Here is a 57671-nt window from a genome sequence, read left to right on the forward strand (position 1 = left end):
AATGCACGTGTCCTCAGACTACTGCAAACGGAATTGCAGGTGTAATCAATAGTTTAAACTATAGTCACACAATCACTTACACGACTTTTCGTGTCACACTCCCGGATCGAAATACGAAGTCACCATATTGGTCGCCTCTGTAATCCCGCCGACACCATTTCCCTGGGCGAAAACGCCCATCACACTAAGCAGTAATGCTGCTGAAAACAATACTCTTTTTTTCATTGTCGAAACATTTAAAATGATACATAAGAATGAATTCGACAGCGAATATATAATGGATAAATCATTGATTTATAGGATTGACGACGTGTTACACCATATGTCATCGTGTTGCATCAAAGGCCATGAAAAAGCCCTGCTTATTTGAAGAGCAGGGCTACTGAAACACCAATTATTGTTTGCAGTTATCCATATTTATTATGTTGTTTCAACCAATTATCAAAATAGATCAAATCTGCACGGCCAATTATTGTATATGACATCCAATCGTTTTTTAGAACATTGAAAGTTGGTGAGTCTTTTCTACCAGATATAATTTTTTTAAGTTCTTCTATGGAGTTTCTTCTATGATGAAATATCATAGTTTTTGATAATAATTGTGCTACATCGCCGTGTGTCATTCTTATGGCAATTTCATTGCCATGCTCTCGTTCGTAACGTAACGCTTCGTGAAACAACCCCGTACGCAATACATGCGAAATAAATTGAAGCCAATTACAGTGGAATAAGCTATTTTCTTTAAGTCTTAATTTAGACAACAGACGAACTATGCTAACACTTGCGTCGTGTATATTCAAAGGCAATAAAGTAGCTGTAACTGATAGTGCACCTGCCTGCATAAAGGCGTCTGTTAAAAGATTGGTTAATCCGTTAGGGGGCATTGTAGAACATGCAGAAATAAAAATTAAAGGAGCAGAAATACCATTAGTGACGATATCGTCTCCTGAGAGGGTTATTCCATTTTCATCATCAATAATCAGATAGCATTGTTCTGTTTTGGAGTCATATGTCCCATGACAATCAAAAATTAATAAACGCGGTTGATATTGCTCTAGTGCATCTTTAATCTCATTTATATCCTTACAGTTAACACTTTGAAATCCATAGTCTTTTTTAAAGCTGTCGATAGCTTTAAATGCTTCTTGCATTGTTTTGTCAGAATCCGATGCACAATGAATAACTAAAGTTCTTTCAATTATATCATCTGTAATAACGAAAGATTGTCGCTTATGTGCAATAACACTATTAACTATTGCATTATTATTAAATTCTGGGACTCTGCATACATCATGTGTGAAACAAAGAGGAACTCCATCTATATACATCCACTCTAATGGCAAGTCACTTATTATAAATATTTGCCCATTTCGTTCCTTTATAAGACCTTTTATCTGATCATCCAGAATTAATGAAGATATTTTCTCTCCAAATTTCTCTATGGTTATATTTTTACTTTTATTTTGAGGAAAAGAATTGTTTAAAAATGCTACCTCTGCATTTATTGACTTAGAAATTCGTGGTAACCGAACTACTGGAGAATAGTTGTATCTAGCATGCAACCAAGATATATAATCCAGATAAAGGAGTTTTGTATTCACTTCCAAAAGTAGATGAGCAATTTCTTTCCGAGATAAAATTTCACCAACTTCATCATCTACTGTATAACTATACGATTTGTTTTGTTCACAAAGGAGAAGTTTTGACGCCGCTCTTTCTTTCTTGGTTTTGACTTTTCCCTTGATTATATTACTGTGTAGTATGGACACATATGGACTCACCAAAACTAGTGTTGGATAATGAGGATTTGAAGCCATTCCTTCTAATAGTTGTGGATTATGTTCATAGAAAAAAGTAACAAATCTATCAAGAGTATCCACTTGGGCTATGATGTCATCAACTCGTTTATCAGGTTTCGGGTATATTCTCTCATCATTTTGATCTGGATTAACTGGCTCAAGCCAATTATTGCCAATAATCTGATTTAATATGAAGAAATTATTCTCTGTTATGTTTGAATAATGATAAGGGTTTTGGTCAAACAATAATTTTTCTGAATTTATAGACAAATTAGAGAAGTCATATTCGAGGTCAATATTCTTAAGGTATGAATAAATTTTGTCTTGATCTCGCTGTAATAGTCGAATTAAGTCACTGGCGTCTTCAAATAGAATATTAGCATCATAGATCGTAGTAACAGAAGGATTATTACCAACCACATGCACATAAGAGATATCAAATTGGGATATTAAATCTGCGTAAAAAGAATGATCTGACAGACTAGGATCAATTATGAATACTTTTATCTCACTTTTAGTGAACATCCGAGAATATGCAATTAATTCATCTTTTGCATTTTCCCCAAATAACTTCATATATTGTTCTGGGAAAGCAAATAAATCAATATTATTTTTTAGCCCCAACTTGAAACTGGTTTCAAAATATCCGATTGAATCATTCATCTGAATTAAGTCCACAGGACATTCTCGCAATAATCTGAATAACTCATAACTATACTTATTATAATGATACGATGAGTCGTCTGAATAGATTGAAATATATTGAAATTGACAAATTGATGAAGTCATAATCCATTGTATTAAGATAAAAATATTAATAGCACTTTAAAAATACAATAATATTCTTTATATTCTGTATTTACGTATTTTTCTAAGCCCAAAATACTCATAAAAAAACACTTGACAAAATTACTTATCAAGTATTTTCTTACAAATTAACGAATGCCTTTTTCAATTTGTTCTTATTGACTTTCCTCTCTTACTATCTGCTGAGTGATTATTATAAATTCAGGCTTATACGAAGCTGTTTATGTCAAATTCTTTCAAGTCACGTTTAGATTTTCTGTGTGATAATGGATTGCCCACTTCATCAAGACAATCCCTCATTAAACTCTCTACATTATCCTGATTACTTACCTGATGAGTGATAAACTCATACAAATCTGTATCTTTTATATTATGGATAGTCTTAGCTGCATCGATAATCTTTTGTTCATCAGTGGTTGCATCGGTTAAAACTCCAACCGCATTTGCCATTTCTTCATAAGTGAGTCCAGTGGAGAAATCGGGGTCAAGCTCAGTAGTTAAATCGTCCATTACTTCAAACCGCTCTTGCTCTTTCTGCATTTCCTCCAATATTACAGATGAAACTGATAATTCTGATTCCACCTCCTCCTCCGAAATATCAGGTTCTTCCCCAATGAAATCTGATGGCTCCAGTTTTTCGGTATGAGCCGGGATCTTTGCCGCCAGTTCTGGATCGTCCAGATAGGTGATTGTCGTTTTTCCAACCACCTCTGAAAGTTCTTTTTCCGTCACCACCGTGATAACAGGCCCCGGGGCGTCTTTAGGTGGTCGAACAGGAATCCTATCCCACAGTCCAAACAGCCTTTGATTAAATACGATGATCCAAATCTTGTAAAAGACATAGCCACATGTGAGTAGCTTTACTGTAAAATAAATATATGTTTCCACCATAGTTATAAAAGTAAGTCTGAATTATTTCGATAAATATCATTAATCTCCTCTTTGTACTCCTTCAGATGATTATCCAATACATTGTCAATAAAGTTGGGAACACTAATGTCTTTGGCAATGATACTGAGAATCTTCGAGATCTTATCATACAATGCCGCATTGATATAGGTCTGTTTTTTTGTACCGGTATCTTTTCTCAAAAATACGGATTTGTAATCTTTGGGTTCCCGTCTACGTTTTGATTTTGGCTGGCCTGTTTCTTTTTCCTGAATCTCCGCTATCTCGTCCTCCATAACGGAATTTTTAGTTATAGAATCACTTACCGGAACTTCTTTCTTCGGAATCGTTTCTTCTTTAATGGGTTCCTGATTAAGTCGGGGAATATCCCCAGACATCATGGACTTAATCAAATCTTCGTCCACATCTACTTCTTTCCTTTTAGCCATAGAATTACAGTTTTATGATTTCACACAGTTCATCTACCAACTCATCTATACAGCTCCCTTTCAATATCTTCTGGGGAGGTGGGAAAAGGGTACTTCTAAAAAAAGGTTTTCCTTTCATGGAGAGTTCCTTATCGAAACGTCTCGATTCTGGGAGTACCGTTTTAAGAACTTTCAGATTGAGTCGTTCCATGATTTTTTGATAAGTATCATACACTTCTGTACTGGCACGCCTATCCACTTTATTCCAGAAAAAGAGGAAGTCTTTCAATGGTATATCCTGTTTACCTTTCAAATAATCAAGAACGGCTGTCGCAAATGACATAGTACTCTGCATGACTATTCTATCAGCGACAATAGGCGTTAACACATAGTCCATATTAATAATGGTCTTAAAAACGCCTTCTGAGGACAGGCTACCCGGCAAATCGACAAGAATGATATCAAGGTCGGGATTAGACTCTAGCAACTCGCTTATCTTGATTCTTGCTTCAGCAGGAGTTGAATCTACAATGGTATAAGCCTTCTTCTTTATCTTTTCCCATTGTGCCATCATGAGTTGTTTGTACTCATCTGTTTTCTCAACCGTCTGCATATCCCTTTTACGCATATGACTCACACTGTGCTGGAGGGTGTCGCAATCAACGATTGCCACATTTTTTTCTTTTACGTAATGCAGGTAACTTGCTAAAAGGACCGTTACCGATGATTTGCCGACACCACCCTTTTGATTGCTCATAGCGACTAATAATGTTTGTTTCATCTCACAATTGTTTTTAGTTTAAAAATTATCTGTTTCATTGCCTTGCTGCATCAGTGTATCGATGCGGTAAGGCTATGTTATTATATTGTAGGATTGCATTCATGCGAGGTTACAACCCCCTGTTGCATTATTGCATCATTGCATTAAAACCATAATGCATTGATGTGTCGATGCTTAACTGCATCAATGCGATGATGCATCCTTATATTAATGCATTGTAACCATAAGGCATCCATGCGGTATTATTTTGATGCAATCGTATGTTATTGCCTAAATGCCATATTGCATTGAAGTATTACTACACTATTACCATATCACATAATTGCATCATTATCCTGCACCAATGTGTCAATGTCTCGATGCATCACTGACATTTTGCATGATTGCTCCACTACACTGATGCTTCATTATATTACTACCCTGATGCACGTTTGCATTAGGGTGGCAAATAAAGGCTGAATTCTCCTTTCCACCTCCGATTTTCTCCCTACTGACGATATGTGACACTGTATGTCATCTTGTTACATAATAGTAGCTATTTCATACACAAATGACCTGTTCTACCTTTGCTTTTGAAATGATACACCTTTACGACAATGGTAAAACCAGTCAAGAAACATAGCTATTTTACACGGGCGGCAATAATTTGCAGCAGGCAAATTCATGTTCCCGGGAACATAGCAAGTTGTGTTTCTTGCCGCACGAAATACTTCGTGCAGCGCCAAACAAACTTGCCACTCGCCTTTGGCTCGGGGGCGATTTACTCCAAAGTCGTAAATCGTGTGTGGATGATTATCAGTAACTAAATATTGCCAGTATGACAGATGATAATAAGAGTAAAAAGAATAAAACAGTTGGGCGTAAGCCGAAAAAGAACCCTTCAAAATACCGCTATACGGTCAATCTAAACGATGAAGAAAATGATAAATTCCAGCTCCTTTTGGAACAGTCAGGAGTGGATAATATCAGCCGTTTCATCCATCATGCCCTGTTCGGGAGAGAAATTAAGATTGTAAAAGTGGATAAAGCTACAATGGATTATTACATCCGGTTGACGAATTTCTATCACCAGTTCCAAGCTATTGGGAACAATTATAACCAAACAGTTAAGGCATTAAAAACAAATTTCAGTGAGAAACGGGCACTCGCTTTACTCTATAAACTGGAAAAAGGTACCATTGAACTCATACTTATGAGTAAACAAATCATTGCATTAACCAGAGAATACGAAGAAAGATGGTTACAAAAATAAACCGGGGAAGTTCACTTTATGGAGCGCTTGTTTATAATCAGGAGAAGGTAAATGAGGCTACGGCAAGGATTATTTCCGGGCACCGGATGATTACGGACGTTACCGGAAATGCGAATAAAATCATTCAGCAGACGATGCTTTCTTTCGAGAATTACCTGCTTGCCAATAAGAATACCGAAAAGCCAATCCTTCATATTTCATTAAATCCCTCACCGGAAGATTACCTGTCGGATAAACAGTTTGCTGAACTGGCTGATGACTATATGAACCGCATGGGATATGGCGACCAACCATACATCGTATATATACACGAGGATACCGGACGCAGGCATATACATATTGTATCAACCTGCGTGGATGAGAACGGCAACAAGATTTCTGATAAATATGAATGGAATCGCTCGATGAAAGTTTGCCGGGATTTGGAAAGCAAATACAATCTCAAAAATATCGCAAATAAGGAAAGTGAGTTGTTGGAGCCTTATCTGAAAAAAGCGGATTACAGCAAAGGCGATATCAAAACACAGATTGCCAATATCCTTAAAAGCGTAAAGAACACATACCGTTACCAGACTTTCGGAGAATATAGTGCCATGCTTTCATGCTTTAATATCGAAGCCAAACAGGTGAAAGGGGAACACGAAGGAGTACCATTTACTGGTATTGTCTATGCAATAACAGATGATACGGGAAAAGTTCTCAGCGTACCAATTAAGTCTTCACTTCTTGGAAAAAGTTTCGGTTATGATGGGTTGAATAAACGTATGAAGCACAATACTAAAGAATTCAAAGCGGGGAAGTGGAAGCCCAAAATCCGGAATGAAATCGCATTGGCTATGCACGGTTCAAATGGAAGCCGTCAGGAGTTTATAAACCTCCTGAAAGGACGCGGTATGGATGTCGTTTTTCGGGAGAATGAAGAAGGACGAATATACGGAGTCACATTTATCGACCATAATTCAAAGGAAGTCTACAACGGCTCCCGTCTTGGGAAAGAATTTTCAGCTAACCAGTTCAGCCGCCTGTTTACCGAGCCTTCGGACGAGCCTCGACTCCGTAACGAGGCTGAGGACGGCAATCCTTGGAAAGACACCCTTACGGGAGACTTTCCAAAGGTTGCCAATAATATGGAATCCATCATCGAACAGGCATTCGGAATTTTCAACTTCGAACAACATGGTGATGACCCCCAGGAAGTGGCATTTTCCCGCCGCACAAAAAAGAAGAAGAAAAAAGACCGTTCGCACGGCATCTCATAAAATGATCAATAACCATTAAAAAATAGAATTATGCAACAAGAAGATGATTTAAGAGGATTGGCTAAGGTCATGGAATTCATGCGGGCCATATCTATCATATTTTGTGTAATCCATATCTATTGGTATTGCTACCAGGCGATACTGGATATGGGAGTGAACATCGGAGTAGTAGATAGGATACTCCTGAACTTTCAGAATACGGCAGGGCTTTTCAATAACCTATTGTTAACAAAGATGTTTGCCGTAATCTTTCTTGCACTGAGTTGCTTGGGAACCAAGGGAGTTAAAAACGAAAAGATTACGTGGGAGAAGATATATGCAGCATTGCTTTTCGGGTTGATATTCTTTTTCATGAACTGGTGGATGTTGCGTTTACCGTTTCCTTCAGTAGTAAACATGGGACTGTATGTACTAACACTTACCATCGGGTATATATTATTATTGATGTCAGGGGTATGGGTGAGCCGGATGCTCAAGCACAACCTTATGGAAGATGTCTTTAATGAAGAAAACGAAAGCTTTATGCAGGAAACACGTTTTATAGAAAACGAATACTCAGTAAACCTACCTACCAAGTTCTACTACCAAGGTAAATGGAATGACGGATGGATCAATGTTGTAAATAGTTTTCGCGCCTGCACGGTGCTTGGAACGCCAGGCAGTGGGAAAACTTTTTCAGTTGTAAATAATTTTATAAAACAACAGATTTCCAAAGGTTTCGCAATTTATATCTATGATTATAAATTCGATGATTTATCAGTTATCGCCTATAATGAGCTTTTAAAGAACATGCACAATTACGAAGTAAAACCTAAGTTTTATGTAATCAACTTTGATGATCCCCATAAATCACACCGGTGCAATCCGATTGCCCCCGAGTTTATGACCGACATCTCCGATGCGTATGAATCAGCGTATACCATCATGCTAAATTTGAACCGCACCTGGATTCAGAAACAGGGTGATTTCTTTGTTGAATCACCAATAATCTTACTGGCAGCTATTATTTGGTATCTTAAAATCTATAAAGAAGGGAAGTACTGTACCTTCCCCCATGCGATAGAACTCCTGAATAAACCATACGCTGATATATTTACAATCCTCACCTCTTATTCGGCACTTGAAAACTACCTTTCACCCTTTATGGACGCGTGGCAATCAGGCGCCCAAGACCAGCTCCAGGGACAGATCGCATCCGCTAAAATCCCATTATCCAGAATGATAAGTCCAGCACTTTATTGGGTAATGACAGGGAATGATTTTACATTAGACATTAACAACCCAAAGGAACCCAAAGTGCTTTGTGTTGGGAATAATCCTGACCGTCAGAATATTTATTCAGCAGCCTTGGGGTTATATAATAGCAGGATAGTGAAATTAATCAACAAGAAAGGTCAGCTAAAATCTTCAGTGATTATTGATGAATTGCCTACGATTTACTTTCGGGGATTAGATAACCTTATTGCTACTGCCCGTTCTAATAAGGTGGCGGTTTGTTTGGGGTTTCAAGACTACAGCCAGCTAAATAGGGACTATGGAGACAAGGAAAGTAAGGTGATCCAAAACACCGTGGGGAATATTTTCAGCGGACAGGTCGTGGGGGAAACCGCTAAAAACTTATCCGAAAGATTTGGTAAAGTGCTTCAAAAAAGGCAGTCTATTTCTATTAACCGGCAGGATACGTCCACATCTATTAATACGCAAATGGATTCCTTGATTCCGGCCTCGAAAATTGCTAACCTCTCACAAGGTATGTTCGTTGGTTCGGTAGCCGATAACTTTGGAGAAAAAATAGACCAAAAAATATTTCATGCTATGATTGTTGTGGATAATGAAAAGGTAGCTGCCGAAGCAAAAGAATATAAAAAAATACCTGTTATCAATGACTTTAAGGATGAGAATGGCAACGACATTATGCAACAACAAATCGACCGGAATTACAACCAGATAAAAAAGGACGTACTCAATATCATAGAAGATGAAAAAGAACGCATTCGTAAAGATCCTGACCTTTGCCATTTATTGGGCGAGGAAAAGATAACTCATGAATGACATTTTCAGTAATTACTTCAGAGTTTGTTTTTCCCGAATGGAATTGCAATTTATGAGGTCAGAAGAATTAGAGAATAAAACGGAATAGGAAATATGAAATAGAAACCTTCCGAAAAAGGACCTTTATATTAACTTGATGTTAAATACGTATCTGCTATCCGTTTTCAGAGTGTTTAATTGGTAAATACCCATATAAATGTTTTGCTAATCAGCATAATGTCTCTATATTTGCACGATGACATAATGCTGTGTCATCGTGCAAATATAGAGACATTATTTCGCATTTTATGAAATTAGAAGAATATATTAATAATACGTTGGGGATTGACATCAGAGTCGCTCCTTTGAATAATCAACTTTATAGGAATATACCTATGTATATCATAGCGGCATATGATGTAAATGAAACAACCCTCTTCGGACAGCAAGTTTGCTTACTACATCTGAAAGAAGAAAGTATTGATGCATTTCCTCCGGATACATTGAAAAAGCAAATGCAGTTCGTTGAACAAAAAACAACACTTCCTGTTGTTTTTGTCTTTGACAGCGTTGCTTCCTATAATCTCATGCGCTACGTGAAAAAAGGAATAAATTTTATTATTCCAGGGAAACAGATGTTCATACCTGCACTGATGATTGATTTGAGGAAAGTGCAGGATAAAATTCAACAGAAAACAGAGCATTTACTTCCTGTTGCCCAGCTTGTGTTATTTTATCACTTACAAAACGAAAAACTGACCGGGTTGACGGCTAAAATATTAGCAGAAAAATTTAATCAATCATACCGGACAATGAATCGGGCATTGAACAGCTTGGTCGATTCCGGTTTGTGCAGACTTATCGGTAAAAAAGATATGTTATTGGAGTTTGTCTATTCCGGAAAAGAATTATGGAAAGAAAGCCTGCAATATCTGCAGAATCCAGTCGAAAAAAGTACTTTTACAGAAAACAATAATCCCAATCCGGATATATCATGTGTAAGTGGAATGAATGCTTTAGCCAGATATACAATGATAAATGATGAATATAAAAAGTACTATGCCGTATACAGGAAGAACATTTCCAAACTTAATATAGAAACCAACAAATACGGAGGAGAAAATGAAATCGAACTTTGGAAATACGACCCGAAAGTATTATCAAAAGATGGCGTGATAGATAAACTGTCTTTATTCTTATTATTTAAGGATAGTGAGGATGAACGGATACAAATGGAAATAGAAACAATGATAGAAGAAATCCAATGGTAAAAGGAATAGAGAAATTTAGAGAATATTTTTCCGGCTTTGAAGACAACTATATCATTATAGGTGGAACAGCCTGTGATATTTTAGAAGAGAAAGCAGGGCAGCCACCGCGAGCGACTAAGGATATAGATATTATTTTAGTGGTAGAAGCACTTACTCCAGCATTCGTCAAACGCTTTTGGAAGTTCGTGAAAGAAGGAGAATTTCAATCGCGGGAAAAAGGAAATGGAAAGCATGAATATTTTCGTTTTCTAAAACCCGGAAAAGATGAATTTCCATCTCAAATTGAAATATTCTCTAAAGTCCCGGATATGATTAAAGTTCCGGAAGATGCTGTTCTTACACCGGTTCCGGTTGATGAGGACCTCTCAAGTTTATCTGCCATACTGATGAATGAGGAATATTATGATTTTACATTGGCTCATAGCGACATAGAAGATAAGGTACACATTGCGAATATCGAAAGTCTTATCGTCTTAAAAGCAAAAGCGTTCAATGACTTAAGCAACCGCAAAGCGAGTGGAGAAAAGATTGACAGTAAAAATATCACGAAACACAAAAATGATGTATTTCGTTTAGTTACTATGCTGGGTGAAGCAGATAATTATTCTCTTTCTCCTGATATTTTCCTTGACCTGACAGTTTTTTGTAAAGCAATCCATGGCTCCATGCCCAACAAAGATTTTTTCAAATCCATAGGGCTACCGGGAGTAAAACCGGAAGGTGTTTTTGGACGGCTTTGTAGTGCTTTTAATATTGAGATGGATGATGACAATACAGTACGCCTCTGATTTACACCTGGAGTTTAGAGATAACGCTCGTTATTTACGTGAAAATCCGATTATCCCTATAGGCGACATCTTGTTACTTGCCGGGGATATTGGTTATCTTAATGATGATAATTATAGAACACACCCCTTCTGGGATTGGGCTTCTGATAATTTTCATCAGACACTTATAGTGCCGGGTAATCATGAATTCTACAAAGGATATGACCTTGGAAAACTTTATGATGGATTCAATCTGGAAATACGAAGTAATGTACACTGTTATTATAATGCTTTAGTTTCAATTAATGACGTTGATTTCATCCTGTCGACACTTTGGTCACACATCGTTTTGGAAAATGCATTTGTAACAGAACGCAGCGTCTCTGACTTTCACCGGATTATATATAATGGAAAACCATTGACTACAAACCTCTTTAATGAAGCGCATGAAAAATCCCTGGACTTCTTGAGTAAAGCATACGAAGCAAGTAAAAACCATAAAAAGGTAGTAGTGTCACATCATGTTCCTACGTCACTGTGTATGGCTGACGAGTTTAAAGGTAGTAACATTAATGGCGCCTTTGTTGCAGAACTATATGATTTTATCTATGATAAACAAATCAATTATTGGGTGTATGGCCATTCCCATAGGAATTTGCCTATGGTGGATATAAATGGAACAAAAATGGTATGTAACCAACTGGGATATGTCCATTATCAGGAGAATCTTTCTTTTAGTCGAGAAGCTTTTTTTGAGTTATGAGAAATGGATAAAAAAAAATCAGATTTTTGGAAAAGCTACAATATTCTAATTTCGGGATTACTCATGACTTCCTTGTATAATGTAAATCAAACCTTGTTGTAGGAATGATGGTTTGTGATAGTTCTTTTTGTAAATCTGTGTAGTTCATATCCTCTAATATATCACCTAATATTTTTCTTACACGTGGAGGATAAGAAACGGCTAATGATACGATTTTATTCAATACCGGATAATCGTAATTCTCGAAATATCTTTGTTTCAGGCTTTCATATACATCTTGTTCCGTTCTTCCGGGAATCTTTTTAATATCCTTAATAGCATCCAATAATCGCAGATAAAGAAGTATATCATCATTGGCAGGTTCATGGATATACGATCTAACGGTTTCTATAACCAATTTCTTGAAATTGAAACGCCTGATGGGTTTGGGGGTTGCTATGGTTATTACAGAGGGAACCTGTTCAGTAAGTCCCATCTTATTATAAATGTATGCTCCTGTTATATAGCCATCCAGTTTCTCTGTCAGGTATTTTAGTTGTTCATCCTGGTAAACAGGCAAAGACCCTAATCCTAAAGTTGATTTTTTAGGCTTATAATAGGCACCTTTCTCAATCCGGACAAGTTCCCCTTTTTTATTTTTCTGGGAAAGGATTACGGCAACATGGGCAAATTTATCATATGGGAACATAAGGTCCTTGAAAGTGAAAATTTCTCCACTTTCAATACTATCTATTTGCTTATTGATGTTTTCTTTAAAAGATTTCATACCTCTAATTATTATCATACAAATATAATAAATTATGTAATTACATGCAAATACATAATTTGTAAATATAATATTGCCCATCACCAACTATAATACTTCACTTTTGACTTCTCATGCACGTCCTTTCTAGAAGATAACTTGAATCTTGCTTCATTCACGTTCAGGGCCCTTCGGGTTTTAGGGAAAAATTTACGTGCGCTTTGCTGGTAAATTTTCCCCGTAAAAAACGCTCCTGAAACAACATTCAAGTTGAGGTATGAATTAGGGACTTAGCATGTGAAGCCGAAACGATGATGCATATTAGATTGATTGCCAGGGATGCTATGGCCATATTTGTTCCCAAGTGTTTAAATGGCTTTACATCACTAACGCCCAATCCTATGTTTTTTACAGCTTATTGCAATATAAATAATTCGTGGGGGACTAAAGCTGCTCCCCTCACAAATCTGCATATTACTGTTTTGGGCTTGGGAAAGACCTACTTTTTCCCATATTTTTTTTCCTCTTTTCTTCTTTTCCTTCGTTTATATCCTGTGGTTTTCTTCTCTTCTCTCTTCCCTCTTTTCTGTCACTTTCTGAATTTTCGGTTTCGTCTTAATACCTTTAAAGATGACACATGATGATATATAGTGAAACAGGTCGTCAGCCATTTGAAAATCAGCGTTTTGTGTGATTTTACAGTCTATTTTTGATCCGGTATTTATTTAATAACGAATCAAAAAATAGAAAAGATGGCAAAAGAAAACATCCGGGGAGACACTTCTCCAAAACCACCCATTCAGGAGAATGAGCAGTTCAGCGACATCATACTCATTCTGGACAAAATGGAACTAATGATTCAGGCAGTATCTAAAATCGGCAAGGACGGAAAATACGAAACCGTGCCTGCCGACCAAAAGAATCAAAACGAATTCCTGAAAGTAGATAAACATTCCAGTATCGTGGAAAACTTCCTCAAAAACTTCTGGAACCAACTAAAAGACCCGACTCATTTCGGAATCTTTTCCATGAAAAATAAAGAACTGGATAAGCCGGAGAATGTGCAGGCTATCAAAGATCTCGCCGAAGGAAAGAAAACCGATGCAGTGACTGAATTCCTCAAAAACTACGAGATAAAACCAAAGCATGTCGCAAATGAGCAAAGTATTAATAATAAAAATGATGAGACCATGGCAAAAAAGACAGCTCAACAAGAACAGCAACAGGCTCCGGCTGCGGAAAACAGCCAGCCAAAGTATCGCTACAATGAAGCGATGATTAATTGGGAAGAACTTAAAAACTTTGGTATATCCAAGGAATATCTTCAGGAGAAAGGATTACTCGACCAGATGCTCAAGGGATATAAGACAAACCAGACCGTACCCATTACCATGAATTTCGGATCTGCCGTATTACGGACAGACGCCAGACTGTCCTTCCAACAATCGGTAGCAGGTCCGGTCGTACTTGGTATTCACGGTATCCGTCAGAAACCGGAACTTGACAGACCTTATTTTGGACATATCTTTTCGGAAACGGATAAAAAGAACCTGTTGGAAACAGGTAACATGGGACGTGTGGTAGATCTCAAAACCCGTTCGGGAGAATTTGCACCCTCGTTTGTGAGTTTGGACAAACTGACCAATGAAGTGGTAGCCTTAAAGGTGGAAAACGCTTTTATCCCCAATGAAATCAAAGAGGTGAAACTGACCGAACAGGAAAAGAATGATCTCAAAGAAGGAAAAGCGGTTTATATCGAAGGCATGAAATCCAACAGTGGGAACGAATTCAATGCGCATGTACAGTTCAACGCTGACCGACGTGGGATTGAGTTTAAATTCGATAATGATAAAATATTCAATCGCCAAACGCTGGGAGGTGTCGAGCTCTCTTCCAAACAGGTAGAAGACCTCAATAACGGTAAGGCCATCTTTGTCGAAGGCATGGAGCGCAAAGACGGGGAGCAATTCTCTGCTTTCGTAAAACTCGATGAGGCAAGCGGACGCCCATCGTATACCCGTTACAACCCCGATTCACCTGAAGGTGCCAGGGAAATCTACATTCCCAAAGAGATGAACGGTACGCCGCTTACACCTCAGGACCGCGAAGAACTAGCACAGGGTAAAGCTGTATTTATCGAAAATATGGTGAACCGCAAAGGAGAAGAGTTTTCTTCCTTTGTAAAACTCGACCTTGAGACGGGGCGGCCGAGTTATTCCAGAACACCCGACGGTTTTGAGCAACGTCCGGATTTTAAGATCCCGACAGAAGTCTGGGGCGTATCATTGTCGGCTACCCAACGGGGGCATCTGCAGGATGGTAAAGCGGTTCTGGTGGAAGGAATGAAAGGCTTTGACGGCAAACAATTCTCCCAATATGTGAAAGCAAATTTTAATCAGGGAAAGCTGGATTATTACAACGAGAATCCCGACCGGAAGAAGGATGCTTCACAGCGGAATGTGGTTGCACAAGGACAGAACCAGCAACAGGAAAACAAAAAATCAAAAGGCAAAAGTAAAAGTGTCGGATAAATAAAAGAATAACATATTTATGAAAACTAAAAATGAGAATACGCCTTTCAAGGTAGAAGATGTGAACTGGGATGAACTCTCCGGGATCGGGATTCTAAAAGACGAATTGGAACTCTCCGGTGAGCTTGATACGCTACTTAGCGGTGAGAAGACGGGCGTCATACCGCTCAGCCTTGTTTTACTTGGTGTGGATGTGATTATGGATGCAACCTTGCAGCTGGTACGCAAAGGAGATTCGCCATTGCTTGAAATTACGGGTATCCAGCCTGTCAATTAACGATTCATTAACCGGCCGTTTCTCCTTACCGGGGAAACGGCTTTTCTTTTATCAACTAATAAATCAAATCATGATTGCAATATTAACCGAAAAGCCTTCTGTGGGCTTAGATATTGCCCGTATAGTCGGGGCAACCCAAAAGAATGACGGCTACATGGAAGGCAGCGGCTATATGGTTACCTGGGCATTGGGACACCTTGTCTCGCTCGCCCTTCCCGAACAATACAGTTTCACACGGTCATCCGCATCCAGCCTCCCCATTTTACCCAGCCCCTTCCAGTTGGTTGTCCGGCAGAAGAAAACGGCAAAGGGAATGGTAGCGGATAAAGCGGCAGCAAAACAGCTGAATATTATTGACCGGGTTTTTAATCAGTGCGACAGCATTATTGCAGCTACGGATGCAGCACGCGAAGGGGAAGCCATTTTTCGTTATATTTACACTCATTTGGGATATACAAAGCCTTTCAAGCGGTTATGGATTTCTTCACTTACCGATGAAGCCATCCGGAAAGGATTGGCAAACCTGAAAGAAGGAAGCGAATATGACGGCTTGTACAGAGCTGCGGATTGCCGGGCAAAGGCTGACTGGCTCATTGGGATGAATGCAAGCCGTGCGCTTGCTGTTTCTTCCGGCACAGGAAATAATTCACTGGGTAGGGTGCAAACGCCCACACTCGTCATGATATGCGCCCGGTACCACGAAAACCGGAATTTTATTTCCGCAAACTACTGGCAACTTTATATCACACTCGAAAAAGAAGGAGAGTTCCGCCGGTTCCGGTTTGTGGAAGACCTGAAAGAAAAAACCAAAGCGGAGAACCTGTATAAACACTTGAAAACCTTTCCGTCGGCAAGGATTACAAAAGTAGAACGTAAGACGGTTCATCAGGCACAGCCGCTTTTATATGACCTTACCACCCTCCAAAAAGAATGTAACATTCACCTTGACCTCCCGGCTGAAAAGACATTGGAGATTGCGCAAAGCCTGTACGAAAAGAAACTCGTTTCGTATCCGAGAACTTCTTCCCGTTATGTGCCGGAGGATGTATTCCGTGAAATCCCGTCATTGCTTCGCGTAGTTCTGCGTATGGATAAGTTTAAGCATTTCGCAAATGGAATAGATGTGCTTCGACTGGCAAAAAGATCGGTAAACGACAAAAAGATAACCGATCACCATGCGCTTATTATCACAGGTGAGTATCCGGAAGAAATCTCGGCATTGGAACGGAAGGTGTACCACATGATTGCCGGACGTATGCTGGAAGCCTTTGGACCGAAGTGCGAAAAAGAAACCCTGTTAATGGAGGTCTCCTTGGGCGATCTTCTATTCTGTTCCCGCTCCCAGAAAATACTTTCTGCCGGATGGAGAGGTGTATTTGGTCGTCCGGAGGATAAGGAAGCTGACGAAAAAGGCTCAGATGAAGGCATGGCCGAATTTGAAGAGGAAGAAAACGGAAAAGTTGGTGGGCATAGCCTGGTACAAAAAAAGACGATGCCCAAACCACTTTACACGGAAGCAACCTTACTCACAGCGATGGAGGCAGCAGGCAAAACGATTACTGATGAAGCAGCCCGGGAAGCAATGAAAGATCAGGGATTGGGAACACCGGCAACTCGTGCGGCGATTATAGAAACCTTATTCAAAAGGGAGTATATCGAACGTGCAGGCAAATTGTTGGTACCGACCGGGAAAGGGTTATCACTTTTTGATGCCGTAAAAGATATGAAAGTAGCTGACGCAGAAATGACTGGCGGGTGGGAAAAAGCACTTACGGATATAGAAAAGAATGCCGGTTCACCCGATACCTTTATGAAAGCAATCGAGGTCTATACCCGCCAGGTAACAGAAGAGGTCCTGTCGCTAAAGTTCCCGGAACTTGCAGCTAATTCCACCCTCTGCCCCAAATGCGGGACCGGAAGAGTGGTGGTTCGTTCCAAACATGCCAAATGCGACAATGAGAAATGCGGCTTGCTCATATTTCGTAAATGCCTGAACAAAGAACTCACAGACCAACACATCGGACAGCTACTCTCTTCCGGCTCCACAGAACTCATCAAAGGGTTTAAGAACAAAAAGGGGAATACGTTTGATGCGAAGCTGGTTTTCGATTCAGACCACAACATTACTTTTTCATTTTCTAAAACCACGGAAAAAGGAAAGAGAAAAAGGAAACAATAGACGGCTTCCGGCTCATAAGCGAAGCACAGTTAAGCTGTGCTTTACTCATTTAGAAAAAATAAGGTGTGGGAGGAGAAGCCCCTTGCCGTCCCGATTCATTGGCAAATATAGCTTCATGTTCTTATCCACAAGCAAGGTCAGGCCGCTAAAGCGGTTTTTGGAAAAGTCATCCTCGCCTATGGCTGCGGTATTTTTCCAAAAAACCTTGCATGTGGGAACACTTCGCTGTCTTGCCCCTGAATCGGGAACGACAAGAAGTTCCCATAATAAAATATGAATATGAATACAAACAATCTCTCTCCAAACGTAAAGAAGTGGGCAAAGATGATAGGGTTTATCATATTTGCATTTTTCGGATTCAGCTACCTGAACCGGCATGGAGTATCACCGGTGTGGACAGCGGTACTGATTGTTCTTTTTCCCGGAATCTTTCGCTTCTTCTATAAAGTAATATGCTTTCTGGTAGCAGTAGCTCTGTTTATAGCTCTTCTTGGTTATCTAATCTTTTAAAACATAATAACATGGAAAATAGAATGAAAACATACATGCCTCAAATGCCTGTCAAAACAAACAGGAACCCGGTAAGGGAAATACCGGAGATGGGGATTTGTATACTTCCAAGAGGTACGACAGGCTTTGTAAGAATCGGCAGTTTAATTGAACCGCTACGACAGGTCATGAATTATCCTGACCGAAACAGGTTGATGGCAGAATTATTCAAAGATTATAAAAAGGATTATAAGTAGGAATACAAAATGAGAAAAACAAAAGAAGCATAGCCGGGTATGGAGACATATCCGGCTATCGTATTTAATAAACATGTATATAAATCACTAAAAATTTAAGATTATGTTTTTTACTCAGATTTACCAAATGATGAACCAGTCAGTGGATATCACACTGGTTATTCGAAAAAAAGAAGGACAGTTAATGGTATCAGCGATGCCAAAATCAAACGGACTCAAAGATGAGGCACAGAATCATATTGTGCCCCTGACACTATCCGGTACACCTCAGGAAATGGATATGGGATTTATGCAGGCCATTTGTCGGCCCATGCAAAAAGTAACCGGATTACTGACCAATATGAACCGGTTTGAAGAACAGGCAGATAAAGCAGCTGCAAACTCTAAGGCAGCGAAAGAGCAGAAAGACAAAGTAGCAAAAGAAGCCAAAGAGAAAAAAGAGAAGTTCGACAAACTCATGAAAAAAGCTATGGAGTTTGAAACGGAACAGAAATATGGTGATGCCCTTGCTGCGCTTAAACAAGCGAAAGTTTTTGCTACTGCTGAAGCTATAAAAGGGGTGGATGAGAAAATACATGCACTACGTATGAAAATGAGCCAGGGGAGTTTGTTTGGTATGGAGGAAGCACCTCAACCACCACAGCAGATGGAACAAATACCTCAGGTTCAAGTAATACATCCAAACGGGCAATCAGGTGCAACTGCCGCACAGCAAACCGGAGAACAACCAATGAATGGCAATTTACATACAACGACAGAACAACCAGTTGGACAGCCTATATCTGGAAATGGACAGAATGGAGGACAATTCTACGCAGGAGGGCAAGCTCTCTCACAAAACCCTCACAATCCGCCATATACTCCGCAACACGTGACGGAAATTATTCCCCAGCCGGAGCCGGAACTGGCGATGACTGCTGATTATTCTGCACACCGGGAAGGCGAATATGACGGGTATCCCGATTTTCCAGGATATTCAAACAATAATATGTATAACCCTCAAAACGTATAGATTATGCCACTTGTAGTTAATGGAATGGAACGTTCTTTCACCTTTAAGAAAGGAAATGAGATGATAATATTGAGTGATCCGCACCCATCCGACACACCGGAAGCCATCATGAGCTATTATTCTAACTTATATCCGGAACTGACGACCGCATCGGTGCATGGACCGGAGATAAAAGAAGATAAGGCGGTTTACGAGTTTAAAACGACGATTGGTACAAAAGGATAAACGTATGAAAACGAATAAAAACAAGAAATCATGCAAGCAGTTGGATCAATATCAAAAAGAAAAACTCGCAGGGTATATCATAAGCCAGTTACAATGGAATGTGCGAAGCGGAGTGAACAGGAAAAAACGGATTACGGCGCCCAGTGGTGCCGTAATTCTTTTCTGAAAACAGTATTTGTACCCATTGCGCCTGCCCATATTACAAGGGACTGGATGGGAGAACGGTACAATTATGTTACCCGCGAGAATTATGATTATCTGGTAAGAACAGCCATAAGATACGCCTCTTTACTCGGGGTGGAACTGAAACACAATCCGGGCAGTAGTATTGGCGAAGGTATCTCCAATATTTATGATGAACTCGATAATATCATCGGAGAAATAAACCTCAATATTGAACCCTATGAAGATAAACTGCAATTTGTCTTGTGGAAATACCATCATTGGGGGGATTATACATTTTACTGGCTGCCGGTTAAATTCACGGAAACACTGAACCCCCGGTTAAAGAAAATAGCCCTTTCGTTTATTCATCAGTTCATGCACAGCAATGGAATGATAACAACGAATAAAGCATCTGATGTTGAATGGATTTTGGAGTGGGCTGAAGATTCGCTGAATGAAACTGATCCCTGTGATAGAAAGGAATATAAAAGAGCAATCAAATCGTATCAATCCGGCAAGGCCTTCAATCTGATGAAGCGTATAGACAAAAAATGCTATTACAGAAATTTACCGTTAGCTATCCAAAGGTATGCTCCTAATAATGAGTTCGAACAACAGTTGATTGATATATTCAGGGACGGCCTTCGGTTCATTGGAAAGGATAAACCCTCTATCATGTCATACGGATATGACCCGCTGGAAGACGAAGACAGGGATTATCATCCGGTGGATATGGAGCGAATGATAAGGGTGGTATATGATCTGGATGATTTTGTTTCGGAGTGGATGATGGACTGGGCCAATGGTGAATTAAGGGAATCGTATGATATTTCTCCTGCCACGCAGTTTGTGCTGTCCCCGGATACCGACCAAATCTACTCAATGGACGAATATCCGGAAACGTTTTTCAAATGGTTTGATAGAATTTGTAATTTAATAGGATAAGAATATGAATAAGTTAACCGAAGAAATTAAATCCCTGTTAAGGCCCAAAGCTGCCTTAATTGCTTATCAGGGCGAAAATACCGGAAGCAGTGATTACTTCCTCGAATTAAGGGGAATCAATGATAAAGGGGTGATGGGTGAAGCCGTTCCCATAACCTATGATTTTATGAATGAAATTGCGGCTAACTATTCAGAAGCTCATAGCGGAGTTCCAATGGGAATAATACCGCCAAACCTACTGTATGCCGATACCCGGAAAGGTTCTGAAAAGTATATCTGGTCGAATCCTCCGGGTAGAAGAATGATGTATTTTGTATCCAGTCTTGGTATTGAAAATGCAGAGTACCATATTCCCGGAATAATATATATAGCGCAGGAAAATAGCTTGGCGGTATATGCATATAAAGATAAGACACTAACTGATAGTACAGAACTATATGCTGCACCTTTCTTCAACACCTCAACCAAAGGTGTATGTCTTGGAGTAGCCAAGCTAAAGAAACCAACCAACCTCACCTATTCCGAGCTACTGGATTATTGGGAAAAGAAATTCTGGCTAACAGAATTCTCACATTTAGGAGGTGGAGGTAATCCGACAAAAAGCAATCTGGTACTGGTAACCAAAGCAGCCAAGGATGCCGAATTTAATCTCGATGAACTAAAACCGATGAATCAAAAACTTAAATACATACTGAAATGAAACGCGTACATTTTACAGATAACTATCTGATGAATCCGCAACATCCCATTACTGTGAATCTGATAGGAGCCGGAGGAACCGGCTCACAAGTGCTGACCTGTTTGGCAAGACTGGATGTAACATTACGGGCACTCGGACATCCCGGATTGTTTGTTACCCTTTATGATCCCGATGAAGTGACAGAAGCAAACATAGGAAGACAGCTATTTAGTTATTCCGACTTTGGCTTAAATAAGGCGGTATGCCTTATTTCAAGGATAAACAACTTCTTTGGAAATGATTGGAGAGCAGTTCCTCATCTATTCCCGGCTATAGTAAAAGAGGCAAAGACAGATAGTATGACTAATATTACCATTACCTGTACAGACAATGTAAAAAGCAGATTGGATATGTGGAAATTTCTCAAGTCTGTCAGGGATGTTGGTAGTCATACCGATTATCGGACACCGCTTTATTGGATGGATTTTGGGAATGCACATACTACCGGACAGGTAGTACTAGGAACAGTGCAGAGGAAAATCCCACAACCAAAGTCTAAGCAATACAAAACGGTTGACTCTTTAAAGGTCATCACTGAATATGTAAAGTACTCCGCAGTCAAAGTTGAAGAATCCGGCCCGAGTTGTTCGCTTGCTGAGGCCTTACAGAAGCAGGATTTATTTATAAATTCGACTTTGTCACAGCTTGGATGTAACATCTTATGGAAGATGTTCCGGCAAGGTATGATAGATAATCAGGGGTTATATATGAATCTGGATACAATGAATGTTAATCCTATTCCAGTATAGAAAAAATGCTAGAATGATTGTTCTTTACTTACTAAGACATAAACTGCACTCTAAAGCATTAATGGAATAAGGGCGACTCTTTAATTTATTTAAAGCTCGGTTGGCGATTTCCCAAAATGCTTCTTGAATACTTTACTGAAATAGCCTACACTTGAAAACCCACAATATTCACTAACCTCAGTTACTGTATATTTTTGGGTTGTCAATAACTCCATAGCATAGTTGAGCCGTATGATTTTTATGAAATCAACTGGTGATTGTCCTGTCAGTGCTTTTAGCTTCTTATATAATAAAGAAGGACTGGCAAACATTTCCGCAGCAAATTCATCCTTCCCAAATACACTGTTGGCCATATTGCGCTGCACCACTTCAACCGCCTTTTTAACAAACTTATCATTTAATTCATTCGTCAGGATGGGCTGTTCTTTCTCTTCTGCTTTACCAAATAATTTTAATGCTTTCTCCTTGACAACTTCTCTGTTTTTTATTATCGACCTGATTCGTTGCGTCAACAAAGTCATGTCGAAGGGTTTGGTGATGTAATCATCCGCGCCCAGTCCCAAGCCTTCCAACTTTTGGGTCTTATCAGACAAGGCGGTTAGTAGAATTACAGGGATATGCGATGTCTCAAATGTCGATTTAACTAGCTTACACAACTCAAAACCATCCATATTCGGCATCATAATGTCCGATATAATCAGGTCGGGAGCTTTCTTTTCAATCATTTCCCATGCCCCTTTCCCATCTCCTGCGGTAGAGATAGTAAAATACTCTCTCAAAGATTGTTTCATGAATTCTTGCAAATCGTTATTGTCTTCCACTAACAGCAAATGAATCTTTTTCTCAGTCGTATTTTCACTTTCTACATATTCGGTAAGCCCCATATCCACAATCACATCGCTTGGAAATGGAACAGATGCTTCAACCTTTTGTTTGTTTTCTATCTTACTTTCGCTTACTTGTTTATAAGGAATGGCTATCGTAAATAATGATCCTGCGCCCTCATTACTGTCCACAGTAGTTGTTCCTTTATGCATTGATACATAGTTTTTTACCAGTAGCAGACCGATGCCCGATCCAACCATTTTGGAATTCACCGCATTATCTCCCCGGTAGAATTCACGGAAAAGCTTCTTTTGGGCATTTTCGGAGATTCCCAAGCCATAGTCTTTTACCTTTAACTCCCATTCTTTATCATTACAAACAAGGCTGATTTCCACCCTTCCTTGCGGATGCGAATATTTAATGGCATTTGAAAAGAGATTATCCACCACCTTTTCAATCTTTACTTCATCCACAGCCGTTATAAAAGATTCCCGATTACTGGTAAACAGCAATTCGATCTGGTTTTTAGATGCAGAGGTTTCAAACATCAGCTTGCGTTGATATATTAGTCGGACAATATCCGTCATCGTTAAGAAAATCTGCCCCTTGCCGATGTCTACCTTCTGTATGTCAAGTAACTGAGTGGCCACGAAAGATAACCTGCTGCTTTGTTCCGTAGCCAGATTCAAGTAATAATGTCCGTTCTTCGATAAGTTTCTCTCTTTATTCAGTTCTTCGATCGGCGCATTGATCAGTGTAAGAGAAGTCCGGATGTCATGTGCCATATTTGTGAAGAATCTTATCTTGTCCTCCGTATGTTTTCGTTTCAAACGATTAATATATGTTTTAAAAGAAGTAATAGTGAGGGCAATCGCCAGAAATACTATAATCAGGCTGAACCACCATGTTTTCCAGAAAGGCGGAATAATACGAATATCGAGCCATCGTTCATCAATTATCTGAGAAAGCGAACTGTCATACATCCTGAATTTCAACTGGAAATTACCGCTTGGAAGATTAGTATATGTCGCTGTTTGCAAATTGGAAGGATTGCTCCATTCTGAATCTATGCCTTCCATTTTCCATGAAAACCGGCAGCGAGAGGAAGATACTCCTATGGGGAGAAGTTCTAACATGATTGAATTTTGTGTGTAGCTTAAAGAAAGCCGGGTTTGTTTATCCACAGGGACTTTCAATAATTCAGGTATTTCTCGGATAGAGCGTCCTGAAACAGAAATATCCTGATAAAATATCCGCCCTTTGAATTGGGTCTCATAAAGCATGTTTGGATCGAAAAGAATAGCACCATTATTTGTTCCCCATATCAGTTCTCCACTTTTTAGTTTCGTCCGTGAAGTGATATTATATGAAACATTGGAGAACGAAAAAACGGACGGGTAAGTATGCACCGTATAATCGTTTAGATTGAACTTGCAGAACCCGTTTTCTGTACCCAACATTAAATGCCCATTGGAAATGATGATACTGTTTACATAATTCGATAGTAAACCGGATTCCATGGTGAACTTCTTTATCTCTCCTGATTTATAGTTAAATCTCAATAATCCATCTCCACAAGTAGCTATCCATATATCATCCTGTATTATTACGATGTCTTGTACGATATAACCCTGCATCAACACGTCAAAATTACCTTTTTCTTTGTTTATTTGTATCAGGCCGTATGTGACAGTTGCCAGAATCTTCCCTGGTGATATTTCCTGGAAATAATTTACGGGTTGATTGTTGTAAGAACGAAAGCGTTTTTCTTTTGCCGAGTAACATTGCATAGGGCTTTGTATACCACCTATCCAAATATCTCCATCATTGTCTTTATAGATATCGAACACAAATTTAGCCGAGAAACCTGAATAAAAGTCGTTATGATAATAGTGTTTTATTTCTTTTCCGGTTCTACCATCTAAAATAAATACCCCAGACGAATAAGTGCCAGCCCATATATTGCCATCATTATCTTCACAAAGAGCCAAAAAAGCTTGTGCGTCTTTTCCCATATCTTTATAGTATGTTTCCCATTTATTAATGGCTCTTTTCCAACGACTGATACCATTATCTGTAGCAAACCATATATCACCACGACTGTCTTCCAATACTCTGTTAATATTATTGTTTACCAGTGAATTCGGGTTATTTATCTGATGAGTAATTTGGGTAAGCGCAGGAGATTCCTGGTCAAAGAAAGATAAACCACCACTGTAAGTCGAAACCCATACACGTTTACTCTCATCGCAAAATATATCATAAACCCCGTCTCCACGTAGTGAGGAGGGATTATCGATGTTTTCTTTATATATATCTAGTACAGTATTTCCATCTTTAGTAAGTTTCCAAATACCTTTTCCATCAATGCCTATTAATAAGGTGGAGTCATTATTCTGTACTATGGCACGGATAGGGTCTTTCGGGAAATTAGTTATTAGGGTTTTTCTAAGTTGTTTCTCAGACAAATCTAAACAATATAAACCATCATAAAGAGTTCCAACCCATAGTTGATTTGTTTGGGGATTATAATAGAAGGTATATATAAATAAAGTTTGTTCTGGTTTATTTTCATAGACATATTCTGTTTTTAATGTTGAGAGGTCTATCGATTTTATACCATTATCAGTACTGAAAAATAAGGAGTTGTTGATGTATGGCGTAATAGTACGGATATGCCCTTCATCAACTCCTATTCTTTCAAGAGAATTATCTTTATATCTGTATAAACCGGTAGATGTCCCTAGCCAGAATGATCCGTCGGGTAGGACGACCATTTTGTATAGGCTCAGATAGTTGTTTTTCATCAGCTTGCGTAGGTCTGTTATCAGATCAAAACGGTCGTATAGTTTATTGTATAAAAACAACTGTCCGTTTGATGTATAGGCATGCAGTGATGAGTTGGCGTAGGCCAGTTTCACAGTGACAAAATCTGCTGTTTCATACGGAAGCTGATAGATATGATGATCTTCTCCGGTTATCCTCAGAATTCCAGTTCGGGAGGAGGCCCAGATGAAGCCATCGTCATCTTTACAAACGGAACTGGTTTTTCGCATGGAAATTCCATACATCGAGTTGATATTGTAGAATTTGACCTCACTGGCATATAGGCTTACATACAAGGCTATGAAAAAGAGCAAGAGGATATAGCGTATTATAAAATTGTGTTTTTCTTTCATTTTGTAAGGTGATAGATTGTTATAGGATTAGCTATGGTTCAATTGCAAAGATAAAGAATAAACTGTTTTTTAAAGCGTTTGAGTGTGTTGAATTATCTATTTTCCTCAATTAAGTATCTAAATTTACCTCTCTCTGTTGATTAGAGATGTGTTCATGAGACTTCAATAGGAATGCTGTAAATTCATATTATCTAATATTTCAAATTTAATATCTAAAACTCGAACAAGCCCTAGGCGGAGAGCTTTAATTTTGCTTCGGTGAGAAATCGGCCTTAGACGAATTTTTAATTATTAATCATATATCAAATCACAAACCATGAAAAGTATACTATCGGTAGTATCTGCAATGATTGTATTTTTAGCCGTAACGGTAGCCTGTGGCAGCGATAAAAAAAACGCATCGGAGGCACGTGTTGCGCAGTTCGATTATTTCAAGTATGAAGGAAAAGACGCCTGGTTCAACCAAGCTATCAATCCTGAAACACAGTATTTCAACCCTGTTATAGCCGGTTTCTACCCCGACCCGTCTATTTGCCGTAAAGGCGACACCTATTATCTGGTGACTTCTACCTTTAGTTTTTTTCCCGGCGTGCCCATCTTTACCAGCAAGGATCTGGTGAACTGGGAACAAATCGGCCATGTGCTCGATCGCCCTTCGCAGCTCAATCTTACCAATCAGGGAATATCGGCCGGAATCTTTGCGCCGGCCATCGAATATAATCAATACAACGATACATTTTATATGATTACTACCGGTGTGGGTGCCGGCGGAAACTTCTTTGTGAAAACCAAAGACCCGGCCAAAGGATGGAGTGATCCCATTCTGCTACCCGAAGTAAAAGGTATCGACCCCTCGTTTATGTTCGATGAAGACGGTAAAGGCTACATTGTACACAACGATGAACCTGAAAACGGACCCGACTGGGAACAGCAACGCACCATCCGCATTCATGAGTTTGATGTGGAGAACGACCGTACCATCGGCAAGAACAAGGAAATTGTTCGCGGAGGTGTGAACCCCAAAGACAAACCCATCTGGATTGAAGCCCCGCATCTTTATAAAATCAACGGCTATTACTACCTGATGTGTGCCGAAGGCGGTACAAGTGACTGGCATTCGGAAGTCATTTTCCGTAGTAAAAAGCCTTTTGGCCCTTATGAGCCGGCCAAATATAACCCCATACTTACCCAGCGCCGCCTGCCGGATGAGAGAGAATATAAAATAACCAATTCCGGTCATGCCGATTTGTTGCAAACACCCGAGGGCGATTGGTGGGCCGTATTCCTGGCTTGCCGCCCGTATGAAGGAAACGTATTCAACACAGGTCGCGAAACATTCATGCTGCCCGTTACGTGGAAAGACGGTTTCCCCATCATTCTACCTAAAGACGAGGCAATACCCACCGTTGTGGACAAGAAAAACCTGACCCCAGGCGCCAAATACCTCACCGGAAACTTTGTGTACAACCAAGAGTTCGACGACAAGAAACTGGACTATTCGTGGATTTACATCCGCACGCCACAAAAGGACTTCTTCACCCTGGAAGACGGCAAACTCAACATCACGCCGATGAACATCAGCATCGAAGAACGCAAATCGCCTGCCGCTGTATTGCGCCGCCAGCAACATACAAGTTTCATCGTGGAGACCCAACTGGAATATATTCCTCAAACAGCAGATGACTTTGCCGGGTTCACCCTTTTCCAGAACGAAGCTTACCAATTCCTTTTCGGCAAAACCATTATCGATGGGAAGGAAAAACTGGCTCTTTACCGCATGGCCGGTGACAAAGAAATTGTGGCTGCTATAGAGTTGAACAAGAAAGATGCTGCCGTGCCTATCCGCCTGAAGGTTGAGGGCAAAGGACGCTACTATGACTTCTCTTACGCTTTCGACGGAGAAGACTGGAAAACCCTCGCGGCCGATGCCGACGCCATTAACCTCAGCACGGAACATGCTAAAGGTTTTGTAGGTGCCATGATTGGTTTGTACGCAACAACCAACCATTTAAAGAAATAAGGAATATAATATAAAATAATCAGAAGAAAAAATGCATAATCTCCTTAAGTTTACCCTGACACTGATCACTTTCTGTTGCTTTGCCGCAACCGCAACTGCGGCAGAAAGATTTATCACCACACAAAAATGTGATGCCACATTGCTGTTGAAAGATAAAACGACCTCGTTAACCCTCTTCAGCAATAACAACATCGATCCCGGTGTGCAGCGTGCCATCGTTAACCTGCAAACTGATTTCCTACGCGTAACCGGAACGGCTCCAAAATTGACGAACGCCGCACCCGATGCGAATACACCACTTATCATTATCGGAACCATTGGAACCAATTCCGTTATCGACGATTTGGTGAAGCAAAAGAAAATCAACGCTACCGACCTGAAAGGCAAACGCGAGAAGTTTATCATCCAAAACATGGCCAATCCACTGCCCGGCATTGCCGAAGCACTCGTTATCGCGGGTAGTGATAAGCGCGGAACCATTTATGGTATCTACGAACTTTCGCAGCAAATCGGTGTGTCGCCCTGGTACTACTGGGCCGATGTGCCGGTAGAGCAGAAAGATGCGCTTTACTTTACCAAAGGTACCTATACCGATGGCGAACCTGCTGTGGAATACCGTGGAATCTTCCTGAACGACGAAGCCCCCGCACTCAGCGGATGGTCGCGTAAAACATTCGGTGGGTTCAATAGCAAATTCTACGAACAGGTATTCGAACTATTGCTCCGCCTGAAAGCCAACTTCATGTGGCCCGCCATGTGGGGAAGCGCCTTCTACGACGATGATCCTGCCAACGGCCCACTGGCCAATGAAATGGGAATCATTATGGGAACCTCGCACCACGAACCCATGGCCATGGCACAGTCTGACTGGCATCGCCGCGGAGGTAAGAACAATGAATGGAACTACATCACCCATTCCGATAAACTCAAAGCATTCTGGAAAGCAGGAATTGAGCGAAGCAACGACTGGGAGCGTGTAGTGACCGTGGGTATGCGTGGCGATGGCGACGAGGCTATGAGCGAAGACACCAACATCGGATTACTGGAGAAGATCGTAAAAGACCAACGCCAAATCATTCAACAGGTTACCGGTAAGAAGCCAAACCAAACCCCACAGGTATGGGCCCTATATAAAGAGGTACAGGATTATTACGACCACGGAATGCGCGTGCCCGACGATGTAACGTTGCTCTTCTGCGACGACAACTGGGGCAACGTACGCAAATTGCGCGATCTCACCCAAAAAGCACATCCAGGTGGTTATGGCATGTACTATCACTTTGACTACGTGGGAGGTCCCCGTTGCTCCAAGTGGATAAACATTAACCCCATACAGCGTGTTTGGGAACAGATGAATCTGGCTTACGAACATGGAGTCAGCCGCCTGTGGGTGGTTAATGTCGGCGATTTGAAACCAATGGAATACCCTATCAGTTTCTTCCTGGATATGGCCTGGAATCCCAGTCAGTTCAATGCGCAAAACCTGATGGCACACACCCGCGAATGGGCTGGGCAACAATTCGGTGAACAGCATGCCTCGGAAATAGCCTGCATGATTAACCGCTATACCAAGTACAACCGCCGTGTTATTCCCGAACTGTTGAGCGACAAAACGTACAGTCTCGAAAATTACAACGAGTTTGAAACCGTGCTCAACGAGTACCGCACCTTGTCGCTTGAAGCATGGCGCTTGTACAATCAGCTTCCTGCCAACTATCGCGACGCTTATTTCCAACTGGTGCTTTACCCCATCGACGCTTGCTGCAACCTGTACGAAATGTATTATGCCGTAGCCAAAAACAAACAGTGGGCTGCCAAGAAAGATATACGTGCCAATATATATGCCGACAAAGTGAAAAAACACTTTGAGCGGAACGCCTTCCTGGCAAACGAATATAACAATGTGATGGCCAACGGTAAATGGGTGCACATGATGGACGAAGTTACCATAGGATACCGTTCATGGAACGGGCCGAAAGAAAATATCATGCCCGATGTAACCTACATCACCGATGCGGAAGCTGCGAAAGAGAAAGTTTTCCTGGAAAAAGACGGTTACATATCCATCGAAGCCTGCCATTACGCCCGCCGTCAGGATTCGGACAGAATACATTGGGAAGAAATTCCGCACTTTGGTAAAACCCGTTCGGGCATTACTACATTCCCACAAAACGCCACTCCCAACGATTCGGAAGAGGTGTATGTGGAATACGATGTCGAGTTTACATCAACCGGACAGGTTGAAGTACAACTGCTTCTGGCCCCTACACTCAACTATAATGAGAACAAAGGGTTGCGCTATAGCCTCTCGTTCGACAATGACACACCGCAGACCGTAAACTTCAACGGGCATTACCGCGGCGAGTTGGGCAAATGGCAGGCCGAACACATTATTCGTTCTTCAACTAAGCACACCATCAGTCAGCCGGGAAAACATACCCTGCGCTTCCGTGTGCACGAGCCGGGTATTGTGCTTGAAAAGATATTGATAGATACAGGCGGACTCAAACCCTCTTATCTGGGGGCGCCGGAAAGCGAATATAAATAATCTGTATGCGAATGAAACATGTCCTTCTATATAGTATTATTCTGTTGTGCTCACTGCATACCGTTTGCTGTGCACAGGAGAAATACACCATTCTCCTCGATCCTTCGGTTGGGGAGAAAGTAGAATACGCTATCGGTAAACTGGAAGAAGCCTTACTGAAACAAGATCTTGTTTTAGAGCGGGCTTCCGACTTCTCCACCGTCAAAAGTAAACAGCTTATTGTGGTAGGTTTGGCTGCACAAGGACATGTTTCTGATTTGCTTCGTATTGAAAACCGTATTATTCCTGAGGTGGCCGAAGCCCTGGCAGTCTGGAAAACCAGCTACCGGAAAAAAGAGGCGCTTGTTATTGCCGGACACGATGAGCAAGGACTGATGTACGCTCTTCTCGATGTAGCATTGCGCATCGGGTGGGGGAGCAAAAAGAATCCGTTTGAATATGTAGAAGATATTGTAGAGCAACCCGAACTCGCTACACGTGCAATCTCCATGTACACCATGAATCGTACGCTGTGGGAAAGCAAGTTCTACGATAAGAACTATTGGGCGAAGTACTTCGATGTACTGTCACAGAACCGTTTCAATTCTTTTGTTATCATCTTTGGTTACGAAAACGGCGGATTTCTGGCACCTCCTTATCCTTACTTCTTCAATGTCGATGGGTATCCTGATGTTCGCATGGTTGGCTTATCATCCACAGAACAGCAGCGCAACTTATCCGCGTTGAATGATTTGATAGATATGGCCCATCAGCGAGGCATCCGATTGTCGGTTGCCATTTGGGATCATATTTACCGCGGAGGCATCCAGTCGGGCGGTATGACGGGTTTGGAAAAGGCCGACAAAGAACCACTGAACGGATTGGTGTGGGGAGTAACCGGCGAAAACCTGATTGCGTACACCAAAGCTGCCTTGGCGCGCCTGGTAGAACTTGTCCCCGGATTAGACGGAATTGAATTCCGGATGCACGGCGAATCGGGTTTGAAGCATGGCGAGCAGGAAGCTTTCTGGACAGATATATTCAAATCGATGAAAGTCGCCGCTCCGGATATGAACGTTATATTGCGGGCGAAAGACATGCCCGAATCTGTGATACAGGCAGCTATAGGCGAAAAGATTAATTTCAGGATAGAGACCAAGTATTGGATGGAGCAGATGGGGTTTCCCTATCACTCCACCCATATCAACCGTCAAAATCAAAAAGACCGCAGGCAAAGTTATGCCGATATGCTCCGTTATCCGCAACAATATAAAATGTATTGGCGATTGTGGAACGGAGGCACCACCCGTATGTTATTGTGGGGAAATCCCGAATATGCACAGCGATTTGTAGAAAGCGCCAAACTGTACGCCGGCGATGCCTACGAGGTAACCGAACCTTTGGCCACCAAGATGGAATCCATGCCACATGACATGCAACCTTTTGAACTTCTCAATCCGGCATACCGCTATTACGACTATGAATTTGAGCGTTACTGGCACTTCTTTCAGGTTTTCGGGCGAATGGGGTACAACCCTCAACAATCACCCGACATCTGGCAGAAAGAGTTTGAAGCCCGGTTCGGGGAAAAAGCTGCTCCCCTGGTTGAACAGGCTTTACATGAAGCAAGTTGGGTTTTACCACGTATCGTCGCTTCAACATCTCCATACGGCTGTTTCCCGACCACACGCGGTTGGGCAGAAAAGCAACGCCTTGGCGATTTGTATGAATATGCGCTTGCCGAAGGCAGCGATATACAGCAATTCACCGGGTTTGATGAAGAAGCCCGCCTGTTGATTGAGGGAGGCGGAACCGCCAAAATCCGGCAATCCATGAACAGTGTATGGTTCGGGCAACTATCCGAACGGCTGGATAAGCTGATACTCGAAGCCGGAAAGGCCACAGGCAAGAGCCCCGGAAAAGAGTTTGTGTCGACAATGACTGACCTGAGAATCCTGTCCAATCTGGCGCTATACCATTCACGCAGAATACCTGCGGCCGTCTGTTACCGCATTTTTGTCCGCACGAATGATATCTCGGCATTAGAGAAAGCAATTGAACACGAAAAGAACGCCATTGAGGCATGGAAGCAAATCGTAGCATCGGCAGGTGATGTATATGCCCCGAATCTGATGTTTGGTGTTCCTTCTTCCTATTTCGACGGACTGAACCACAAACTTACCGGTCATTGGAAAGACGAATTGATAGACCTCGAAAAAGGCCTGGCCAAACTGGAACAACAGAAAAACGACTTCAAGCCCAAAGTAACGCCTATAGCTGCACCCGCTTATCAACCGGCAAAAGCCGCCGATAACGGTCATCTGTTTCAGGTGGAGTTGGAGCGCGTGGAGAAGTTACCCGAAGGGCATCCGCTTACCGTGCGGGCAAAAGTCTCCGGTAAGAACGAAATTAAATGGGTAAGGCTGAGGTATCGTGCCGTCAACCAAAAACTCGATTATGCAACATTGCCAATGAAATGGTTGGAAGAGAAGAATATGTACCAGGCAGTGGTACCTATGGAAGAGATGAATCCGGGGTTTGATTTCATGTACTTCATTGAAGTCATGGACAGTAAAGGCAACGGAAAGATATATCCTGATCTGATGGAAGAAACACCTTATATAATAAGTACACATGAAGAAACATATTAACCGAAGAGAATTCTTAAAGACATCGTCTTTAGCGGCAGCCGGGCTTGTGGTTGCCAATGGCGTAGGGCCTTTCGTTCAGAATGCCGGTGCTACCATGCTGGCAGGCGCACCCTTGGGTATGCAGAACCAACCTTGGTACGACAGTACAAAACGTTGGATACAACTTGTTCTTACGGAAGGAGATACCGATCAATATGATCCGCAATGGTGGCTCGACCTGTTCAAACGTGCGCACGTGCAAGGACTTTGCCTCGTTGCAGGTGGTGTAAACGCTTTCTATCCCACAAAAATAAAATACCATCCCAAAGCATCTTTTATGAAGGATGGGCAAGATATGTTTGGCGACATCGTTCGCCCTGCCCAGAAAATGGGCATTACCATCGTAGCCCGAACCGATGCCCAGGCCTGCCTCAACGAGGCGGCAGCTGCGCATCCGGAATGGCTGAATATAGACGAGAATGGGAATCCCCGCAAGCATAAGTCGTTTCTGGACACCCGGACCGTAACCTGTGCGTATGGAGATTACAACTTCAAATACATGACCGGCATTCATGAAGAAATCATGGAAATGTATGGGGTTGACGGCCTTTTCTGCAACCGTTGGCAAGGTTGGGCGCGCGGAATGTGCTATTGTCCCACCTGCCGGAAACTCTTTCGCGAGTTCAGCAAAGGAATGGAACTTCCGCGAAAACACGAGCAGACAAAGGAACTGTTAAAGTACTACGAATGGGAAACCCAGCGCCTTACCGAACTCTGGCATCTGTGGGACGGGAAAATCCGTGCGATAAACCCCCGCTCCAGGTATTTCTCCAACGTAGGTATTGACATTGACCGTGCTGCCGAACTGGCGCCGACTTATATGAGCGAAACCCAGTCGCGCGGACAGAACCCACCCTGGCATGTGGGCTGGCAAGGGAAAAAGACACAGGCCATTTTCGGCTACGATAAGAGAATCATTGCCCTGGTGGGGATGACGCTTAGCGAACGCCATTCCGTTACCCCCGAAGCAGAGGTAAAGATGTGGTTGCTCAGTGCCGTTACCAACGGACTCTCGCCATGGCTTATCAAATCTTCGCTCCGGAACTGGGACAACCGTTGGATTCCTGCTGTGGAGAAAGTGTATAACTGGCATTACGCCAACGAAAAATACCTGGACAATCAAAAGAACCTGGCTAAAGTAGGTATGTTGTTCAGGAAAGATAATCCGAGGAATCCTTTGTTGGGCACAGGAGCATCAACATCGGTAGGTGGCGATCGCGACATTGATCCTGAAGGAAGACGTTTAAACCCCGTATTCCCTGTCAATGATAATAAAGAGGCCGAGGGCATCTACCAAACGCTTATCGAATCGCGTATTCCGTTCGATTGGGCATACAATGGAAAGCTGGATCAGGCGAATCTCGACCGTTTCAAAGTGCTGATTCTTCCCAACGCTTCGAGCCTTACCGACGACGAATGCGAAAAGATTCGTCAGTACGTACACCGGGGCGGAAGCGTTATTGCCACCTACGAAACTTCTTTATACAATAACGGAAAGCAACGTTCAAACTTTGGCTTGGCCGATTTGCTCGGCATCGACTACGCCGGCTCGTCCGAAAGTAACGGCCCCAACGGATACATCCGCCTTGAACACGAAACCAAACATCCTGTTCTAAAAGGTTTGGAAGACACGCAGCAGATTGTAACTACCCGCAACCGGGCCAATGTGAAAGCGACAACTTCGTTCGCGGCCTCTCCGCTGACAAGGATACCAACTTACCCCACCGATCCGATGGAGCAAATCTATCCGCGCATACCGAAAACAGATATTCCTGAAATATACATGCACAATGTGGGGCGCGGGCGCGTCATCTATTTCCCCGGAAATATAGGAACCACGTTTGCACAAAATATGGCGCCCGACCTGACTTTACTTATGAATAATGTGGTACAGTGGGCTATGAACGGTGAACCCCAGCCGGCAACGGTCAGCGGGCCCGGAATCCTTGAAGTAACCTGTTGGGAACAAACCGGCTCGATGACGGTACACCTGCTCAACTGCACGAATCCGTTCATGTTGCGGTCGGCTTACCGCGAAGACATTCCCGTAGGTTCGCAGCTTGTAACCATTCAGGTGCCGGAGAACCGCACTGTTCAGGGTGTTAAGCTATTGTCGAACGGAGCGAAAGCCAATTTCAGCCAAATCGGTAGCCGTATGTTGATTGTAACAGTCCCCACGGTTGTCGACCACGAAGTTGTTGCCATTGATTTTGCATAATATGAAAAGAACAGTATACCTTATAACAGCCGCCCTCTTCGGTTTCTTTTGCACCGCCTGCACGCAGGAGGACGATTGGAAACCCCTTTTCAATGGAGAGAACCTGGAGAACTTCGATACCTACCTTGGCCCTCCTTTCCCCAGGCTGGAAGAGCTTGCCGCCCATGTCACCCCAGAGAACGTGTACTCGGTAGTGGAGTTGGCCGGCGAAAAAGTAATTCGCGTTTCGGGCGAGGTGCATGGCTCCATGGCTACCAGGGAATCGTTTAGCAATTATCACCTGCAAATGGTTTTCAAATGGGGAGAGTACGTGCCCCACGAGCGCAACAGCGGACTGCTGTATCACAGTTACGATCCCTTCGGCGCTTCCTATTGGACGTGGATGGGCTCCATGGAGTTTCAACTGATGCATGGCAACCTCGGCGATGCCTATATCATGGTCGACGAGATTCAGTGCGAAGCCTCCGTCGAAAACCGGAACAACCAATACATATACGCACCCGGAGGAGAAAAAGTACAGTTCGGCCAGCAGCACCGCCGGCGGATGATACGCAAAGCACTGGATAATGAAAACCCGTTGGGCGAATGGAATACGGTGGATCTGTATTGCTTCGGCACAACAGCCGTACACGTGGTGAATGGGAAAACGGTTCTGGTAAATGAAAACATCAGCGTGAGCAAAGACGGAGAATCGACACCGCTAACGAGTGGCAAGATTCAGATTCAGTCCGAAGGCGCCGAATTCTTTATTAAAACAATGAAGATAAAACCGATTGTCGCCATACCGGCCGGGTTGCTCGAAATAGATAATGAATAGAAATCAATGATAACATATAACATGAAGAAAGTATTAATAGTAGCGCTGGCAACAGTTGCAGTGGTCTTGGCAGGATGCCAAACCGACAATCGCTCGGATTACGAGAAGATGGGTTGGAAAGTAGGTATACAATCCTACACGTTTACAAAGTTCTCCTTGTTTGAGGCAATTGATGCCGCTTCCGACCTGGGGCTGAAATACGTGGAAGCAACCACCTGGCAAAGAATCGAGCCGGATAAAAAGGACGCGTTCAACCCCTGGTGGATGTCGGCCGAGACTAAACAGAAGATAAAAGACAAATGCGCCGAGAAAGGAGTGGAGATCGTCTCTTTCTACTGCCGGCCGAGCAAAGAGGATATAGAGAAAGAGTCCGAACAGGTGGAAAAGATTTTCCAGTTCTGCCAGGAAATGAATCTGATACTCACTACCGATCCCATCCGTGTGAAATCCGGGTTCGGAAGCATGGAGTTTTACGACAATCTCTGTCAGAAATATGGGGTAACAATGGTCTTGACCAATCATCCCAAGAGTCATGGATCACCCTACTGGAACGCCGACGATGTGCTCGAAGATTGTGCCGGACGGAGTAAATACATCGGTGCATCCGTAGACGTGGGTCACTTTATGCGCGATGGAACCGATCCGTACGAAGCCGTTCGCAAGTACACCGACGCCGGACGTATGTATCATTTCCATTTCCGCGATGTGGATAGTGAAGGAAAAGATGTTGCTTTGGGCGATGGAGCCGCGCATATTAAAGAAATGCTGGCGTATATGTATGAAAAGAAAGCCACTCCCATTCTTGTATTCGAATACGAAAGAGATCAGGAGGAACCTCTGAAATACATCGTTCCAAGTCTTGGATTCCTGAACCGGGAAGCCACGGAATTGCTGAAGAAATAGAAACATTGATATAAAAACATAGAAATGGAAGATAGAAAAGCCTTTTTCAGGATACTTTCCCTTGCGGTTATTTTCATCCTTAGCTTTTCCCTTGCGGGCGAAGCCAAAGTAAAGCTCCCCGTCCTCGTATCCGATGGCATGGTGCTTCAACGTGAGCAACCCATCAAGGTGTGGGGCTGGGCCGATGCCGGTGAAGCCATCGAAGTGAAATTCCTCAAAAAGAAATACCAGACGGTGGCCGATGCAAACGGCAACTGGATGGTAGAACTGAAGCCCGCTAAGGCCGGGGGCCCTTACACGATGAACATCAACGACGTGGAACTGAAAGACATCCTGATCGGCGATGTATTCCTGTTCTCCGGCCAGTCCAATATGGAAACCACCATAGAGCGTGTGATGGATATGTTTGCCGACGACATCCGCTCGTACGAGAACCCCAATATCCGGCACATCAAGCTTCAGCACGATTATAATTTCAAGCCGCAGCGTGATGTGAAACCCGCTGCCTGGCGCCCCGTTACGCAGGAATACGTCATGCCGATGACGGCTGTTCCTTATTTCTTTGCCCGCTTTCTGTACGAAGAGAAAAAGATTCCCATCGGGCTGGTAAATACCGCCGTAGGTGGGTCGCCCATCGAAGCCTGGGTGAACGAAGATTACCTCACCGGATTTCCGCAATACCTGATCGATAAAAAGATTTGCGAAGCAGATGGCTATGTTGAAGCCGTACAGAAACTGCAAAACATGCGCGGGCGCCTGTATAACGAAGCGTTGAACGCCAACGATGCCGGACTGAAAGAGAACTGGAAGAACCCTGTGCTGGACGACAGCAACTGGACCATCACCGATATGTTTGCCAATTGGGCAAGCGACGGGTATTCCAACGTAAACGGTTCGCATTGGCTCCGCAAAAACATCGACCTGCCCAAACGCCTGGCCGGACAAAAGGCCGTACTGCGACTGGGTTGCATCATCGACGCCGATTCTGTATTTGTAAACGGCGTCTTTGTCGGCAATACCACCTACCAGTACCCTCCGCGCATTTATACCCTTCCCGCAAACCTTCTGAAAGAAGGAAAGAACAACATCACCATCCGTTTGTTTTGCAGCGGAGGACGGGCAAGGTTTGTAGAAGACAAGCCTTATAAAATCGTTTTCGATCAAGAGGAAATCAGTCTTCTGGGCAATTGGAAACACCGCGTGGGCTGCCGTATGTTCGGTTTGCCGGGTGGCGTAGGTTTCTCGGGCAAAGCCGCCGTATTGTATAATGCGCTGATTGCCCCGTTGCAGAATATGACCTTCAAAGGCGCTTTCTGGTATCAGGGCGAATCGAACGCGGGCCGTTCTTACGAGTATTACGATATGTTTACGGCGCTGGCAAGCAGTTGGCGCGACTTGTTCGACCGGCAGGATCTGCCTTTTATTATTCTGCAACTGCCCAATCACATGCAGCAGCGCAACGAACCGTCCGATGGCGGTTGGGCGCAACTCCGGGAGGTGCAAAAGCAACTGGCGCAGGATATTCCGCATGCAGCCATGACGGTTAACATCGATTTGGGTGAGTGGAACGACATCCACCCGTTGAACAAAAAGGATGTGGGTTACCGCATGATGCTCCAGGCCGAAAAGCTGATGTACGGAAACAACAAGGTCATAGCCGACGGTCCGGTTTACGAATCGTACGAAATAACAGGCAACAAAGTCATACTCACCTTCAAAGAAGGCACGAACGACTTTAAGCCGGTCGATGAATTGAAAGGCTTTGCCATTGCCGGAAAGGACGGACGCTACCAATGGGCTAAAGCCCGGATAGAGAATGGTAAAGTCGTTGTCTGGAACGATCGTATTGCCCATCCCGACAAGGTGCGCTATGCCTGGGCCGATAATCCGGGCGAAGTGAACCTGTACAACCAATCGGGTTTGCCGGCGGCACCGTTTCAGACAAAATAACCACAAATAAATCAATATCATGAATTCAACTTCACAAGCAGTCAACGAATCGAAAGGATTTTATAAACTATCGTGGATGCAACGCGTTGGATTTGGCTCGGGCGATCTGGCCCAAAACCTCATCTACCAAACCGTATCCATGTATCTGCTTATTTTCTATACCAATGTTTTCGGTATCTCGGCAGCTGCCGCGGGTACAATGTTCCTTATTGTTAGGTTAGTTGATGTCATCTGGGACCCGATAGTCGGTGCCTTCGTGGATAAACACAATCCGCGCCTGGGCAAATACCGCTCTTATCTGGTTCTGGGTGGCATTCCGCTCACGGGCTTTGCTATCCTTTGCTTCTGGAACGGGTTCTCCGGATCGCTGCTCTACGCATATATCACTTACGTGGGTTTGTCCATGCTCTACACCCTGATCAATGTTCCCTACGGTGCGTTGAACGCTTCGCTCACCCGCGATACGGACGAGATTACCAAGCTCACCTCTGTACGTATGTTCCTCGCCAACCTGGGTGGTTTGGCGGTAGGCTATGGCATACCGATTGTTGTTAAGATGTTCTCTCCCGACGGAAAGATCAACTCGTCCGAATCCGGCAACGCCTGGTTCATTACAATGACCATTTATGCCCTTACCGGCCTGGCTTTACTTATCTTTTGTTATACCCAGACCAAAGAGCGGGTAGTTATGGATGTGAAAGATACGGAACAGGTAAAAGTGTCCGACCTGTGGATGGAATTCAAACACAACAAACCGTTGCGTGTGTTGGCATTCTTCTTCATCACCGCCTTTGCCATGATGGCCATCGGCAACTCGGCCGGTTCTTACTACATGATCTATAATGTACAAGCCCCCGATATGCTGCCTTATTTCATGGCGCTCGGCTCCATTCCCGCGTTCATTTTCATGCCGATGGTTCCTGCCATCAAACGGGCTATCGGTAAGAAACAAATGTTCTATGTTTTCCTCACCATTGCCATTGCTGGCATGGCGATATTGTATGTTATATCGGTAGTTCCCGCACTTAAAACACAGGTGTGGCTGGTGCTTGTGGCCCAGTTTGTGAAGTCGACAGGCGTTATCGTAGCCACGGGCTATATGTGGGCGTTGGTTCCGGAGGTTATATCGTATGGCGAATACACCACCGGCAAGCGAATATCGGGTATTGTGAATGCCCTGACCGGGATATTCTTTAAAGCCGGAATGGCTTTAGGAGGCGTTGTGCCCGGTTTCGTACTGGCCTTTGTTGATTTTGACGAGAAGAACGCCGTCACCCAATCTGCTTTGGCCGAACAGGGCATCCTTTGGCTTGTGGCCGTAATCCCTGCGCTACTGCTGTTGTTGGCCATGTTTGTCATTTCCAAATACGAACTGGAAGATGATGTCATCGACCGTATCAATCTGGAAATAGAAGAGAGACACCTGAAGAAATAAAACGAATACTATAATTAATTGAATATCATTATCATGAAAAAACTATGTACGTACACCCTTTCCATCTTATTATCATTGCCCTGCCTGTGCAGCTGCTTGGATAAACCTGCAACCCTCAAATCGGCGCTTGCCGATAAGTTCCTTATCGGTACGGCCCTTAATGTGTCGCAGATCACCGGTCGCGATACTGCGGGTATTCGTGTAGTCGAAGAACAATTTTCGACTATTGTGGCCGAAAACTGCATGAAGAGTGGCGAGCTGTTCGCTGCTCCCGGCGAGTACGATTTTACCATGGCCGATAAGTTTGTAGAATTTGGCACCTCGCGCGGCATTGCTGTTTCGGGGCATACGCTGATCTGGCACTCGCAGCTACCCAAGTGGTTTTGCCACGACGAGAAGGGTGAACTTGTAACCCCCGATGTACTGAAAGAACGTATGAAAAACCACATTTATACGGTAGTCGGACGTTATAAAGGCCGTATCTTCGGTTGGGATGTGGTGAACGAAGCCATCAACGACAATGGTACCTGGCGCGAATCTCCCTTCTATAAAATATTGGGTGAAGAATTTATGTACCTCGCTTTCCAGTATGCCAACGAAGCCGACCCTAATGTCGAACTTTATTATAACGATTACAACGAATGGCACACCGGCAAGCGCGATGCCATTGTGAAGGTGGTAAAAGAACTCAAGAAAAGAGGATTGCGTATTGATGGCGTGGGCATGCAAGGCCACGTAGGTCTGGATGGCCCTTCACTCGAAGAGTATCAGGCGGCTATCGATGCTTATGCCTCAGCGGGCGTGAAGGTGATGATTACCGAGTTCGACATGTCAGCCTTACCCTTTGGCAGACGAAACGTGGGAGCCAACATCGCCGACACGGAAGCCTATAACAAGGAAATGAATCCTTATACCAACGGACTTCCCGAAGATATATCGACTCAATGGAATACCCGCATGATGGATTTCTTCCGGTTATTTCTGAAAAACAGCGATAAGATTTCCCGCGTAACCGTATGGGGTGTGGCCGATGGCGACTCATGGAAGAACAATTTCCCTATGCCCGGACGTACGGATTACCCCTTGCTGTTCGATCGTAATCATCAACCAAAGCCTGTGGTCGGGAGCATCATTGATGCAGCAATGAATAAGTAAATGCTTGCCATGCTTATTGCATTGGTATAAAAAGACCCGGGTGTTCCATCTGAAAACACCCGGGTGTATTTACCTAAAAGACCCAGGTCTTTTGACCCAAAACACCCGGGTCTTTTCAGCCCCGAAAAACAATGTCTTTAAAAGTCATAACGTATCATATCAAAAGAATTAAATAATGAATAAGAAAGCAAGATACCTCGTTCCAGGCGACTACATGGCCGATCCGGCCGTACATGTCTTTAACGGGAAACTCTATATTTACCCCTCGCACGACTGGGAGAGTGGTGTGGAAGAGAACGATAACGGTGACCATTTCAACATGAAAGACTACCATGTCTTCTCCATGGAAGATATGGACGGTGAAGTGACCGATCACGGCGTAGTGCTCGACACCGACAACATTGCCTGGGCAGGGCGTCAGTTATGGGATTGCGACGTGGCCTTCAAAGACGGAAAATACTACATGTACTTCCCCCTGAAAGACCAGAACGACATCTTCCGCATCGGTGTAGCCATAAGCGAACGCCCCGAAGGGCCATTCATTCCGCAGGAAAATCCGATGAAAGGAAGCTACAGCATCGATCCGGCCATATTTCACGATGGTAACAATGAATACTACATGTATTTCGGCGGCTTGTGGGGCGGTCAGCTACAAAGATACCGCAACAATAAAGCCCTGGAATGTGCCGTACTGCCCGAAGGCAACGAGCTTGCCCTTTGCGGCAAGGTGGCCAGGCTGAGCGAAACGATGCTCGACTTTGCCGAAGAACCCCGCGATGTGGTTATCCTCGATGAAAACGGGAAACCCCTTACGGCCGGCGATACAGAGCGCCGCTTCTTCGAAGCCTCCTGGGTACATCAGTACAACGGCAAATATTATTTCTCCTATTCTACCGGCGATACACACCTGCTCTGTTACGCCATAGGCGATAATCCTTATGGCCCGTTTACCTATCAGGGAGTCATTCTTACCCCCGTCGTGGGATGGACAACACACCATGCCATCGTAGAATTTAAAGGAAAATGGTACCTGTTTCATCACGACAGCGTGCCCTCGGGCGGCAGAACCTGGCTACGCAGCCTGAAAGTCTGCGAACTGCAATACAACGAAGACGGTACCATACGAACCATCGAAGGTATAAACGCATAAACAACCATTCAATGAAAAGACTTATATGGATATGCGCCAGTCTACTGATCGGATGCCTTTACCTGCAAGCCGAAGACGGCAGTCGTCTTTGGCTCCGGGCAGCGACCGACGCACAGGCCACTGTAACGGCAAATAAAAAGAGCCCCACCGTAGATCTGGCCGTCAGGGAACTGCAAACCCAGTGGAAAGGAGGCGCGGTTAAGCTCCTGCTGACACAGGCAAAAGAAGTAAGCCGCTTGGGTCGCGACGGTTTCCGTATGGATGGCAACCGCAAGGGATTGACCATTCAGTCGGCCGGCGAACAAGGATTGCTCTATGCCGCCTATCATCTTCTGCGCATACAGGAGACCGGAAAAGCGAATGGAGAGATTCTGGTAGAAGAATCGCCCGCTTACGACATACGGATACTGAACCACTGGGACAACCTCAACCGCACCGTAGAGCGTGGCTATGCCGGTTATTCGCTCTGGCAATGGGACGAGCTGCCCGCTGTGCTTTCGCCCCGCTACGAAGCCTATGCAAGGGCAAATGCCTCTATCGGTATCAACGCCACGGTGTTGAATAACGTGAACGCATCGCCGCAGATACTGAGTGCAACCTATCTTCCGAAAGTAAAAGCGCTGGCCGACATCTTTCGTCCTTATGGCATAAAAGTATATCTGTCCGTCAACTTCGCTTCACCTGCCGTATTGGGTGGATTGCCGGATTCCGATCCGCTACGTCCCGAAGTACAACAATGGTGGAAGGATAAAGCCCGGGAAATTTATAAACTCATTCCCGACTTCGGCGGCTTCCTCGTGAAAGCCAACTCCGAAGGCGAACCCGGCCCGCACGATTACGGCCGTACGCACGTAGATGGCGCCAATATGTTGGCAGATGCATTGAAACCCTATAACGGCATCGTCATGTGGCGCGCCTTTGTATACAACCCCTCCGGCGATGATCGCGCCAAGCAGGCATACCTGGAGTTTATGCCTTTCGACGGACAATTCCGCGACAACATAATTATTCAGGTGAAGAACGGCCCGGTTGATTTCCAGCCCCGCGAGCCGTTTACTCCACTCTTTGGCGCTATGCAGAAAACACCCGTCATGGCCGAACTTCAGATTACGCAAGAGTATCTCGGGTTCTCCAACCACCTGGCTTTCCTGGCTCCGATGTGGGAAGAATTCCTCCATTCGGACACCTATGGCCAAGGAGCCGGGTCTACTGTTGCGGCTGCTACCGATGGTTCGCTCTTTACGCAAAAGCTGACTGCCATATCGGGCGTTGCCAATATCGGCGAAGACACCAACTGGTGCGGCCATCACTTTGCGCAAGCCAACTGGTACGCTTTCGGTCGCCTGGCATGGAACAACACCCTCTCTTCCGCACAGATTGCGGATGAGTGGCTCCGGACGACCTTCACCTCCGAACCTGAATTTCTGACACCCGTGAAGCGAATGATGCTTGATTCGCACCAGGCAGTCGTCGATTACATGATGCCCCTGGGATTGCATCATATCTTTGCCGAAAACCATCATTACGGCCCACAGCCTTGGTTCGACAAGGCTTCACGTCCCGACTGGACATCTACTTACTACCATAAAGCATCCGGTTCGGGCATCGGGTTCGACCGTACTGCATCGGGCAGCAATGCCGTAGCGCAATACTTCTCACCCCTCCGTGAAATATACAGCAACCCCGCTACCTGCCCCGATAAGTACCTGCTTTGGTTCCACCATCTGCCGTGGAACTACCGGATGAAGAACAACCGCACGCTTTGGGATGATCTTTGCTACAGCTACGACCGGGGTGTGAAGGCTGTTCGTAACTTCCAACAGGTTTGGGATGAGGCAGAACGGTATGTCGATGCACAACGATTCACTGAGGTGCAGTCAAAACTAAAGATACAAGCGCGCGACGCCGTTTGGTGGCGCGATGCCTGCCTGCTTTACTTCCAAACTTTCTCCGCGCAGCCCATTCCGTACGAATTGGAGCGGCCGGTCAATGAGTTGGAAGAGTTGAAGAAGATCAAGTTGGATATGAAACACCATAACTAAACATTAATATATGGAAAAGATATGGCGCTGGTTTGGAGAAGATGACCCCATCACATTACCTATGATCCGACAAATGGGTGTGAAAGGGGTAACTACAAATTTGGGCCATATCCCCAACGGAAGGATATGGACGCCGGAAGCGATCAATGAAACCAAACGGTGTATTGAAAATGCCGGTTTACGCTGGTCGGTAGTAGATGATCTTCCGGTTAATGAAGAAATTAAATACGCCGGGTACGAACAAGAACACTTGATTGATAACTATATCATGAGTCTTGTTCATCTGGGAGAAGCTGGTATTCGCACAGTTTGCTATCGTTTTATGCCTGATGTGGATAGTGTATATCCGTTGCGGGCACATACCCCTATTGGGAAAGAAGAGTTGCGGGACAATCTGCAATATTTCCTTCACCGGATTATGCTGGTATGCGAAGATTATGGTATGAATATGTGTATATATCCGGATAATCTTTCTGTTCCGACATCAGGATTGCCTTCCGTTGTTAGCAGAGAAGAAGATATAACGTGGATATTAAGTGCTGTTCGCCATCCTTGTAATGGAATAGCTTTTTGTACAAGTTTGTTGAGTACTCATTCGCAAACGAATATAGTAGCGCTTGCTCGTAAGTTTGCTTCCCGCACTCGGTTTGTCCAATTGGATGGTACACATACAACAGAACTGGTTCGCATTTTTGAAAAAGAAAACCCCTCCCTTCCTGTATGTATAGGCCCTGTTTCAACTCACTTAAAGAATATATCATGAAGAAATACTTTACTCTATTTATGAAAAGAAGAAACTACGCATTATTCCTCGTCTTGTTTTTATTGGCAGCATGTACTACCGGTAAAGAAGATACCTCATTCAACTTCACCACCACATGCAATCCGGTCGATCTGAGCTATCGTTTCGCCCTGCGCGAGCAAGCGCCCTATTGGCGGGAAGCAGCCGATCCCAGTATCATCAACTTCAAAGGCGAGTACTACCTCTTCCTGTCCAAGTCGGGTGGCTACTTTCACTCTACCGATTTGGTACATTGGGACTTGATAGCGTCCGACGACCTTCCCATAGAGAAGTACGCCCCAACCATTATTGAGATGGATGGCGAGATTTACTTTACCGCCTCGGTAAATACCAACGTGGTATACAAAACCGCCGACCCCAAATCGGGCAAATGGGAGTTGGTGACCGACAAGTTTCCGTATGTCCTTAACGACCCGATGCTATTCTACGATGCCGATATCGACCGACTCTTCATGTATTCGGGCTCCGGTGCGGCTACGCCTATCACCGTGATGGAGCTGGATAAGAAAACCTTTATGCCCAAGGCCAAACCCACCGAACTCTTCTACGCCGATGCCGATAAGTACGGCTGGGAAGTGGCGGGCGACTACAATACCCATTACAGTCACACCGCCTGGCTCGAAGGCGTTTGGGTGAGCAAATATAACGGGAAGTACTATCTGCAATACGCCGTTCCCGGAACAGAATTTAAGAGCTACAACAACGGAGTTTACATCTCAGACGATCCGATGGGGCCTTTTTCGTTGGCCAAACATAACCCATTCTCGTATAAACCCGAAGGCTTTGCCAACGGCCTGGGGCATGGTAGCACATTCCAGGATATTTATGGCAACTATTGGAATACCGGAACCGCAACCATCTCACAACGTCACATGTTCGAACGCAGAATCTCCCTCTACCCTGTATTCTTTGACAAAGACGACGAGATGTATGCCTATTCAGCCTTCGGCGACTATCCGATGATGATGCCCGGCAAGAAAATCTCTTCGCTCGATGAACTCTTCCCGGGATGGATGCTCTTGTCCTACAACAAGAACGTTAGCACCTCCTCTACATTGAACGGATATCCGGCAGAGAATGCCGTCAACGAAGACATCCGTACATGGTGGAGCGCCGAAACGGGCAATAAAGGCGAATTCCTTTCCATCGACCTGGGAGAAGCAGCTACCGTATGCGCCCTTCAGGTAAACTTTGCCGATCAGGATGCTACACAAACCGGACGCGACGCTTCCGTGTACTATCAATACCGGATTGAGGGCTCGAAAGACGGCAAACAGTGGAACATGCTGGTCGATAAATCAGCCAACACCGCCGATGCTTCCAATGACTATACGCAGCTGAACCAACCGGCCGATGCCCGGTACATCCGTATAACCAACCTGTATTATCCTTCCGGCAAATTCTCCATCTCCGGTTTGCGCGTGTTTGGCAAGATGGATAAACCGCTTCCGGCAGCTGCCGAACTAACCTCTTTGGTTCGGAACGAAGACAACCGCCGCAGCGTGCACCTCACATGGAATAGGATAGAGGGAGCAACAGGCTATAACATTCGTTTCGGAACAGCCAAAGACAAGCTATACCACAACTATATGGTGTACGATAATAACCAATTAGATATAAACATCCTGAATGTTGGTCAATCCTACTATTTCGCTATGGATAGCTTCAACGAGGCAGGCATAACAAAAGGAACGGACGTGAAAGAAGTGAAGTAACCTGATAATACCTATATATAATGAAACGAATCAAACAAATGGCTCTCTTTATGGCCATTCTCTTATTGCCGCTCTGCTCCGCATCGGCCCAGTCGTGGACATCCGACAACGGTAACGGAACCTTTACCAACCCGCTGTTCTACGACGAGTTTACTGACCCCGATATGATACGCGTGGGTACCGATTACTACATGGTGGCCAGCTCCATGCACTCCATGCCCGGCCTGCCCCTGTTGCGTTCCAAAGACATGGTGAACTGGGAGTTCGTAACCTATATCTTCGAGAAACTCGACCTTGGTCCCGAATCCCACCTCGAAGGCAACAAAGGCATTTACGGCAACGGCATCTGGGCGCCGGCTATCCGCTACCACAAAGGCACCTTCTACGTCTTTGTCAATGTAAACGATCACGGCTTGCAGGTATTCTCTACCAAAGACCCTGCCGGAACCTGGGAACATAAGAACATGGGCGGACGCATCTACGACCTGGGCATCCTCTTCGATGACGACGACCGCATCTACGCTGTGCATAGCTATGACGAAGTAAAGCTTATCGAAATTAAGTCCGATTTCAGCGGCTACGTCGAAGGCAGCGACCGGGTCATTATCCCACGGGGGAACGCTATGGGCGAAGGACACCATTTCTATAAAATAAACGGCAAGTACTACATCATCAGCGCCGATTACGGCCCGGTAGGCCGGATGCAATGCGCCCGTGCCGACAAGGTCGACGGCCCTTACGAGACGGCCGTGATAAGCCACCGCGAAACCATGGGTATCGAACGGGGTTGGTGGTCGAACGAATACGGATACTGGTCGGACATACCTCTGGAAGGCGAAAAGGTGACCTTCGGCCCTCCCAACAAGAAGGCGTATTATGCCGTTCCGCTGCATCAGGGAGGCATCGTCGACCTGCCCAACGGCGACTGGTGGGGATTCTCCATGATGGATGTAAAGTCCGCCGGACGATTGACTTTCCTTTCTCCCGTCACCTGGAAGGACGGATGGCCTTACTTCGGACTGGAAGGGAATCTCGGCCGCTCGCCCCGCACCTGGTTCAAACCCAACACAGGGGCAGACATCGCGCCTGTTACAACCTACGAGCGCAACGATGATTTCTCGGGAAAGAAACTAAAACCCATCTGGCAGTGGAGTCATTTGCCGGTAGATAAGAAATGGTCGCTCCGCAACGGTGCCTTGCGCTTGAACACAATGCCGGCCAGGAACTTCATGTATGCCAAGAACTCGCTTACCCAGCGTGCTGTCGGCCCCGAATCAATCGTAACCGTTGAACTGAACACCAAGTCCCTGAAGAAAGGTGACGTAGCCGGACTTGCGCTGCTCATCGTACCTTATTACTGGATTGGCGTGGCGCATACCGACGAAGGAAAAGTAATGCGCTTCTATGATTTCGTCAAAAACGAATCGGTAGACGAACCATTATCCACCGACAAGGTGTACCTGCGTGCCCGCGGCGATTTCGACGAAGACCTGGCTTGGCTGAGCTATAGCACCGACGGCGTAAACTTCAAAGAATTGGGCGTCGACCTGCGCCTGGCCTATCAGATGAAGACCTTCCAGGGCGTGCGCTTCGCTCTGTTTGCCTACAACACGCTGGGCAAAGAAGGTGGTTATGCCGAGTTCGACAACTACCGGATGGACGAACCTTTTGCCGACCGTTCCGCAAATCTTCCTGTCGGAAAAGTAATCACCCTCACCAACCGCGCCAACAATGTGCTGGTGTGGACAAGTCCCCGCCGCATGCTGCGCAATGCCAATACGGGCGATAAAGAGTTCGACGTGCGCGCCACCCGGTTCCGTGTTCACGACCGTGGTCAGGGCCGCGTAGCCCTCGAAGCCATGGACGGAAGCGGCTTCCTCACCATCACCGGCGAAGGTATGTCGGGCGATGTTCGCCTGTTGAACACCGAAACCGATGCCAGTCTCTTCGTTTGGCAGGACATGCTGCGCAACCACTGCATGCTGCTTTCGCTGAAAACCAACCGGTTTGTAGGCCTGAACCCCGCAACGGGAGAGCCTTATTCGGCCGACTGGCCGGGAACATTGCCGGGTGGCAAAGACGGCACCGTGTTTGATTGGAAAGTAGTAGAATAAACAAGCAATAAATAATACATCATGAAGAAAATAACAACAGCATTGTTCGGCCTGTTGATAACCGTTTCAGCGTTTGCCGACTGGCCAATCTTTACCCAGCGTTATACGGCCGACCCGTATTCGCTTGTCCACAACGGGCGCTTGTATCTGTACTGTTCGCACGACTTCCTGAAAGAAGGAGCCGAAAGCCGTCCCGAACGCGGATACTTTATGAAAGACATTACCTGCATCTCTACCGACGATATGAAAAACTGGACCGACCACGGCGAAGTTTTCGATGTGAAAGACTCGAAATGGGGAGCCAAACTCTCGTGGGCGCCCTGTGTCATAGAACGCAACGGTAAATTCTACCTCTATTACGGCGACGGCATGAACTGTATGGGTGTTGCCGTGAGCGACAGTCCCACCGGCCCCTTTGTTGACACCAACGACGGCCCCATTGTGGATAAAAAGACACCGGGCGTGATGGAAGGTAGCGGCGGCCAGTGGGGCATGTGGTGCTTCGACCCGGGCGCACTGATCGACGATGACGGGCAGGCCTATCTCTACTTCGGCGGTAGCCACCCCGACAATGCACGGGTAATCAAACTCAAAGAAAACATGATTGAGGTGGATGGCCCTGCCGTGAAGCTCAACGCATCCGGATTCTTCGAAGCCTCTTTTGTACACAAGTATCGGGGGCGGTATTACCTTTCTTACTCCGGGCACCATTTCAGCAAGCCATCCAATATTGAATACGTCACCAGCGATCATCCGATGACCGGGTTCGATAATCCCGGCATCGCCATGACCCCTCCTCCGGTGAACGACGGGCACAACCATCACCATTCTATTTTCGAATTCCAGGGACGGTGGTACATGGCCTACCACAACCGCCAGGTGGCGCACGATAATGGAGTAGAAAGCCAGGCGCTGCGCGAATTTACCCGCAATGTTTGTATTGATGAACTGTTCTACAACGAAGACGGAAGCATCCGTCCGGTCATCGCTACCCGCGACGGCGTAGATCAGTTGAAGTACGTAAGTCCGTACAACCATCCGTACAGAGCACATACCATGGCCCTGTCAAAAGGCATTCAAACCGCTCCGAATAACGACGGCGGACGATATGTTACGGAATTGAATGATGGCGACTGGATAATGATTAAAGGCGTTGACTTCGGACTTCCCGGTGCGGCGCGTTTTATGGCCGAAGTGGCAGGTGTTTCCAAAGGAGCCTCTATCGACTTGCGTCTGGACGATCCGAATGGTGTTCGTATCGGAACCTGTAACCTTGAACCCACCGAAGGCGGGCAGAATTGGGTGATACAATCAACGTTAACAAACAATGCGGTAGGTGTTCGCGATCTGTTTCTGGTATTCAGAGGCCAGGGCAATGATTTGTTGAACCTGAATTCGTGGCAGTTTGAACCCAAGTAAATATAAAATAATTTATAAAATACAAGAGATGAAACATTCAATCTTATCGTTTGTTCTTGCGACAACAGGCATTTTGGGTGCCAACGCCCAGAACCCCATCGTACAAACCATGTACACCGCCGACCCCGCGCCTATGGTGTATGGCGACAAACTTTACCTATACACCAGCCACGACGAGGACAACTCTACCTGGTTCGTGATGAACGACTGGAAACTATACACCACCACCGACATGGTGAACTGGACAGACCACGGCGTGGTATTGTCTTACAAAGACTTCGACTGGGCGCAAAAGAACGCCTGGGCGCCCCAGTGCGTAGAGCGCGATGGCAAGTTCTACATGTACGTACCCGTTACCGACCGCAACAACAAGGAGGGCATTGCCGTAGCCGTGTCCGACAGTCCGTATGGCCCCTTCATCGACCCGCTGGGCAAGCACCTGGTACAGAAAAGCGGCTGGGGCGATATCGACCCTACCGTCTTTGTGGACGACGATGGCCAGGCCTACCTCTACTGGGGAAACCCCGATTGCTTCTATGTGAAGCTCAACGAAGATATGATTTCCTATAGCGGCGAGATTCAGGCCGTACCCATGACTGAAGCCGCTTTCGCCAGGCGCGACGGCAATGTCAAAAACCGTCCCACCCTGTACGAAGAAGGCCCCTGGCTCTACAAACGCCGCGACCTCTACTACCTGCTTTGGGCGGGCGGCCCGTTGCCCGAACACATCGGTTACTCCACCAGCAAGAGCCCCGAAGGCCCCTGGCAGTACGGCGGCACCATTATGCCCGCCGAGGGAGGCAGTTTCACCAACCACCCGGGAATCATCGATTACAAAGGCAAAACCTACCTCTTCTACCACAACGGCGCATTGCCCGGTGGCGGCGGTTTCACCCGTTCGGTGTGTGTAGACGAGGTTGAGTTCAACAAAGACGGCACCATCAAGCCGATGAAAATGACCCCGGGCATCACCCGCCCGCTCGAAACGCTCGACCCTTACCGCAAGGTGGAGGCCGAAACCATCGCCTTCTCCGAAGGAGTGAAAGCCTCGCAGAACAAAGAAGTGGGCGTATTCGTGAGTGCCATGAAAGACAATGCCTGGATTAAAGTGCGCCACGTGGACTTCCGCTCTCACGGCGCCTCGAAGTTCACCGCCCGCATAGGCACCACCCACAACGCCGGCGTAACGATGGAAGTGCGCCTCGGCAGTGCCGACGGACAGTTGCTGGCCACCTTCAAAGCCCCCCTCACCGGAGGCGACAACCGCTGGGCGCTGGTCAGTGCGGAGATTCCGAAAGTGACCGGCGTACACGATCTGTACTTCGTCTTTAAGGGCGAAAAGCCGGGCGTGTCGATGTATTTTGATTACTGGATGTTCTCGAAGTAAAATAAACCTGTAAACCCCATGAACAAACGCATTCTATTCACCCTGATCCTGCCCGCGGTTATCCTCACCGCAGGCTTTGCCCAGGATAAACTATACCCCAACACCTTTTCCCTGCAAGATGTCAGGATAACGTCGGGCCCTTTCAGACATGCCTGCGAGTTGAACACCGATGTACTGCTTCAGTATGATGCCGACCGCTTTCTGGCGCCTTTCATGCGCGAAGCTGGGCTGGCGTCCAAAAAAGAATCTTACGGAAACTGGGAAAAAGACGGCCTAGACGGGCATGTGGGCGGACATTACCTCACCGCACTCGCCATTCACTACGCAGCCGGCGGATCGGCCGAATGTAAAGAGCGGATGGACTACATGGTAGCCGAGCTGAAACGGGTGCAAGACGCCAACGGCGACGGCTCCATCTCCGGATTTCCCAAAAGCAAATCCTTCTGGGAAGAAATCAGAAAAGGAAACGTAGGCATCGTCTGGAGATACTGGGTGCCGTGGTATAATGTACACAAAACCTTCGCAGGACTTAGAGACGCCTGGCTTTACGGCGGCAACGAACAGGCCCGCACCATGTTTCTCGACATCTGCGACTGGGGTGTCGGGATCATCTCTCACCTGGACGACCGGCAAATGGAAGCCATGCTGGCCAATGAATTCGGTGGAATGAACGAAGTCTATGCCGACGCCTACCAGATGACGGCCAACCCCAAATACCTGGATGCGGCAAAACGTTTCTCGCACAAAGAGATATTCGATAGTATGGCCGCACAGAAAGACAACCTCGACAACAAGCACGCCAACACCCAGGTTCCTAAAGCGGTGGGCTATCAGCGCGTGGCCGAGTTGAGTGGCGATGCCGCCTACGTTACGGCCTCCCGGTTTTTCTGGGAAACCGTGGCCGTCAACCGTTCGCTGTCCCTGGGTGGAAACAGCCGTTCCGAGCACTTCCCCGAAGCCCAGCGCTGTTTCGAATACATGGACGAACGCCAGGGTCCCGAATCCTGCAACACCAACAATATGTTGAAACTGGCCGAAGGGCTTTTCCGCATGAATCCCGACGCCCGCTATGCCGATTACTACGAGCGCGCCATGTTCAACCACATCCTCTCCACCCAACACCCCGGGCACGGTGGTTATGTGTACTTCACCCCTGCGCGCCCCGGGCATTACCGCGTTTATTCGGCGCCCAACCAAGCCATGTGGTGCTGCGTGGGCACAGGCATGGAGAACCACGGTAAGTACGGCGAGTTTATCTACACCCATCAGCACGATTCGCTGTTCGTCAACCTCTTTGTGCCCTCCGAACTGAACTGGAAGGACAAGAAAACAGTGATCGTACAGCAAACCGGTTTCCCCAACGAAGAAGGCAGCACGCTCATCGTCAATCCCCGCAAAGCCTCCCGCTTCAAAATATTCATCCGCCACCCGTGGTGGGTCGCTGCGGAAGACATGCAGGTTATTTGCGGAGGAACCGATTATGCCAGGGGATCTACCCCCTCATCCTACATCGAGATAGACCGCAAGTGGAAGAAGGGAGATGTCATTGAAATCAGAACACCCATGAAGGTCGCCATCGAAGAACTGCCCAACGTGCCCAAAGCCATCTCCATTATGCGTGGGCCCATTCTGCTGGCTGCCAAAACAAGCACCAGGGATATGCCGGGGCTCATCGCGGGCGACGGTCGCTGGGAACACATCGCCCACGGCCCGTTGATGTCATTGTTCGATGCCCCCTACATACTGGGCGAGCGCACCGAAATCCTGGCCAAGCTGAACCGCATGAAACCCGTGACAGGCAAGCCGTTTACCTTTACCGTTCCCGGTCTGTTTGTTCAGGACGAATACAAAAACCTCGAACTCGAACCCTTCTATGGCATTCACGACAGCCGCTACATGATGTATTGGCTGTCCATGACCGAAGATGAATTCCGGGTTTACAGCAACGAAGCCGGCGCTGCCGAGCGCGACAAACTGATTCTCGACAAACGCACGGTAGACCGCGTGTCGGCCGGAGAACAACAGCCCGAGGCTGACCACGGCATGCAGGTGCAACACTCCTCAACCGGAACGCACGAGGGAGAGGCTTGGCGCGAGGCCGGCGAAGATGGCTATTTCCAGTACACACTGGCAACCGGTAAGATGGACGACCTGTCGCTGATGATTCGCTACCGCGCCGACGAAACCGGCAACCAGAAGTTCGACATCCTGATGGACGGCGAATTGCTGAAACACGAAAACACCGCCGGCAAATGGAACCGGCCCGGATTCGTGGACGAGGAATACCGCATCCCAGCCAAATTCCTGCGGGGAAAAGAGAGAATCACCGTCAGGTTCCAGCCCCAGGCGGAGAACAAAACGGCCTCGATCTTCGCCGTGCGCCTGTTAAAGCCACGCATGGCTGTCATTTTAGATTAATACATAATAAGCAGATATGAAACGATTCATTCCCCCCCTTTTCGCCCTTCTGTTGATGTTGCCTGCCGCCGTGCAGGCGCAGGCAGATGCGCGCGATATGGATTCTTTAGTTACCAACAACCCTTCTTCCGGCACATTTCCGCTGGTAGCCAGCGGCAAGACAGCCGCGCTGTGTTACGATGCAGCCGATTATCCGGGAGTGATCCGTGCCATTGGCGACCTTCGGAAGGACATTGAGCGGGTAACCGATTGTGCGCCCGCCCTGCATGCCGTCGAAATGCTGCCGCGGCAAGCCGTGATCATCGGTACACTGGGAAAGAGCCGGCGGATTGACGAGCTGGTGAAGTCCGGCAAACTGCCAGCTAAAGATCTCCGGGGCAAGTGGGAAAGTTTCGTTATCACCACCATCGACAATCCCTTTCCCGGCACGGAGCGCGCCGTAGTCATTGCCGGGAGCGACAAGCGCGGAACCATTTACGGCATCTACGAACTGTCCCGGCAGCTTGGCGTGTCGCCTTGGTACTGGTGGGCCGATGTGCCGCCGCTGAAGAGGAAAGAGGCCTATATCACCTCCGGCTACCACGCCTCGGGCGAACCGAAAGTGCGCTACCGCGGAATCTTCATCAACGACGAAATACCGTGCATGACCGACTGGGCCAGGGAGAAGTTCGGCGGCATGAACAGTGGCATGTACGCCCACGTCTTCGAACTCCTGTTGCGTCTGCGCGCCAATTATCTGTGGCCCGGCATGTGGGGTTCCTTCAAGGAATACAACCCCGGCGTGCCCATTCTGTTCGACGACGAAGGCCGTTACGAAGGCAACTCCTTCAACGAAGACGACCCCGCGAATCCCCGTCTGGCCGACGAGTACGGTATCGTCATGGGAACCTCGCACCACGAGCCCATGCAGCGCTCGCAACAAGAGTGGTTGCGCAACAAGCAAAACTACGGCAACGCCGAGTGGAACTACGTGACCAACCGCGCCGGCATCCGGAAGTTCTTTACCGAAGGCATGGAGAACACCCGCAACTACGAAAGTATCATCACCCTGGGCATGCGTGGCGACGATGACAAGCCGATGGCAGACGCCGGCAGCATCGAAGAGAACTTCCGCGTGTTGGAGAACATCATCGCCGACCAACGAAACATCATCCGCCGCGTAACCGGAAAGCCCGCCGACCAAACTCCGCAGGTGTGGACATTATATAAGGAGGTGCTCGATTATTACGACCTCGGCCTGAACGTGCCCGACGATGTCATTGTACTGCTGTGCGACGACGACTGGGGCGATGTCCGCTACCTGCCCGCCCTGAACGGCAAGCGGCATTCCGGCGGCTATGGCATGTACTACCACGCCGGATATTACGGCGCCCCGCGCGCCAGCAAATGGCTCAACATGAGCCAGATTTCGCATATATGGGAGCAACTGCAACTCACCTATAGTTATGGCGTAGATAAGATATGGATCCTGAACGTGGGCGACATCAAGCCCTGCGAGTATCCCATGGACTTCTTCCTGAAGATGGCCTGGAACCCCGAACGATTCAATTCCACCAACCTGCAACAGTATGCCCGCGACTTCTGTGCCGAGCAGTTCGGCCAAAGTCAGGCTGCCGAGGCCGCCGAAATCCTCGATACCTACTGCAAATACGCCGGCCGCGTAGTGGCCGAAATGATGGACGAGAAGAGCTACGACCTCGAAAGTGGCGAATTTAAAACCGTTCGCGACGCGTTCATGGCCCTCGAAGCGCGCGCCTTGCGTCAGTATCTCGCCCTGCCCGGTGTTCGCAAAGATGCCTACCACCAACTTGTGCGCTTCCCCGTGCAAGCCATGGCCAACCTGTACGACCTGTACTACTCCCTGGCCATGAACCGCAAGCTGGGGGTAGAGAAAGACCCCGCAGCCAACTACTGGGCCGACCGTGTGGAGGCTTGCTTCCGGCACGATGCTACCCTCTGTACCGAGTATAACCATGACATTGCTGATGGCAAATGGAATCACATGATGGATCAGGTACACATCGGCTACACCTTTTGGCATCCACCAGTGCAGAACATTATGCCGCAGGTTATCCGTGTGCGCCCCGAAGAAGTTCGGGCGGGCGGCTATACGTTCAATCACAAAAATCGTGTGGTGGTGATGGAAGCCGAACACTACTACACCGCCGACCCGGGTTCCGGCAAAGCCGCCTGGACGGTCATCCCCGATTTAGGGCGCACCCTCTCCGGCGTGGCCCTGATGCCTTACGATCAAGAGACTACGGGTGCGGCGCTGACTTATAAGATGAAGCTCGCCCCGGGCAACGCCCGCACCGTTGCGCTACGCGTCATTACCGATTGCACGCTGCCTTTCCTCAAAGGAGGCCACAGCATCGCCGCCGCCTTCGCCGGAGCGGAAGAGAAAACCGTCGGCATCAATCAGGAGCTGACGTGGAAGAACAATTACAGCAAAATGTACCCGGCAGCCGCCGAACGCATCATCGAAACGGTTCTTGAACTACCCCTGCCCCAAGGCAACGGTGCCGGCGAGTACTCCCTGATCCTGC

General features: G+C 45.6%; 40 protein-coding genes and 1 pseudogene (1 of these 41 running past the window's edge). 34 read left to right on the forward strand and 7 right to left on the reverse strand.

Annotation, left to right across the window (positions count from 1 at the left end; genetic code table 11):
- Window positions 1-102: 102 nt before the first annotated feature.
- The 5 genes and pseudogenes from D0T87_RS05965 to D0T87_RS05985 all read right to left on the reverse strand — a co-directional run.
- Window positions 103-225: pseudogene (locus D0T87_RS05965) on the reverse strand (DUF4134 family protein); the annotation flags it as partial.
- 182 nt (window positions 226-407) lie between these two features.
- Entirely contained in the window at window positions 408-2462 is a 2055-nt protein-coding gene (locus D0T87_RS05970) for a CHAT domain-containing protein (RefSeq protein ID WP_203558621.1), read from the reverse strand.
- Window positions 2463-2813: 351 nt separating this feature from the next.
- Entirely contained in the window at window positions 2814-3497 is a 684-nt protein-coding gene (locus tag D0T87_RS05975; protein WP_163173796.1) for a DUF4122 family protein, read from the reverse strand.
- Between the two features lie 2 nt (window positions 3498-3499).
- Window positions 3500-3943 (reverse strand): DUF3408 domain-containing protein, encoded by a 444-nt coding sequence (locus D0T87_RS05980; RefSeq protein WP_163173798.1) that lies wholly within the window; start codon window positions 3941-3943, stop codon window positions 3500-3502.
- A 4-nt stretch (window positions 3944-3947) separates the two neighbouring features.
- Window positions 3948-4703, reverse strand: coding sequence for a ParA family protein (locus D0T87_RS05985; protein ID WP_163173800.1), 756 nt, complete (start codon window positions 4701-4703; stop codon window positions 3948-3950).
- An 817-nt stretch (window positions 4704-5520) separates the two neighbouring features.
- Here D0T87_RS05985 and mobA point away from each other — a divergent pair.
- The 6 genes from mobA to D0T87_RS06015 all read left to right on the forward strand — a co-directional run bounded on the left by mobA (window position 5521) and on the right by D0T87_RS06015 (window position 12046).
- A complete protein-coding gene (mobA, locus tag D0T87_RS05990; protein WP_163173802.1) occupies window positions 5521-5955 on the forward strand; it encodes a conjugal transfer protein MobA in 435 nt (144 codons plus the stop codon).
- On the forward strand, window positions 5940-7214 hold the full coding sequence (gene mobB / locus D0T87_RS05995; RefSeq protein WP_163173804.1) for a conjugal transfer protein MobB: 1275 nt from the start codon (window positions 5940-5942) through the stop codon (window positions 7212-7214). Before mobA ends, mobB begins: the two co-directional genes overlap by 16 nt.
- A 30-nt stretch (window positions 7215-7244) precedes the next feature.
- Entirely contained in the window at window positions 7245-9266 is a 2022-nt protein-coding gene (mobC, locus tag D0T87_RS06000; protein ID WP_163173806.1) for a conjugal transfer protein MobC, read from the forward strand.
- A gap of 287 nt (window positions 9267-9553) precedes the next feature.
- Window positions 9554-10516 (forward strand): hypothetical protein, encoded by a 963-nt coding sequence (locus D0T87_RS06005; RefSeq protein WP_163173808.1) that lies wholly within the window; start codon window positions 9554-9556, stop codon window positions 10514-10516.
- On the forward strand, window positions 10510-11304 hold the full coding sequence (locus D0T87_RS06010; RefSeq protein ID WP_163173810.1) for a hypothetical protein: 795 nt from the start codon (window positions 10510-10512) through the stop codon (window positions 11302-11304). Before D0T87_RS06005 ends, D0T87_RS06010 begins: the two co-directional genes overlap by 7 nt.
- Window positions 11282-12046 carry a metallophosphoesterase gene (locus D0T87_RS06015; protein ID WP_163174023.1) on the forward strand — a complete coding sequence of 255 codons (765 nt, stop codon included), beginning with the start codon at window positions 11282-11284 and terminating at the stop codon, window positions 12044-12046. Before D0T87_RS06010 ends, D0T87_RS06015 begins: the two co-directional genes overlap by 23 nt.
- 61 nt (window positions 12047-12107) lie before the next feature.
- On the opposite strand, the gene D0T87_RS06020 is transcribed toward D0T87_RS06015, so the two are convergent.
- A complete protein-coding gene (locus tag D0T87_RS06020) occupies window positions 12108-12812 on the reverse strand; it encodes a DUF6088 family protein (protein WP_163173812.1) in 705 nt (234 codons plus the stop codon).
- Window positions 12813-13543: 731 nt separating this feature from the next.
- Between D0T87_RS06020 and D0T87_RS06025 the strand changes: the two genes are divergently transcribed.
- The 10 genes from D0T87_RS06025 to D0T87_RS06070 all read left to right on the forward strand — a co-directional run bounded on the left by D0T87_RS06025 (window position 13544) and on the right by D0T87_RS06070 (window position 22359).
- A complete protein-coding gene (locus D0T87_RS06025; RefSeq protein WP_163173814.1) occupies window positions 13544-15322 on the forward strand; it encodes a DUF3945 domain-containing protein in 1779 nt (592 codons plus the stop codon).
- 19 nt (window positions 15323-15341) lie between these two features.
- The gene (locus tag D0T87_RS06030; RefSeq protein WP_163173816.1) at window positions 15342-15599 is read left to right on the forward strand and encodes a DUF4099 domain-containing protein; all 258 of its coding nucleotides are present in this window, start codon (window positions 15342-15344) and stop codon (window positions 15597-15599) included.
- Between the two features lie 70 nt (window positions 15600-15669).
- A complete protein-coding gene (locus D0T87_RS06035; RefSeq protein ID WP_163173818.1) occupies window positions 15670-17778 on the forward strand; it encodes a type IA DNA topoisomerase in 2109 nt (702 codons plus the stop codon).
- Between the two features lie 279 nt (window positions 17779-18057).
- Window positions 18058-18288, forward strand: coding sequence for a hypothetical protein (locus D0T87_RS06040; RefSeq protein ID WP_163173820.1), 231 nt, complete (start codon window positions 18058-18060; stop codon window positions 18286-18288).
- Window positions 18289-18299: 11 nt separating this feature from the next.
- Window positions 18300-18524 (forward strand): hypothetical protein, encoded by a 225-nt coding sequence (locus D0T87_RS06045; RefSeq protein WP_163173822.1) that lies wholly within the window; start codon window positions 18300-18302, stop codon window positions 18522-18524.
- Window positions 18525-18627: 103 nt separating this feature from the next.
- A complete protein-coding gene (locus D0T87_RS06050; RefSeq protein ID WP_163173824.1) occupies window positions 18628-19536 on the forward strand; it encodes a PRTRC system protein E in 909 nt (302 codons plus the stop codon).
- 3 nt (window positions 19537-19539) lie between these two features.
- Window positions 19540-19761, forward strand: coding sequence for a PRTRC system protein C (locus D0T87_RS06055; RefSeq protein ID WP_163173826.1), 222 nt, complete (start codon window positions 19540-19542; stop codon window positions 19759-19761).
- Between the two features lie 93 nt (window positions 19762-19854).
- On the forward strand, window positions 19855-20871 hold the full coding sequence (locus D0T87_RS06060; RefSeq protein WP_163173828.1) for a hypothetical protein: 1017 nt from the start codon (window positions 19855-19857) through the stop codon (window positions 20869-20871).
- Window positions 20872-20875: 4 nt separating this feature from the next.
- Window positions 20876-21571, forward strand: coding sequence for a PRTRC system protein B (locus D0T87_RS06065; RefSeq protein WP_163173830.1), 696 nt, complete (start codon window positions 20876-20878; stop codon window positions 21569-21571).
- On the forward strand, window positions 21568-22359 hold the full coding sequence (locus tag D0T87_RS06070) for a PRTRC system ThiF family protein (RefSeq protein WP_163173832.1): 792 nt from the start codon (window positions 21568-21570) through the stop codon (window positions 22357-22359). Before D0T87_RS06065 ends, D0T87_RS06070 begins: the two co-directional genes overlap by 4 nt.
- Before the next feature lie 89 nt (window positions 22360-22448).
- On the opposite strand, the gene D0T87_RS06075 is transcribed toward D0T87_RS06070, so the two are convergent.
- Window positions 22449-26363 (reverse strand): hybrid sensor histidine kinase/response regulator transcription factor, encoded by a 3915-nt coding sequence (locus D0T87_RS06075; RefSeq protein WP_163173834.1) that lies wholly within the window; start codon window positions 26361-26363, stop codon window positions 22449-22451.
- A gap of 316 nt (window positions 26364-26679) precedes the next feature.
- Between D0T87_RS06075 and D0T87_RS06080 the strand changes: the two genes are divergently transcribed.
- The 18 genes from D0T87_RS06080 to D0T87_RS06165 all read left to right on the forward strand — a co-directional run.
- On the forward strand, window positions 26680-28383 hold the full coding sequence (locus D0T87_RS06080) for a glycoside hydrolase family 43 protein (RefSeq protein ID WP_163173836.1): 1704 nt from the start codon (window positions 26680-26682) through the stop codon (window positions 28381-28383).
- Window positions 28384-28414: 31 nt separating this feature from the next.
- A complete protein-coding gene (locus D0T87_RS06085) occupies window positions 28415-30931 on the forward strand; it encodes a glycosyl hydrolase 115 family protein (protein ID WP_163173838.1) in 2517 nt (838 codons plus the stop codon).
- Between the two features lie 11 nt (window positions 30932-30942).
- Window positions 30943-33561 carry a hypothetical protein gene (locus D0T87_RS06090; RefSeq protein WP_163173840.1) on the forward strand — a complete coding sequence of 873 codons (2619 nt, stop codon included), beginning with the start codon at window positions 30943-30945 and terminating at the stop codon, window positions 33559-33561.
- Entirely contained in the window at window positions 33545-35818 is a 2274-nt protein-coding gene (locus D0T87_RS06095) for an alpha-amylase family protein (protein WP_163173842.1), read from the forward strand. The genes D0T87_RS06090 and D0T87_RS06095 overlap by 17 nt, the downstream gene beginning before the upstream one ends.
- A gap of 1 nt (window position 35819) precedes the next feature.
- Window positions 35820-36635: a DUF1080 domain-containing protein gene (locus D0T87_RS06100; protein WP_163173844.1), complete on the forward strand. Its 816-nt coding sequence runs from the start codon at window positions 35820-35822 to the stop codon at window positions 36633-36635.
- A gap of 21 nt (window positions 36636-36656) precedes the next feature.
- Window positions 36657-37538, forward strand: a complete 882-nt coding sequence (locus D0T87_RS06105) for a sugar phosphate isomerase/epimerase (protein ID WP_239063508.1) — start codon at window positions 36657-36659, stop codon at window positions 37536-37538.
- Between the two features lie 24 nt (window positions 37539-37562).
- Window positions 37563-39488 carry a sialate O-acetylesterase gene (locus tag D0T87_RS06110; RefSeq protein WP_163173846.1) on the forward strand — a complete coding sequence of 642 codons (1926 nt, stop codon included), beginning with the start codon at window positions 37563-37565 and terminating at the stop codon, window positions 39486-39488.
- Between the two features lie 19 nt (window positions 39489-39507).
- Window positions 39508-40923, forward strand: a complete 1416-nt coding sequence (locus D0T87_RS06115) for an MFS transporter (protein ID WP_163173848.1) — start codon at window positions 39508-39510, stop codon at window positions 40921-40923.
- 33 nt (window positions 40924-40956) lie between these two features.
- Window positions 40957-42078 carry an endo-1,4-beta-xylanase gene (locus D0T87_RS06120; protein ID WP_163173850.1) on the forward strand — a complete coding sequence of 374 codons (1122 nt, stop codon included), beginning with the start codon at window positions 40957-40959 and terminating at the stop codon, window positions 42076-42078.
- A 175-nt stretch (window positions 42079-42253) separates the two neighbouring features.
- Window positions 42254-43228, forward strand: a complete 975-nt coding sequence (locus D0T87_RS06125; protein ID WP_163173852.1) for a glycoside hydrolase family 43 protein — start codon at window positions 42254-42256, stop codon at window positions 43226-43228.
- A gap of 11 nt (window positions 43229-43239) precedes the next feature.
- Window positions 43240-45270, forward strand: coding sequence for an alpha-glucuronidase (locus D0T87_RS06130; RefSeq protein ID WP_163173854.1), 2031 nt, complete (start codon window positions 43240-43242; stop codon window positions 45268-45270).
- A gap of 10 nt (window positions 45271-45280) precedes the next feature.
- A complete protein-coding gene (locus D0T87_RS06135; protein WP_163173856.1) occupies window positions 45281-46033 on the forward strand; it encodes a mannonate dehydratase in 753 nt (250 codons plus the stop codon).
- Window positions 46030-47787: a family 43 glycosylhydrolase gene (locus D0T87_RS06140; protein WP_239063510.1), complete on the forward strand. Its 1758-nt coding sequence runs from the start codon at window positions 46030-46032 to the stop codon at window positions 47785-47787. The genes D0T87_RS06135 and D0T87_RS06140 overlap by 4 nt, the downstream gene beginning before the upstream one ends.
- A gap of 20 nt (window positions 47788-47807) precedes the next feature.
- Window positions 47808-49901 carry a glycoside hydrolase 43 family protein gene (locus tag D0T87_RS06145; RefSeq protein ID WP_239063512.1) on the forward strand — a complete coding sequence of 698 codons (2094 nt, stop codon included), beginning with the start codon at window positions 47808-47810 and terminating at the stop codon, window positions 49899-49901.
- A gap of 21 nt (window positions 49902-49922) precedes the next feature.
- Window positions 49923-51320 (forward strand): glycoside hydrolase family 43 protein, encoded by a 1398-nt coding sequence (locus tag D0T87_RS06150; RefSeq protein WP_163173858.1) that lies wholly within the window; start codon window positions 49923-49925, stop codon window positions 51318-51320.
- Window positions 51321-51348: 28 nt separating this feature from the next.
- The gene (locus tag D0T87_RS06155) at window positions 51349-52707 is read left to right on the forward strand and encodes a glycoside hydrolase family 43 protein (RefSeq protein ID WP_163173860.1); all 1359 of its coding nucleotides are present in this window, start codon (window positions 51349-51351) and stop codon (window positions 52705-52707) included.
- A gap of 18 nt (window positions 52708-52725) precedes the next feature.
- A complete protein-coding gene (locus D0T87_RS06160) occupies window positions 52726-55125 on the forward strand; it encodes a beta-L-arabinofuranosidase domain-containing protein (protein ID WP_163173862.1) in 2400 nt (799 codons plus the stop codon).
- A 16-nt stretch (window positions 55126-55141) separates the two neighbouring features.
- Window positions 55142-57671, forward strand: the 5' portion of a protein-coding gene (locus tag D0T87_RS06165; RefSeq protein ID WP_163173864.1) for a glycosyl hydrolase 115 family protein. It continues 104 nt past the right edge of the window; the window shows 2530 of its 2634 coding nt (coding positions 1-2530); its start codon is at window positions 55142-55144; the stop codon falls past the right edge of the window.

The sequence above is a fragment of the Bacteroides sp. 51 genome (genome assembly GCF_010500965.1).
GTDB lineage: Bacteria > Bacteroidota > Bacteroidia > Bacteroidales > Bacteroidaceae > Bacteroides.

Bases quoted from the DNA above. Each gene is read 5' to 3' on its own strand.
- D0T87_RS06135 (WP_163173856.1), top strand. From the start codon at position 45,281: ATGGAAAAGATATGGCGCTGGTTTGGAGAAGATGACCCCATCACATTA.
- D0T87_RS05985 (WP_163173800.1), bottom strand. From the start codon at position 4,703: ATGAAACAAACATTATTAGTCGCTATGAGCAATCAAAAGGGTGGTGTC.
- D0T87_RS06035 (WP_163173818.1), top strand. From the start codon at position 15,670: ATGATTGCAATATTAACCGAAAAGCCTTCTGTGGGCTTAGATATTGCC.
- D0T87_RS05970 (WP_203558621.1), bottom strand. From the start codon at position 2,462: ATGAATGATTCAATCGGATATTTTGAAACCAGTTTCAAGTTGGGGCTA.
- D0T87_RS06020 (WP_163173812.1), bottom strand. From the start codon at position 12,812: ATGAAATCTTTTAAAGAAAACATCAATAAGCAAATAGATAGTATTGAA.
- D0T87_RS06155 (WP_163173860.1), top strand. From the start codon at position 51,349: ATGAAACATTCAATCTTATCGTTTGTTCTTGCGACAACAGGCATTTTG.
- mobB (WP_163173804.1), top strand. From the start codon at position 5,940: ATGGTTACAAAAATAAACCGGGGAAGTTCACTTTATGGAGCGCTTGTT.
- D0T87_RS06080 (WP_163173836.1), top strand. From the start codon at position 26,680: ATGAAAAGTATACTATCGGTAGTATCTGCAATGATTGTATTTTTAGCC.
- D0T87_RS06060 (WP_163173828.1), top strand. From the start codon at position 19,855: ATGGAATGTGCGAAGCGGAGTGAACAGGAAAAAACGGATTACGGCGCC.
- D0T87_RS06015 (WP_163174023.1), top strand. From the start codon at position 11,282: ATGACAATACAGTACGCCTCTGATTTACACCTGGAGTTTAGAGATAAC.
- D0T87_RS06110 (WP_163173846.1), top strand. From the start codon at position 37,563: ATGGAAGATAGAAAAGCCTTTTTCAGGATACTTTCCCTTGCGGTTATT.
- D0T87_RS06090 (WP_163173840.1), top strand. From the start codon at position 30,943: ATGAAACATGTCCTTCTATATAGTATTATTCTGTTGTGCTCACTGCAT.
- D0T87_RS06115 (WP_163173848.1), top strand. From the start codon at position 39,508: ATGAATTCAACTTCACAAGCAGTCAACGAATCGAAAGGATTTTATAAA.
- D0T87_RS06150 (WP_163173858.1), top strand. From the start codon at position 49,923: ATGAAGAAAATAACAACAGCATTGTTCGGCCTGTTGATAACCGTTTCA.
- D0T87_RS06045 (WP_163173822.1), top strand. From the start codon at position 18,300: ATGGAAAATAGAATGAAAACATACATGCCTCAAATGCCTGTCAAAACA.
- D0T87_RS06010 (WP_163173810.1), top strand. From the start codon at position 10,510: ATGGTAAAAGGAATAGAGAAATTTAGAGAATATTTTTCCGGCTTTGAA.
- D0T87_RS06160 (WP_163173862.1), top strand. From the start codon at position 52,726: ATGAACAAACGCATTCTATTCACCCTGATCCTGCCCGCGGTTATCCTC.
- D0T87_RS06120 (WP_163173850.1), top strand. From the start codon at position 40,957: ATGAAAAAACTATGTACGTACACCCTTTCCATCTTATTATCATTGCCC.
- D0T87_RS06100 (WP_163173844.1), top strand. From the start codon at position 35,820: ATGAAAAGAACAGTATACCTTATAACAGCCGCCCTCTTCGGTTTCTTT.
- D0T87_RS06085 (WP_163173838.1), top strand. From the start codon at position 28,415: ATGCATAATCTCCTTAAGTTTACCCTGACACTGATCACTTTCTGTTGC.
- D0T87_RS06130 (WP_163173854.1), top strand. From the start codon at position 43,240: ATGAAAAGACTTATATGGATATGCGCCAGTCTACTGATCGGATGCCTT.
- D0T87_RS06050 (WP_163173824.1), top strand. From the start codon at position 18,628: ATGTTTTTTACTCAGATTTACCAAATGATGAACCAGTCAGTGGATATC.
- D0T87_RS06070 (WP_163173832.1), top strand. From the start codon at position 21,568: ATGAAACGCGTACATTTTACAGATAACTATCTGATGAATCCGCAACAT.
- D0T87_RS06025 (WP_163173814.1), top strand. From the start codon at position 13,544: ATGGCAAAAGAAAACATCCGGGGAGACACTTCTCCAAAACCACCCATT.
- D0T87_RS06055 (WP_163173826.1), top strand. From the start codon at position 19,540: ATGCCACTTGTAGTTAATGGAATGGAACGTTCTTTCACCTTTAAGAAA.
- D0T87_RS06040 (WP_163173820.1), top strand. From the start codon at position 18,058: ATGAATACAAACAATCTCTCTCCAAACGTAAAGAAGTGGGCAAAGATG.
- D0T87_RS06140 (WP_239063510.1), top strand. From the start codon at position 46,030: ATGAAGAAATACTTTACTCTATTTATGAAAAGAAGAAACTACGCATTA.
- D0T87_RS06125 (WP_163173852.1), top strand. From the start codon at position 42,254: ATGAATAAGAAAGCAAGATACCTCGTTCCAGGCGACTACATGGCCGAT.
- D0T87_RS05975 (WP_163173796.1), bottom strand. From the start codon at position 3,497: ATGGTGGAAACATATATTTATTTTACAGTAAAGCTACTCACATGTGGC.
- D0T87_RS06030 (WP_163173816.1), top strand. From the start codon at position 15,342: ATGAAAACTAAAAATGAGAATACGCCTTTCAAGGTAGAAGATGTGAAC.
- D0T87_RS06145 (WP_239063512.1), top strand. From the start codon at position 47,808: ATGAAACGAATCAAACAAATGGCTCTCTTTATGGCCATTCTCTTATTG.
- mobC (WP_163173806.1), top strand. From the start codon at position 7,245: ATGCAACAAGAAGATGATTTAAGAGGATTGGCTAAGGTCATGGAATTC.
- D0T87_RS06005 (WP_163173808.1), top strand. From the start codon at position 9,554: ATGAAATTAGAAGAATATATTAATAATACGTTGGGGATTGACATCAGA.
- D0T87_RS06075 (WP_163173834.1), bottom strand. From the start codon at position 26,363: ATGAAAGAAAAACACAATTTTATAATACGCTATATCCTCTTGCTCTTT.
- D0T87_RS06105 (WP_239063508.1), top strand. From the start codon at position 36,657: ATGAAGAAAGTATTAATAGTAGCGCTGGCAACAGTTGCAGTGGTCTTG.
- D0T87_RS06065 (WP_163173830.1), top strand. From the start codon at position 20,876: ATGAATAAGTTAACCGAAGAAATTAAATCCCTGTTAAGGCCCAAAGCT.
- mobA (WP_163173802.1), top strand. From the start codon at position 5,521: ATGACAGATGATAATAAGAGTAAAAAGAATAAAACAGTTGGGCGTAAG.
- D0T87_RS05980 (WP_163173798.1), bottom strand. From the start codon at position 3,943: ATGGCTAAAAGGAAAGAAGTAGATGTGGACGAAGATTTGATTAAGTCC.
- D0T87_RS06095 (WP_163173842.1), top strand. From the start codon at position 33,545: ATGAAGAAACATATTAACCGAAGAGAATTCTTAAAGACATCGTCTTTA.